The sequence below is a fragment of the Achromobacter sp. GD03932 genome (genome assembly GCF_029839485.1).
Taxonomy (GTDB): domain Bacteria; phylum Pseudomonadota; class Gammaproteobacteria; order Burkholderiales; family Burkholderiaceae_B; genus Achromobacter; species Achromobacter bronchisepticus_A.
The window spans coordinates 1-44,824 of sequence record NZ_JAOCAT010000046.1 but is presented as its reverse complement, the minus strand read 5'-3'; the positions used below and the strand labels follow the sequence as shown (position 1 = coordinate 44,824).

At 67.5% G+C, this 44,824-nt stretch carries 46 protein-coding genes and 1 tRNA gene; 15 read left to right on the top strand and 32 right to left on the bottom strand.

The annotated features are described in order from the left end of the window. Positions 1–789, bottom strand: a 789-nt coding sequence (locus N5C88_RS29335; RefSeq protein WP_280016751.1) for a GAF domain-containing protein, incomplete at its 3' end; no start/stop codon positions are given. A 307-nt stretch (positions 790–1,096) separates the two neighbouring features. On the opposite strand from N5C88_RS29335, the gene adh reads away from it, so the two are divergent. Then, positions 1,097–2,626, top strand: coding sequence for an aldehyde dehydrogenase (adh, locus tag N5C88_RS29330; protein ID WP_059377164.1), 1,530 nt, complete (start codon positions 1,097–1,099; stop codon positions 2,624–2,626). A 57-nt stretch (positions 2,627–2,683) separates the two neighbouring features. After that, positions 2,684–3,061, top strand: a complete 378-nt coding sequence (locus N5C88_RS29325; RefSeq protein ID WP_054455269.1) for a DUF779 domain-containing protein — start codon at positions 2,684–2,686, stop codon at positions 3,059–3,061. Positions 3,062–3,089: 28 nt separating this feature from the next. On the opposite strand, the gene N5C88_RS29320 is transcribed toward N5C88_RS29325, so the two are convergent. The 3 genes from N5C88_RS29320 to N5C88_RS29310 are packed head-to-tail and all read right to left on the bottom strand — an operon-like array spanning position 3,090 to position 4,185. Continuing rightward, complete coding sequence (locus N5C88_RS29320; protein ID WP_280016750.1) at positions 3,090–3,257, bottom strand: hypothetical protein; 168 nt, start codon at positions 3,255–3,257, stop codon at positions 3,090–3,092. A gap of 41 nt (positions 3,258–3,298) precedes the next feature. Further along, complete coding sequence (locus tag N5C88_RS29315; protein ID WP_118932348.1) at positions 3,299–3,952, bottom strand: 2-hydroxychromene-2-carboxylate isomerase; 654 nt, start codon at positions 3,950–3,952, stop codon at positions 3,299–3,301. 23 nt (positions 3,953–3,975) lie between these two features. Beyond that, a complete protein-coding gene (locus N5C88_RS29310; RefSeq protein WP_118932355.1) occupies positions 3,976–4,185 on the bottom strand; it encodes a DUF2917 domain-containing protein in 210 nt (69 codons plus the stop codon). A 170-nt stretch (positions 4,186–4,355) separates the two neighbouring features. Between N5C88_RS29310 and N5C88_RS29305 the strand changes: the two genes are divergently transcribed. Continuing rightward, complete coding sequence (locus tag N5C88_RS29305; RefSeq protein ID WP_118932347.1) at positions 4,356–5,273, top strand: LysR substrate-binding domain-containing protein; 918 nt, start codon at positions 4,356–4,358, stop codon at positions 5,271–5,273. A 95-nt stretch (positions 5,274–5,368) separates the two neighbouring features. After that, positions 5,369–7,435 (top strand): LTA synthase family protein, encoded by a 2,067-nt coding sequence (locus N5C88_RS29300; RefSeq protein ID WP_280016749.1) that lies wholly within the window; start codon positions 5,369–5,371, stop codon positions 7,433–7,435. A gap of 22 nt (positions 7,436–7,457) precedes the next feature. Here N5C88_RS29300 and selD read toward each other — a convergent pair whose 3' ends face one another. After that, a complete protein-coding gene (selD, locus tag N5C88_RS29295; RefSeq protein ID WP_280016747.1) occupies positions 7,458–8,522 on the bottom strand; it encodes a selenide, water dikinase SelD in 1,065 nt (354 codons plus the stop codon). Between the two features lie 139 nt (positions 8,523–8,661). Between selD and N5C88_RS29290 the strand changes: the two genes are divergently transcribed. Both N5C88_RS29290 and N5C88_RS29285 read left to right on the top strand, forming a co-directional pair. Then, complete coding sequence (locus N5C88_RS29290) at positions 8,662–9,762, top strand: transglutaminase-like domain-containing protein (RefSeq protein ID WP_280016746.1); 1,101 nt, start codon at positions 8,662–8,664, stop codon at positions 9,760–9,762. 31 nt (positions 9,763–9,793) lie between these two features. Further along, a complete protein-coding gene (locus N5C88_RS29285; protein WP_118932343.1) occupies positions 9,794–10,333 on the top strand; it encodes a TlpA disulfide reductase family protein in 540 nt (179 codons plus the stop codon). 16 nt (positions 10,334–10,349) lie between these two features. Here the strand turns inward: N5C88_RS29285 and N5C88_RS29280 are convergent. From N5C88_RS29280 to fdnG, 7 genes are all read right to left on the bottom strand, one after another. Next, positions 10,350–10,445: transfer RNA gene (locus N5C88_RS29280), tRNA-Sec, on the bottom strand. A gap of 23 nt (positions 10,446–10,468) precedes the next feature. Then, positions 10,469–12,403 carry a selenocysteine-specific translation elongation factor gene (gene selB / locus N5C88_RS29275; protein ID WP_280016745.1) on the bottom strand — a complete coding sequence of 645 codons (1,935 nt, stop codon included), beginning with the start codon at positions 12,401–12,403 and terminating at the stop codon, positions 10,469–10,471. Next, entirely contained in the window at positions 12,400–13,830 is a 1,431-nt protein-coding gene (selA, locus tag N5C88_RS29270) for an L-seryl-tRNA(Sec) selenium transferase (protein WP_280016744.1), read from the bottom strand. The genes selB and selA overlap by 4 nt, the downstream gene beginning before the upstream one ends. After that, positions 13,830–14,786 (bottom strand): formate dehydrogenase accessory protein FdhE, encoded by a 957-nt coding sequence (gene fdhE / locus N5C88_RS29265; protein WP_059377143.1) that lies wholly within the window; start codon positions 14,784–14,786, stop codon positions 13,830–13,832. The genes selA and fdhE overlap by 1 nt, the downstream gene beginning before the upstream one ends. A 138-nt stretch (positions 14,787–14,924) precedes the next feature. Then, positions 14,925–15,557, bottom strand: coding sequence for a formate dehydrogenase subunit gamma (locus N5C88_RS29260; RefSeq protein ID WP_088143813.1), 633 nt, complete (start codon positions 15,555–15,557; stop codon positions 14,925–14,927). After that, the gene (gene fdxH, locus N5C88_RS29255; protein ID WP_054455293.1) at positions 15,550–16,449 is read right to left on the bottom strand and encodes a formate dehydrogenase subunit beta; all 900 of its coding nucleotides are present in this window, start codon (positions 16,447–16,449) and stop codon (positions 15,550–15,552) included. The genes N5C88_RS29260 and fdxH overlap by 8 nt, the downstream gene beginning before the upstream one ends. A 10-nt stretch (positions 16,450–16,459) precedes the next feature. Then, complete coding sequence (gene fdnG, locus N5C88_RS29250; protein ID WP_280016743.1) at positions 16,460–19,528, bottom strand: formate dehydrogenase-N subunit alpha; 3,069 nt, start codon at positions 19,526–19,528, stop codon at positions 16,460–16,462. A gap of 299 nt (positions 19,529–19,827) precedes the next feature. On the opposite strand from fdnG, the gene N5C88_RS29245 reads away from it, so the two are divergent. Both N5C88_RS29245 and N5C88_RS29240 read left to right on the top strand, forming a co-directional pair. Then, positions 19,828–21,294 (top strand): DUF1254 domain-containing protein, encoded by a 1,467-nt coding sequence (locus N5C88_RS29245; protein ID WP_059377138.1) that lies wholly within the window; start codon positions 19,828–19,830, stop codon positions 21,292–21,294. 50 nt (positions 21,295–21,344) lie between these two features. Further along, positions 21,345–21,848: an acyl-CoA thioesterase gene (locus N5C88_RS29240; RefSeq protein WP_059377136.1), complete on the top strand. Its 504-nt coding sequence runs from the start codon at positions 21,345–21,347 to the stop codon at positions 21,846–21,848. A gap of 93 nt (positions 21,849–21,941) precedes the next feature. Here the strand turns inward: N5C88_RS29240 and N5C88_RS29235 are convergent, their stop codons facing one another. From N5C88_RS29235 to ssuE, 9 genes are all read right to left on the bottom strand, one after another. Beyond that, on the bottom strand, positions 21,942–22,949 hold the full coding sequence (locus N5C88_RS29235) for a sterol desaturase family protein (RefSeq protein WP_280016742.1): 1,008 nt from the start codon (positions 22,947–22,949) through the stop codon (positions 21,942–21,944). A 2-nt stretch (positions 22,950–22,951) separates the two neighbouring features. Beyond that, on the bottom strand, positions 22,952–23,761 hold the full coding sequence (locus tag N5C88_RS29230) for a polysaccharide deacetylase family protein (RefSeq protein ID WP_280016741.1): 810 nt from the start codon (positions 23,759–23,761) through the stop codon (positions 22,952–22,954). Further along, positions 23,745–24,725, bottom strand: a complete 981-nt coding sequence (locus N5C88_RS29225) for a beta-propeller fold lactonase family protein (RefSeq protein WP_013391071.1) — start codon at positions 24,723–24,725, stop codon at positions 23,745–23,747. The genes N5C88_RS29230 and N5C88_RS29225 overlap by 17 nt, the downstream gene beginning before the upstream one ends. 173 nt (positions 24,726–24,898) lie before the next feature. After that, complete coding sequence (locus tag N5C88_RS29220) at positions 24,899–25,747, bottom strand: DUF2950 family protein (protein ID WP_280016740.1); 849 nt, start codon at positions 25,745–25,747, stop codon at positions 24,899–24,901. 23 nt (positions 25,748–25,770) lie between these two features. Continuing rightward, positions 25,771–27,198 (bottom strand): DUF3300 domain-containing protein, encoded by a 1,428-nt coding sequence (locus N5C88_RS29215; protein WP_280016739.1) that lies wholly within the window; start codon positions 27,196–27,198, stop codon positions 25,771–25,773. Positions 27,199–27,320: 122 nt separating this feature from the next. After that, positions 27,321–27,536: a molybdopterin-binding protein gene (locus tag N5C88_RS29210; protein WP_054455309.1), complete on the bottom strand. Its 216-nt coding sequence runs from the start codon at positions 27,534–27,536 to the stop codon at positions 27,321–27,323. Between the two features lie 63 nt (positions 27,537–27,599). Continuing rightward, positions 27,600–28,496: an ATP-binding cassette domain-containing protein gene (locus N5C88_RS29205; protein WP_280016738.1), complete on the bottom strand. Its 897-nt coding sequence runs from the start codon at positions 28,494–28,496 to the stop codon at positions 27,600–27,602. Then, entirely contained in the window at positions 28,493–28,984 is a 492-nt protein-coding gene (locus tag N5C88_RS29200; RefSeq protein WP_059377120.1) for an ABC transporter permease subunit, read from the bottom strand. The genes N5C88_RS29205 and N5C88_RS29200 overlap by 4 nt, the downstream gene beginning before the upstream one ends. A 3-nt stretch (positions 28,985–28,987) precedes the next feature. Further along, positions 28,988–29,608, bottom strand: coding sequence for an NADPH-dependent FMN reductase (gene ssuE, locus N5C88_RS29195; protein WP_280016737.1), 621 nt, complete (start codon positions 29,606–29,608; stop codon positions 28,988–28,990). A 239-nt stretch (positions 29,609–29,847) separates the two neighbouring features. Here ssuE and N5C88_RS29190 point away from each other — a divergent pair, with 239 nt between their 5' ends. Then, the gene (locus N5C88_RS29190; RefSeq protein WP_059377110.1) at positions 29,848–30,285 is read left to right on the top strand and encodes a universal stress protein; all 438 of its coding nucleotides are present in this window, start codon (positions 29,848–29,850) and stop codon (positions 30,283–30,285) included. A gap of 18 nt (positions 30,286–30,303) precedes the next feature. On the opposite strand, the gene N5C88_RS29185 is transcribed toward N5C88_RS29190, so the two are convergent. The 4 genes from N5C88_RS29185 to N5C88_RS29170 form a co-directional block, all read right to left on the bottom strand. Then, the gene (locus N5C88_RS29185; protein ID WP_280016736.1) at positions 30,304–31,311 is read right to left on the bottom strand and encodes a 2Fe-2S iron-sulfur cluster-binding protein; all 1,008 of its coding nucleotides are present in this window, start codon (positions 31,309–31,311) and stop codon (positions 30,304–30,306) included. A 12-nt stretch (positions 31,312–31,323) separates the two neighbouring features. After that, positions 31,324–31,803, bottom strand: coding sequence for a heme-binding protein (locus N5C88_RS29180; RefSeq protein ID WP_059377103.1), 480 nt, complete (start codon positions 31,801–31,803; stop codon positions 31,324–31,326). 38 nt (positions 31,804–31,841) lie between these two features. After that, positions 31,842–33,302 (bottom strand): aldehyde dehydrogenase family protein, encoded by a 1,461-nt coding sequence (locus tag N5C88_RS29175; RefSeq protein ID WP_059377100.1) that lies wholly within the window; start codon positions 33,300–33,302, stop codon positions 31,842–31,844. 176 nt (positions 33,303–33,478) lie between these two features. Then, positions 33,479–35,011, bottom strand: coding sequence for a hypothetical protein (locus N5C88_RS29170; RefSeq protein WP_059377097.1), 1,533 nt, complete (start codon positions 35,009–35,011; stop codon positions 33,479–33,481). Positions 35,012–35,240: 229 nt separating this feature from the next. Here N5C88_RS29170 and N5C88_RS29165 point away from each other — a divergent pair, with 229 nt between their 5' ends. Next, positions 35,241–35,984: a sulfite exporter TauE/SafE family protein gene (locus N5C88_RS29165; protein ID WP_118932329.1), complete on the top strand. Its 744-nt coding sequence runs from the start codon at positions 35,241–35,243 to the stop codon at positions 35,982–35,984. A gap of 78 nt (positions 35,985–36,062) precedes the next feature. Further along, a complete protein-coding gene (locus N5C88_RS29160; RefSeq protein WP_059377095.1) occupies positions 36,063–36,782 on the top strand; it encodes a GntR family transcriptional regulator in 720 nt (239 codons plus the stop codon). A 96-nt stretch (positions 36,783–36,878) separates the two neighbouring features. Here the strand turns inward: N5C88_RS29160 and N5C88_RS29155 are convergent, their stop codons facing one another. The 4 genes from N5C88_RS29155 to N5C88_RS29140 all read right to left on the bottom strand — a co-directional run bounded on the left by N5C88_RS29155 (position 36,879) and on the right by N5C88_RS29140 (position 38,663). Next, entirely contained in the window at positions 36,879–37,229 is a 351-nt protein-coding gene (locus N5C88_RS29155) for a 2Fe-2S iron-sulfur cluster-binding protein (protein ID WP_041652092.1), read from the bottom strand. Then, positions 37,226–37,555, bottom strand: a complete 330-nt coding sequence (locus tag N5C88_RS29150) for a ferredoxin (RefSeq protein WP_280016735.1) — start codon at positions 37,553–37,555, stop codon at positions 37,226–37,228. Before N5C88_RS29150 ends, N5C88_RS29155 begins: the two co-directional genes overlap by 4 nt. Before the next feature lie 5 nt (positions 37,556–37,560). Continuing rightward, positions 37,561–37,860: a 2Fe-2S iron-sulfur cluster-binding protein gene (locus N5C88_RS29145; RefSeq protein WP_054455328.1), complete on the bottom strand. Its 300-nt coding sequence runs from the start codon at positions 37,858–37,860 to the stop codon at positions 37,561–37,563. 71 nt (positions 37,861–37,931) lie between these two features. Further along, entirely contained in the window at positions 37,932–38,663 is a 732-nt protein-coding gene (locus N5C88_RS29140) for an iron-containing redox enzyme family protein (RefSeq protein ID WP_054455904.1), read from the bottom strand. Between the two features lie 237 nt (positions 38,664–38,900). Here N5C88_RS29140 and N5C88_RS29135 point away from each other — a divergent pair, with 237 nt between their 5' ends. Next, the gene (locus tag N5C88_RS29135; RefSeq protein ID WP_118932353.1) at positions 38,901–39,116 is read left to right on the top strand and encodes a hypothetical protein; all 216 of its coding nucleotides are present in this window, start codon (positions 38,901–38,903) and stop codon (positions 39,114–39,116) included. A gap of 51 nt (positions 39,117–39,167) precedes the next feature. On the opposite strand, the gene N5C88_RS29130 is transcribed toward N5C88_RS29135, so the two are convergent. Beyond that, positions 39,168–39,563 carry a DUF2809 domain-containing protein gene (locus N5C88_RS29130; protein ID WP_059377089.1) on the bottom strand — a complete coding sequence of 132 codons (396 nt, stop codon included), beginning with the start codon at positions 39,561–39,563 and terminating at the stop codon, positions 39,168–39,170. 124 nt (positions 39,564–39,687) lie between these two features. On the opposite strand from N5C88_RS29130, the gene N5C88_RS29125 reads away from it, so the two are divergent. The 3 genes from N5C88_RS29125 (at position 39,688) to N5C88_RS29115 (ending at position 43,116) form a co-directional block, all read left to right on the top strand. Next, on the top strand, positions 39,688–40,923 hold the full coding sequence (locus N5C88_RS29125) for a molybdopterin-dependent oxidoreductase (protein WP_118932327.1): 1,236 nt from the start codon (positions 39,688–39,690) through the stop codon (positions 40,921–40,923). Positions 40,924–40,933: 10 nt separating this feature from the next. After that, positions 40,934–41,278, top strand: coding sequence for a hypothetical protein (locus N5C88_RS29120; RefSeq protein ID WP_059377085.1), 345 nt, complete (start codon positions 40,934–40,936; stop codon positions 41,276–41,278). 146 nt (positions 41,279–41,424) lie between these two features. Then, on the top strand, positions 41,425–43,116 hold the full coding sequence (locus N5C88_RS29115) for an MFS transporter (RefSeq protein ID WP_059377079.1): 1,692 nt from the start codon (positions 41,425–41,427) through the stop codon (positions 43,114–43,116). A 19-nt stretch (positions 43,117–43,135) separates the two neighbouring features. On the opposite strand, the gene N5C88_RS29110 is transcribed toward N5C88_RS29115, so the two are convergent. Both N5C88_RS29110 and N5C88_RS29105 read right to left on the bottom strand, forming a co-directional pair. Beyond that, positions 43,136–43,873 carry a phosphoribosyltransferase gene (locus tag N5C88_RS29110; RefSeq protein WP_118932326.1) on the bottom strand — a complete coding sequence of 246 codons (738 nt, stop codon included), beginning with the start codon at positions 43,871–43,873 and terminating at the stop codon, positions 43,136–43,138. A 26-nt stretch (positions 43,874–43,899) separates the two neighbouring features. Then, positions 43,900–44,824 (bottom strand): amidohydrolase (locus N5C88_RS29105; protein ID WP_280016734.1); only part of this gene is annotated, 925 nt, incomplete at its 5' end.

Sequence of the window (44,824 nt, the reverse complement as noted above, 5' to 3'; positions counted from 1 at the left end):
GCGGTACACGCCCAGTGCGGTGGGCGCCAGGCCCAGCGCCTGCAAGGCGCGGCGGTTGGCGCCGATCAGCAGGTCGCCCTGGAAGGCCAGCAGACCCTCGCCGGGCGCGCCCAGTCCGGCGTGGTCCACGTGCAGCCGCAGCACGGCGTGCTGCTCGTAGGCTTGTTCAAACAAACGGTGCTCGATCAGGTCCACGGCGGCGCGCACCAGTTCCAGCACATCGGGCCGCAGGTCGCGCGCCGGACTGGACAGGTCCAACACGCCCAGCGTGCGGCCCTCGCTGTCGGTAATGGGGACGGCGGCGCAGGTCAGGATGCGGTTGGGTTCGAAATAGTGTTCCGCGCCATGCACGGCGATGGGCCGGCCTTCCACCAGCGCGGTGCCGATGGCGTTGGTGCCTGCCGCCGCTTCGTCCCAGGGCGCGCCGGGCATCAGCGCCACGCGCGAGGCGCGCTGGGCGAAACCGGTGTCGCCGTCGGAGTCCAGCACCAGGCCTTGCGCGTCGGACAGGATCACCAGGCCGCCGCTGCCGCCGGCCTGGCGGCGCAGCAGGGATATGGCGGGTTCGGACAGCCGGCGCAGCGCCTCGTTGCGCTGCTGGGCCTCGCGCAGCTCGCCCTGGGTCATGAGCTCGGCGCGGCGCACGCCGCGCATGTCGAAGCCCAGGTCGGCGCAGCGACGCCACGACCGCAGGATGGGCTCGGCGACCATGCCGCCGGGCACCGCGCCTTGCTGGTTGAACAGCAGGCGCGCTTGCGTCAGCGCGTGCTGACGGGAATGAGTGGCCATGCATGTCTCCTGGGACAGGCGTTCTGCGACACCTGTTCCGCGACGATGTCGCAAAAAGCGACAGGGAGCGAGCCCTCACGCCGCGCCCGCTACGCGGACTGCCTGCCCCCTGGGGAGCTGACCCGCCCAGGGAAGGCCCGGCGGCGGGCCGGCCCTCTGGGGCATTGCTGCACGTCGCCCCATTTTGGAAACCTACTTTCGCATGCAAGCCGCGGGCTGTCCAGCGGGGAAGCACCGACTGGCACGCTCCTTGCTTGATAAAGGACAGGCAGCCGACTGCCGCACCCCCACAATACCGGAGACAAGCATGGACATCGCGACCCGCATCACCCCCGACTCCTACGGCACGCGCCTGGACCTGAAGACCCAGTACGACAATTTCATCGACGGCAAATGGCAGAAGCCCTCCGACGGCGAATACTTCGACAACGTCACGCCGGTCACGGGCCAGGTGCTGACGCGCAATGCCCGCTCCAAGGAGCGCGACATCGAGCTGGCGCTGGACGCCGCGCATCGCGCCGCGCCGAAATGGGGAGCGACCCCGGCCGCGCAGCGCGCCCGCATGCTGATGCAGATCGCCGACGTGATGGAGGCGAACCTGGAGCGCCTGGCCACGGCCGAAACCTGGGACAACGGCAAGCCCATCCGCGAAGCGCGCGCCGCCGACATCCCGCTGGCGATCGACCACTTCCGCTACTTCGCCTCTTGCATCCGCAGCCAGGAAGGCTCGCTGTCCGAGATCGACCACGACACCGTGGCCTATCACTTCAACGAACCGCTGGGCGTGGTGGGCCAGATCATTCCGTGGAACTTCCCCATCCTGATGGCCGCGTGGAAGCTGGCGCCGGCCCTGGCCGCAGGCAACTGCGTGGTGCTCAAGCCCGCCGAGCAGACGCCGCTGGGCATCCTGCTGCTGATGGAACTGATCGGCGACATCCTGCCCCCGGGCGTGGTGAACGTGGTCACGGGCTTCGGCCTGGAAGCGGGCAAGCCGCTGGCCTCGAACAAGCGCATCGCCAAGATCGCCTTCACCGGCGAGACCACCACCGGCCGCCTCATCATGCAGTACGCCTCGCAGAACATCATTCCGGTCACGCTGGAACTGGGCGGCAAATCGCCCAACATCTTCTTCGCCGATGTGGCCGCGCAGGACGATGACTTCCTCGACAAGGCGATCGAAGGCTTCGTCATGTTCGCGCTGAACCAGGGCGAGGTCTGCACCTGCCCCAGCCGCGCGCTGATCCAGGAATCCCTGTACGACAAGTTCATGGAACGCGCCCTGAAGCGCGTGGCCGAGATCAAGCAGGGCAATCCGCTGGACGCGGACACCATGCTGGGCGCGCAGGCATCCACCGAGCAGCTGGAGAAGATCCTGTCGTACCTGGACATCGGCAAGCAGGAAGGCGCCGACGTGCTGGCCGGCGGCTCGCGCGCGCAGATGCAGGGCGCGCTGGAAGGCGGCTATTACGTGCAGCCCACGGTGTTCAAGGGCCACAACAAGATGCGCGTGTTCCAGGAGGAAATCTTCGGGCCGGTGGTGGCCGTGACGACCTTCAAGGATGCCGACGACGCGCTGGCCCTGGCCAACGACACGCTCTACGGCCTGGGCGCGGGCGTGTGGTCGCGCGACGCCAACACCTGCTATCGCATGGGACGCGCCATCAAGGCGGGCCGCGTGTGGACCAACTGCTATCACGCCTATCCTGCGCATGCGGCGTTTGGCGGCTACAAGCAATCGGGCATCGGGCGCGAGAACCACAAGATGATGCTCAACCACTATCAGCAGACCAAGAACCTGCTGGTGAGCTACTCGCCGAAGAAGCTGGGTTTCTTCTGACTCGGTTGTGTGCCGGCGCCGGGCCGCGAGGCCCGGCACGCCTCAAAGGAGCCTGACATGGCAGAGCAAACGCCGCGCGTGGTCGCCACCGACGAGGCGCGCAGCCTGATCGAAACGCTGCGGGCCAAGCACGGCCCGCTGATGTTCCACCAGTCCGGCGGCTGCTGCGATGGCAGTTCGCCCATGTGCTATGCCCAGGGCGAATTCATGGTGGGCGGATCGGATGTGCTGCTGGGCGAACTGGAAGGCTGCCCGTTCTACATGGGCGAGGACCAGTTCGCGTACTGGGAGCACACCCAGCTCATCATCGACGCCGTGCCCGGCCGCGGCGGCGCGTTCTCGCTGGACAGCGCGGAAGGCAAGCGCTTCCTGCTGCGCTCGCGACTGTACTCGGACGAGGAGTGGGCGCGGGTGGCGCCTGTCAGCAAAGGCTGAGCCCCTAGCCGGCTGGTCGCGCGGGGTCCTAGCGGGCCCGCGGCCCGCCTTGCGGACTGCCCTTGTCCGGCGTGCCGGCATCGGCAGCCTGTTTCCACTGGAACGACACGCGCCGGATGCGCGCGGCGCGGAACTGCGTGAACGAACGGCCGCCCGGCATGGGCGCGCCGCGATAGGCACTGCTGGCGTTTTTCATTGCTGAAGTTGCGTTGACGAAAAAACTTGCTTGGGCAGCGCTCAAGTGCGCGCGGCCGATGTGCTCCAGGCGCTGGCGGGCGCCGCGCGGCGGGTCCATTCCAGCGCATCTTCGAGGCGGTCGTTGCCCCAGAACATCTCGCCGTCCACAAAGAATGTGGGCGCGCCGAACAGGCCCAGGTTGCGGGCACGGTCGACCTGGCGGCGCAGCGCCTCCTTGGCGGCTTCGGACTTGCCACGGGCGATCAAGGCGGCGGCGTCCAGCCCCAGGTCCGTCAGCAGCCCATGCACGACGTCCTCGGACTGGATGTCCAGGTCGTGCTGGAAATTGGCGCGGAACACGGCCACGCAGAAATCGCGGCCCCAGGGCTCGTCCTGCCCCAGCAGCGCGATGCGCGCGGGCAGCACGCTCATGCGCGGAAACAGGCGCGGACGGTTGTAGACCAGGCCGTACTTTTCAGCCAGGCGGGCAATGTCGCGCATCATGTAGGCGCCCTTGCCCGGAAACAGCCGGAACGGCGTGTCGTTCCAGCCCTGGGCCTGGAAGATCGGACCCAGCAGGAACGGCCGCAGATCCACCCGGACCCCGGCCTCTTGCGCCAGGGCGTCGACGCGTTCGATGGCCAGATAGCTGTACGGGCTGGCGAAATCGAACCACATCTCGATGCGGGGCGTATCGGGCAGGGGCGCGGTCATGACTGGAGCTCCGGGACAAGCTGCTACGAAATTAGCGCGACCTGCGCATCCGGCAGGCCGCTGAGAACGACATCGCGATCGCTGCCGACGGTGATGGAATCACCGGCTTGAAGCACGCTGTCATCGAAACGCTGATATTCGGACAGCCACAAGGTGCCGGCGTGACACACGATGCGGACGCCCGAGGCGCGCTTGAGCAGCATAGTCGAGCCGCCGGCCAGACGAAATGACATTCCCGCAGTGCAACATACCTGGATCATGGCGTACCCCTGGGCCGCGGCGGCGGCGATCGCGGCGGATGGCGGGGCTATGCGCCCTACACCCGTCGTCTGAGTCCTATTGAACGCCCTGGAGGTACTATTGCTCAAGCGACATTTCCGTCCGATACGCATGAGTTTTACGAATGCCATATCCGCTGGCCAAACTCCCGCCGCTTGATCTGGTCCGAGGCTTCGTGGCCGTGGGCCGCCGCATGAGCATCACCCTGGCCGCGCAGGATCTGCATGTGACCCAGTCGGCCGTGAGCCGCCAGATCCGGGCGCTGGAGGCCCACCTGGGCGTGCCCCTGCTGGTGCGCGGATTCCGCAGCGTGTCGTTCACCTCCGAGGGCGCACAGCTGTTCCGCATGGCCGACGTATGGCTGAGCCAGCTGGGCGACCTGACCGAGCAGCTGCGCGCCCCCGAGCGCCGCACGCCCGTTACCGTGACCACGACCATAGGGGTGGCCTCGCTGTGGCTGCTGCCGCGGCTGGGGGACTTCCAGGCGGCGCATCCGCACATCGACGTGCGCGTGGCGGCCGACAACCGGCTGATCGACATTGACCGCGAAAGCGTGGACATCGCCATCCGCTACAGCCTGCGCGACGGCGTGCCGGACAGCGCAACCTGGCTGTTCGGCGAGGCCGTGGTGCCGGTGGCCCACCCCTCGCTCAAGGCCCGCCTGCTGGATGCCGAGGAACTGCAACGCCACGTGCTGCTGGAATTCGACGACCCGACGCGTCCCTGGCTGCAATGGTCGGAATGGCTGAATGCGCGCGGCCTGGCCCGCGTGCCCACCCGGGGCATGCTGCGCTTCAACCAGTACGACCAGATCGTGCACGCGGCGCTGGCGGGCCACGGCATCGCGCTGGGCCGGCTGGCGCTGATTGCGCCGATGCTGGCGGACAAACGGCTGGAGGCCGTCGGCGGCCAGGCCGCCAGCGCCACCGAGCACGCCTACTGGCTGGTGCGCAATACGCGCCGCGCCACGCCGGACGCCGAGGTCGTCACACGCTGGCTGATCGAACAGGCCGAAGCCACCGCGCGCGACCTGACCGCGTAGGCGCGGCGCCGCGCTACAAAATTTATACAGATCTTCATAACTTGGGATGGTTGCTCCGGTAGATTGCGGCGCTGATCCGTAACCCTGCTCCCAAGATGTTGATTAGGCATTTCCGTCCGGCGCTCGGGTGGCAAGACTGGTTCGTCAATTTTCAGCGATCCTTCCTGGTCCTGCTGGCCCCTTGGCTGATCAGCGTCCTGGCGCAAAGCGCCGGACGCGGCTACCTGCTGCTGCGCTATGCCGCGCCGGGCACTTATGACGCGCTGCCGCAGGACGTGCGGCGCAGCCTGGCGACAGGGCTGCTGTTCGACATCAAGGTCGCCAGCATCGCCTGTTCGGCGCTGCTGCTGCTGTCCATGGCGGCGGCAGCCAGACCCGGGCTGCAACGGTGTTGGCAGCGTCATCTGCCGGGACTGGGCGCAGCCATGGCGACGCTGTTCGCGGCCACCACGATCATCAGCGTCTTCTACTTCGCCACATTTTCCCGTTCCATCGACATCTTCGTGTTCGGGCTGGTGGACGACGACACCCAGGCCATCCTGATGACCCTGTGGCATGGCTACCCGTTGGCGCAGGCAGGCCTGCTGCTGGCGGCGGTGCTGGCGGGGACCTGGTGGCTCGGCCGCCGTTGGCGCGGCTGGGTGCAAGGCAGGCGGTTCAAGCGCCGCGCGTTCATTCCCAGCCTGTTGCGGTTTGCGCTGATCATAGGCATCACCGTGCTGGCCTGCAGAGGATCGCTGGGCAAGTTTCCGCTCAACAAGGACGACACCAGCATCTCGTCGCTGCGCCTGCTCAATGACATCGCGCCCAATGGCGTCTCGGCCTTTTCGTGGGCCCTGTCCGACCGCGGCAACGACAAGCGCTTCGAACCCGTCACCTTGCGCGAGGGGCGCTTGCTCTACGAGCGTTTTCTGGGCTGGCCGGACAACGGCCTGCGGCCATTCATGGCCACAACCGCACCCAACTCCGCGGCAGCCGCAAGACCGCCCCACGTGGTGCTGCAGGTCATGGAGAGCATGGGCGCGCATCTGAACGCTTATGACAATCCCGACCGCGACCTGCTCGGCGCACTGCGTCCGCACTGGCGCGAGGACTGGGTATTCGAGCGCTTCGTGGCCGAAGGCAACGGCACCATAGAATCCTTGAGCCTGCTGCTGGTGCGCAGCCCCATTGCCGCCGTCGGCCAATCGTCGGCGGTGGACACGCCATTCGCCAGCAACGCCTTCACGCCCTTTCTGCAACGCGGCTACCGGGTCGTCTTCGTCACCTCCGGCGCCGCCACCTGGCGCAACCTCGGCGTCTTCGCCACCAAGCTGGGCGCGCATGAATTCGTGGATCAGCAGACCCTCAGGATGCGTTATCCCCAAGCACGGACGGGAACCTGGGGCGTGCCCGACGAGTACATGTTCCGCTACATCGAAGAGCGGCTGGCGCAAGGCACCCAGGACGGCCAGCCGCTATTCATCGTGGCCTTGTCCACCACCCATCATCCTCCGTTCATCGTGCCCGACGGCGGCCAGCGCGGCGGCCTGCCCCTGGACGATGTGGCCAGCCTGCCCTACTTCAAGACCTGGGACACGCTGGCGGCCGCATTCGACACACTGCGCTACGCCAACGATCAGTTGGGGGGCTTCCTGACGCGCCTGAAGGCATCGGACTACGCGTCGCGGACCATCGTCGCCGTGACCGGCGACCACAACATCCTGGGCATCGACTATCAGGATCCGAAGGACGCTGCGCTGGCGCGCGCCGTGCCGTTCTACCTGTATGTGCCGCCGGCCTACCGGACACAGGCGCGTTACGACCCGGCGCGCGTAGGCAGCCACAAGGACATCCTGCCCACGCTGTATCACCTGAGCCTCCCGGAGACTCCCTACTTCCGCAGCGGCTGCGACCTGCTGGCCGCCCAGCCCGATCCGGCCTGGTGTTTCGGCTTCAACAGCAAGCACGTGCTGCTGACCGATGAAGGGGTGTTCCGGCAGGGCAAACCCGGCCGCATCCTGCCCTGGGCAGGTCCATCGGGACTGGCGCTGGAGGCGGAGCAGGACGCGACGGCGGAACAATGGGCGGAGCAGGTCCGCCTGAACGCCTACACCGAGCTGCTGCACTGGCAGATCAACTACCAGGTGCAGGAATTCGGCCGCGCCGGCCAGGCGCGCTAGCGCCCAGGCCTGCCAGGGGGTTTCAGTCGACGCGCACTTCGGGTTCGCCCGCCCGCATGTCGCCGATGATGGCCGCTTGCTCGAAGCCGTGCTGGCGGAACAGGTCCAGCACCGCCTGCGCGGCGTCCGGCGAGCAGGCCACCAGCAGTCCGCCCGCGGTCTGCGGATCGGTCAACAAGGCGCGCTCCGTGTCGCTCACGCCCTCGCCCAGGCGCACGGACGCGCCATAGGAGGCCCAGTTGCGGCCGGACGCGCCGGTGATGACGCCGTCCGCGGCAAAGGCCTGCACGCCGGGCAGCCAGGGCAGCGCATCGCGCCGCACATGCGCCGTCAGTTGCGCGCCGCGCGCCATTTCCAGCGTATGCCCCAACAGGCCGAAGCCGGTCACGTCGGTGATGGCGTGCACGCCTTCCATGGCGGCCAGCGCCGGGCCGGGCCGGTTCAAGCGGGTGGTCTCGGTGATCATGGCGCGGTAGCCGGCGTCGTCCAGCCGGTTCTTCTTCAGCGCGGCCGACAGAATGCCCACGCCCAATGCCTTGCCCAGGATCAGCACATCGCCGGCGCGCGCGTCGGCGTTGCGCTTGATGCGGGCGGGATGCACCAGGCCCATCGCCGCCAGGCCATAGATGGGTTCAACGGAGTCGATGCTGTGGCCGCCGGCCACCGGAATGCCGGCGTCCTTGCAGACGGCTTCGCCGCCGCGCAGGATGTCGGCGATGACGCTGTGCGGCAGCACGTTGATCGGCATGCCCACGATGGCCAGCGCCATGATGGGCGTGCCGCCCATCGCGTACACGTCCGACAGCGCGTTGGTCGCAGCGATGCGGCCGAAGTCGTAGGGGTCGTCGACGATGGGCATGAAGAAATCGGTGGTGGCGATGAGCGCCTGTTCGTCGTTCAGACGGTAGACCGCCGCGTCGTCGGCCGTCTCGGTCCCCACCAGCAGATCGGGGTAGCTGACCGCCGGGCCGAAGCGCTTGAGCAGCTCGGACAGCACGCCGGGCGCGATCTTGCAGCCGCAGCCGCCGCCGTGCGAAAGCGAAGTCAATCGCGGCACCGCCGCGCTGGCAACATCCTGGGTGGTCATCTCAATCTCCATAGGTCAGTGGAAAAGGATAGCACCGCCCCCGAGATTGGCCCTATGATGATCCAGCAGCACGCAGCAACGGACGGCCGCCCGGCCCCGGGCGCACCGACAGCCAATCTTCACCGTGAGTGAGGGCTACATGGATCGCCGACATTTCCTCCGTTTCTCGGGCGCCCTGTGCGCCGCCAGCGCGACCCTGCCCAGGGCGGCGCGCGCGGGACTCGCCCCCGTCAGCACCGGATGGCGCGCCTTCGAACTGACCACCGACATCACCGTGCAGGATCCGGGCGCGCACGCGCGCCTCTGGATTCCGGTTCCCTACGCCACGGACACCCCTTACCAGCGCGGCGCACAGAGCGCCTGGCAGGTCAGCGGCGGCGGCGTCGCCCAACTGACCCAGGCGCCCGGCTACGGCGTGCAGATGCTGGCCGTGCAATGGCCTGACGCGCAGGCGCCGCGCCAGGTCACGGTCACCAGCCGCTTCCAGACCCGCAACCGGCGCGTGGACTTGAGCCAGCCGCCCTCGACCGACGCCCCCCGCGAAAGCGCCGCCGCGCTGCGCGAGTTCCTCCAGCCCACCGCGCTGCTACCCACCGACGGCATCGTCAAGAGCACCGCCGACCGCATCACCCGCGGCCACCGCGGCGATCTGGCGCAGGCCCGCGCCATCTACGAATGGGTGGTGGAGAACACCTGTAGGACCGCGTCCACCCGCGGCTGCGGCGTGGGCGACGTGCGCTACATGCTCACGGCCAACGATCTGAACGGCAAGTGCGCCGACATCAACTCCCTGTTTGTCGCGCTGGCCCGCGCCGCCGGCATACCCGCCCGCGACGCCTACGGCCTGCGCGTGGCGGACTCCGAGTTCGGCTACAAAAGCCTGGGCAAGGCTGGCGACGTCACCAAGGCGCAGCACTGCCGCGCCGAGTTCTATGCCGCGGGCTACGGCTGGGTGCCGGTGGACCCCGCCGACGTGCGCAAGGTCATGCTGGAGGAGCCGCCCGGCGAACTGCCGCTGACCGACCCCAAGGTGCGCGCCGCGCGCGTCATGCTGTTCGGCGCCTGGGAAATGAACTGGGTGGCGTACAACCACGGCCACGACGTGGTCCTGCCGGGCGCTACCCACGGCCCCGTGCCGTTCCTGATGTACCCCAACGGCGAAACCTCGGACGGGCGGCTGGACAGCCTGGATCCCGCCAGCTTCAGCTACAAGCTCAGCGCCAAGCCGCTTTCCATCTGAGCCCACCTACTGTCCACCCACGGGGACCGCCATGATCAGCCGCCGCCTACTCCTGCAGTCCGGCCTGTCGCTGGCGGCCCTGCCCTGGTATGCCCGGGCCGCCAGCGACGATGCGCTCAAGAAGGCCACCGGCCCGGACTGGGCGCCCTGGACCGCGTCCACGCCGCCGCTGGCCTTGCCCGACCTGGCCGGCCGCGAGAAGAAACTCGCCTCCTGGCGCGGCAACGTGATCATCGTCAGCTTCTGGGCCACCTCATGCGACCCTTGCCGCGATGAAATCCCCATCATGTCCGCCATGGCCAAACGCCATCGCGAGGAAGGCCTGCGCCTGGTGGCCGTGAACGTCGGCGATTCGGCGGCCAGGATCAACACCTTTCTGGCGAAATGGCCGGTCGCGGGCACCGTGCTGCACGACAGGAACAGCACGGCGTCAAAGCAATGGGACGCGGTCGGCCTGCCCGCCAACTATCTGGTGGACCGCGGCGGATCCGTCCGATATTGGCATCTGGGACAGCTGGACTGGAACTCGGACCGGGTAGGCGGCGTAGTGACGGGGATGCTGCGGGCTTAGTGCGCCGCGCAAGAGATGGCGGAAGGCAGCAGGAGTCGAACCTACCTGGGAACGTCTGACGCCCCCAACTGGGTTTGAAGCCCAGCCGTGCCACCGGGCACGAATGCCTTCCACGGTGGCCGCCCATGATACCGGTTACTGCGCCTGCCGCGGGCTTCCGTAGGCGCTTTCCTGGCGCAACACGTGCGCATCGCGCAAGCGCCGGGTATATCCCACGCGGTCGAAGAACTCCAGGATCTGGATCGCGCGCTTCCTGCCCAGACCCGTGGCGTCGCGGAACGAGGCGGCGTTCAAGCCCTCGGGCTGCGCCGCCAGGCCTTGCGCCAGCGCCGCCAGCGCCGCCACCTGGTCGCGATGATAGAACAGGTCCTTCACCACCTGGGCCACTTCGCCGCGCCGCAACAGCTTGCGCAGCAGTTGCCGCATGCGGTCTTCGGGCTCACCCAGCGTGCGGGCGAGATCGCGCACCCAGGGCGGATCGAAGGCGCCGGCCGCCAGCAGCAGCAGCACGCGCGCGGCCAGCGCCGATTCCTCGGGCGCCAAGGTCGCGCTATGGCCCGGCAGGTGCAGCCAGGGGCCATTGCGCACGATGCGGCCATCGCGCTGCAGATCGTCCAGCGCCGCCTGCCATAACGCATCCGGGCCGGCGGGCATGGCCATGCGGCGCAAACGCGGACCGTCGGGGCCTGGTTCGTCGGGCGCGCCTTGATGGAAAGCAGCCAGCGCCTGCTCCACGCGGGCGCGCAGCGCATCCCAATGCGCCGCCAGGATCAGGGTGCGCGGCGCCTGCGGCGTACGCGCCTCCAGCCACACCGCTGCGGGCGGCGCAGGGATCTCGCTCACGGGCTTGCCCGTCAGGCGCTGCAAGGCGTCTTCGTCCAGCCCCAGCGCGGCATGCTCCACCACGGGATGCAGGCCGGCGCCGTCCAGCATGGCCGCCAGCGCCTGCAGCCACTGCATGCGCGCGGCGGACCGGCGCTTGCGGTCCGGGGCGTTCGGATCCAGCACCCGGCCGCCGCCGACCGTGCGCGTGGCCTGCGCGTTGCGCACAATGTAGCGGTCGCCCGGCATGACACAAACAGGATCGTCGAACACCAGCTGCACCCAGCCGGACTGTCCGGGCGCCAGCGATTCCGCGCTCAGCGGCACCACGTGCGCCACGTGGCGCGCGGCGCCGATGTGCACATGCAGCGGCGCCCAGGCGCGCACCGGCGCGTCGGCGGATGCCAGCAGCGTCAGCGCCACGTCGACATGGCGCGACGGCAGGAAGCAGCGCGCATCCGCGATCCAGTCGCCGCGCGCGATGGCGTTCTTGTCCATGCCTGCGAGATTCAAGGCGCAGCGCTGGCCCGCCGCGCCGGTTTCGCTGGCCTGGTTCTGGGCATGGATGCTGCGCACGCGCACGCGCGTGCCGGCAGGCATCAGCCGCAAGTCGGCAGCGTCGTCGTCCGCGCGCGCCAGCCCGGCATGGGCCGTGCCTGTCACCACCGTGCCATGGCCGGCCAGGGTGAACACGCGATCGACCGCCAGCCGGAACAGGCCCGCGCTGTCGCGCTGGCGCAGGGCTTGCGCCTCGGCGTGCAGATAGGCCTTCAGTTGCGCCACGCCCGGGTCGTCGGCCTGCGCCGCGCATACGGCGTACAGCGGGGCGTTCTGCAAGAAGGTGCCCGCGGACAGTTCGGCGATTTCCGTGCGCACTGCCAGCAATCTCGCGGCATCGGCGCGGTCGGTCTTGGTCAACGCCACCGCGCCGCGTTCCACGCCCAGCAAAGCCAGGATCGCCAGGTGTTCGCGCGTCTGCGGCATGACGCCGTCGTCCGCCGCCACCACCAGCAGGCCGAAATCGATGCCGCTGGCGCCGGCCGCCATGGTGTGCACAAGCTTCTCGTGCCCCGGCACGTCGATGAAGCCCAGCACGTCGCCGTTGGGCAGCGGGGTGTAGGCGTAGCCCAGCTCGATGGAAATCCCGCGCGCCTTTTCTTCCTTGAGCCTGTCGGTATCGACGCCGGTCAGCGCCCGCACCAGCGTGGTCTTGCCGTGGTCGATATGGCCTGCGGTGCCGATGATCACGCCAGGCGCTCCGCGAGTTGCGCGGCGAAGGCCGCTTCGTCGCGCGCTTCCAGGCAACGCAGGTCCAGCCAGAGGGCGTCGTCGGCAATGCGGCCGATCACGGGCACGGGCAGGCGGCGCAATTGCGTCTCCAGCTTGTCCAGGTGCCGTCCGGCGCGGCCGCTGCCGGTGTAGCGCACGGCCAGGCCGTAGCTGGGCAGCTGGTCCACGGGCAAGGCGCCGCTGCCGATCTGGCTGAACATGGGCACGGCCTCGACCGCGTAGTGTTCGCCCGCCGCCTGCGCCAGGACGCCGCGCAGGCGTTCGGCCTGCGGCTGGATGTCGCGCTGCGGGCGGGTCAACAAGCGCAAGGTGGTCAAGCGCTGGGCCAGGAACTCGGGCGCACGGTACAGACCCAACACCGGCTCCAAGGCCGCCAGCGTCAGCTTGCTGACGCGCAGGGCGCGCTTGAGCGGGTTCTTCTTGATCTTGCGGATCAGGTCCTTGCGGCCCACCAGCAGGCCGGCCTGCGGCCCGCCCAGCAGTTTGTCGCCGCTGAAAGTGACCAGGTCCGCGCCGGCCGCGATGGTTTCGCGCACGGTGTCTTCCTTGGGCAGGCCGAACTGGGTCAGATCGACCAGCGTGCCGCTGCCCAGGTCCACGGTAGCGGGCAGGCCGCGCGCGTGCGCCAGCGCCGCCACCTCGGCCACGCTCACGCTCTTGGTGAAACCGGTGACCGCGTAGTTGCTGCAATGCACCTTCATCAGCATGGCGGTGCGCGGGCCGATGGCGTTTTCGTAGTCGGCGGCATGGGTGCGGTTGGTGGTGCCGACTTCGACCAGCTTGGCCCCGGCGCGCTTCATGATGTCCGGAATGCGGAACGCGCCGCCGATTTCGACCAGTTCGCCGCGGGACACCACGACTTCGCGCCGGTCCGCCAGCGCGTTCAGCATCAGCAGCACGGCGGCCGCATTGTTATTGACGACGGTAGCGGCCTCGGCCCCCGTCAGTTCGCACAACAATTCGTCGATCAGGTCGTCGCGGTCGCCGCGCCCGCCGGTGGCCAGGTCGAACTCCAGGTTGGCGGGGGTGGTGAGCGCGCGCAGCACCGAGGCCACCGCCTCATCGGGCAGCAGCGCCCGGCCCAGGTTGGTGTGCAGCACCGTGCCGGTCAGGTTGTACACGGCCCGCAGCTTCGGCTCGGCCGTCCGGGCCAATGCCGCGGCCACGCGCGCGGCCACGGCGTCGGCGTCGAGCTCCTGGCGCGGCAGCCCGCCGGCCAGCGCACGTTCGCGCATCGCGTCCAAATCCCGGCGCAGCGCCGCCACCACCTGGGTGCGGCCGTGCTCGTCCAGCGCGGCGCGCATGGCCGGCGCATTCAGCAACCGGTCCAACGAAGGGATCTCCGATACCGCGGCCACGCCGCCTTCGGGCGCTTGTGCGGCCATTACTGCTCTGCTCCCTGATCCGACGCCGGCTCCGATCCGTGCCACAGCAACGGATTGCCGCTGGCCCGCGAATAGCCCGCCTCGCCGACCAGCACGTCCAGCATCAGGCTGGCCAGGTCGTCGGCCACGGGCTCCACCTGCAGGTCCTTGTCCTGGTAGAAGATCTTGCGATAGGTATGGCAGTGGTCGCAGGTTTCCGCCTTGATGGCGGGCGTACGGCCCTCGATGGCCTGATACGCCACCGATTCCACGTCTTCGCAATGCGAGCATTTCACCCGCACCATGTGCCACTGGGTCGCGCACAGGCTGCAGCACAGGTAGCGGTAGCCTTCGAACTGCCCGCCCACACGCACCACGCTGGCCACCGGCAGGCTGGCGCACACCGGACAGACGCCAAAGGGGCTGGCCACGGGCAACTGCTTTTCGTCGAAACGGCTGGCCAGATCGGTCCAATAGACTTGCAGGGCCGCCATCACGAAGGGCGCCGCGGCGCCGTCCACGCCCTGGTCCTGCTCTGACAGCACCGCCTCGGCCAGATCCTCCAGCGACTCCGGATCCTCGGCCAGCGCACGGCGCAGGCCGGCGCAGACTTCGATGGCCTCGGCCGGCACGTCCTTGGCGCCGGCGACATGGTCCAGCAGCTGGCCCAGGATGTTGCGCCACAAGGGGTCGCGCGGCCAGCCCACGGCCTGCAGGGGCGGCATGCCATGCGCCTGCGCCAGCGAAATGCGCTCCTCGGAAGCCTCGGGCGCGGCGCAGTCCTGCAGGGCGCGATGCTGGGCGTCGACCAGATGCGCCATCAGCAGCAGGTAGTCGGCCACCGGGCTATCCGCCGCCAGTTGCCGCAAGCGGGCTGCGCGCGTGGCGAAAACCGACGCGCGGTCCGGCAGGCTGACTTGGGGAATGCGGTTGTGATCTAGCGCTTCGATCTCGCCGCGCGGAAGAATTCGCTGCACTTGCGTCTCCAGTAAAAAAACACGGCTGCCAGCCTTCAAGGAGAAGGATAGCAGCCGTTGGGCGGGTGCGTGGGGGCCAAGAAAGCCCCATTTGCCGCAGCGCAGAGGGAACGCGCAAACTGCGCGTTCCGTTTTGCACTATTTTCTGATTTGCTCGCGGAACCAGGCGCGATGATGCTTCCACGCCCAACCCGCCGTGACATACCCCCGCAGCATCGCGGTCAGGGAACCCTTGACCCAAATGGCAGCGTAGATGTGCACGATGATGGCGCAGATCAGCACCAGCGCGCTGACGGCATGCAGCACCGAGGCGGCGCGGATGACCCAGATCGGGAAGTAGAACGCGAAGTACTCGCGCCAGATCACGATGCCGCTGACGAACAGGCCCAGCATGCAGAGGATCAGCACGTAGAACAGCAGCTTCTGGCCGGCGTTGTACTTGCCGACTTCGGGCAGCTTTTCCTCGCGGTTCTCGACCACATCGTTCAGTTGCCGCATCCACTGGCGGTCGGCCTTCGTCATGAGGTTGTGCCGCCACATGTGGCCGGCGAACACGACGAAGCAGGCGAACATCACCACCCCGATGAAGGGATGCAGGATGCGCGTCCAGGGTCCGCCCCCGAACAGGTTGCTCAGCCAGTACATGGACGGGTGGAACAGCGCCAGCCCGGACAGCGCCAACAGGATGAACGTGAAGGCGATGATCCAGTGGTTGGTGCGCTCGCCCGGCGTGTAGCGCTTGATCCGGCGGTAATGGCGGTCTTCACTCATGGCGCACCTCCTCTTCGGCACGGCGTTCGTCTTCCTCGGACACCTCGTTGCGGCCAACGCGGGCGTAGTGGAAGAAGCCCGCCAGCGCGGTCAGGGCCATGGCGGCCACGCCCAGAGGTTTGGCCAGGCCCTTCCACAGCGAGACCATGGGGCTGATCTGCGGGTCCTTGGGCAGCCCGTGGTACAGCCCGGGCTGGTCGGCGTGATGCAGCACGTACATGACGTGAGTGCCGCCCACGCCCTGCGGGTCATACAGGCCAGCCTTGTCGAAGCCGCGCGACTTGAGGTCGACGATCCGCTCCTCGGCGTGCTGCGTCATGTCTTCCTTGGTGCCGAAGACGATGGCGCCGGTAGGACACGCCTTGACGCAGGCCGGCTCCTGGCCGACGGCCACGCGGTCGGAACACAAGGTGCACTTGTACGCCTTGTGGTCCTTCTTGGAGATGCGCGGCACGTTGAACGGGCAGCCGGTGATGCAGTAGCCGCAACCGATGCAGTTCTCTTCGTGGAAATCCACGATGCCGTTGTTGTACTGGATGATGGCGCCCGGCGACGGACAGGCCTTCAGGCAGCCCGGATCCTCGCAGTGCATGCAGCCGTCCTTGCGGATCAGCCATTCCAGATCGCCTTGCGGATTCTCGTATTCGGAGAAGCGCATGACGGTCCAGGAATGCTCGGTCAGGTCGGCCGGGTTGTCGTAGACGCCCACGTTGGTGCCGATCTCGTCGCGCAGATCGTTCCATTCCATACAGGCGCTTTGGCAAGCCTTGCAGCCGATGCACTTGGAGACGTCGATCAGCTTGGCCACCGAGCCCGTGACGGGCTCGCGGATGCCCGGCGGCGGCGTGGTGGTGGCGGAGCGCCGCTTGATGTCTAGGGATTGCATGGACATGTCGGTCTCCTTAGGCCTTCTCGACCTGCACCAGGAACGACTTGAATTCCGGCGTCTGGGAATTCCCGTCGCCCACGAACGGCGTCAGGGTGTTGGTGAGGAAGCCGGGCTTGGCCAGGCCCACGAAGCCCCAATGGATGGGGATGCCCACGTGGTGCACCGTCTTGCCCTCGATGGTCAGCGCGCGCAGGCGCTTGGTGACCAGCGCCACCGCCTTGATGTAGCCGCGGTTGGACGACACCTTCACGCGCGAACCGTTGGCGATGCCCAATTCCTTGGCCAGCGCCTCGCCGATTTCCACGAACTGCTCCGGCTGGAGGATCGCGTTGATGCGGACGTGCTTGGTCCAGTAGTGGAAGTGCTCCGTCAGGCGGTAGGTCGTGGCCACGTAGGGGAACTTGTCCACCGTGCCCATCGCGGCCAGGTCGTCCTTGAAGACCCGCGCGGCGGGGTTGCTGGTGACGCCCTTGGCCTTCGGATACAGCGGGTTGTAGCCCAGCGGCGTCTCGAAGGGTTCGTAGTGCTCGGGGAACGGCCCTTCGGCCATGCCCGCCCGCGCGAAGAAGCGCGCCACGCCCTCGGGGTTCATGATGAACGGTCCCATGCCGCCGTCCGGATTTTCGTCGCCCTTGAAGTCGGGGATGTCGGCGCCGGTCCAGAACTTGCCGTTCCAGGAGATCAGGCTGCGGCGCGGATCGAACGGCTTGCCCGCCACGTCACAGGAAGCGCGGTTGTACAGGATGCGGCGGTTGGCCGGCCACGCCCAGGCCCAGTTCAGGGTCTGGCCGATACCGGTCGGGTCGCTGTTGTCGCGCCGCGCCATCAGGTTGCCGGTAGGCCCCCAGGCGCCCGCGAAGATCCAGCAGCCGCTGATGGTGGAGCCATCGTCGCGCAGTTCCGCGAAGCCGGCCAGTTGCTCGCCGGCCTTGCGGGTGACCTTGGAAGGATCCTTGGGATCGGTCAGCTCCACCAGCGCCTTACCCGTGTATTCCTTGGCCAGTTCTTCCGCGGTGGGATTCTGCGGATTGGAGTACGGCCAGGACAGGTTGACGATGGGATCGGGATACTTGCCGCCCTCGTCCTGGTACATCTTGCGCAGGCGCGTGAACAGCAGCGCCATGATCTCGATGTCGCTCTTGGCCTCGCCCGGAGGCTCGGCGCCCTTCCAGTGCCATTGCAGCCAGCGGCCCGAGTTGACGAGCGTGCCGTCTTCCTCGGCGAAGCAGGTGGTGGGCAGGCGGAAGACCTCGGTCTGGATCTTGGAGGAATCCACATCGTTGGCCTCGCCCGCGTTGCGCCAGAACTCGGAGGTCTCGGTGACCAGCGGGTCCATGATGACCAGGAACTTCAGCTTGGCGAACCCGGCGTTCAGCTTGGCCTTGTTGGGCGCGGCCGCCAGGGGGTTGAAGCCCTGGGCGAGGTAGCCGTTCATCTTGCCCTGGTTCATGAGCTCGTAGACTTGCAGCATGTCGTAGAGCTTGTCCAGCTTGGGCAGGTAGTCGAACGCCCAGTTGTTTTCGGCCGTGGCGGACTTGCCCCACCAGGCCTTCATCAGGCTCACGTGGAACTTGCTGTAGTTCTGCCAGTAGCTCAGCTGGTTGGGCCGCAGAGGCTTCTGCGTGCGCGACTCGATGTACTTGCCGTAGTCCTGCTCGGGCTCGTTGGGCAGGGTCATGTAGCCGGGCAGCAGGTTCGACATCAGGCCCAGGTCGGTCAGGCCCTGGATGTTCGAATGCCCGCGCAGCGCGTTCATGCCGCCGCCGGCGATACCGATGTTGCCCAGCAGCAGTTGCACCATCGCGCCCGTGCGGATGATCTGCGAACCGATGGAGTGCTGCGTCCAGCCCAGCGCGTAGAGGATGGTCGCGGCGCGGTTGGTGGTGGCGGTGGACGCCAGCATCTCGCACACCTTCAGGAACTTGTCCTTGGGCGTGCCGCAGACGCGCTCGACCATGTCCTCGGTGTAGCGCGAGTAGTGCTTCTTCAGCAGCTGGTAGACGGTGCGCGGATGCGCCAGCGTCGGGTCCGTCTTGACGTAGCCGTCGTCGCCGCGCTCGTAGTCCCAGCTGGCCTTGTTGTAGGTGCGCTTCTCGGCGTCGTAGCCGGAATACAGGCCCGCGTCGAACGCGAAGTCCTCGCGCACGATGAAGGAAAAGTCCGTGTAGTTGCGCACGTACTCGTGCTGGATCTTGTCATTGTCCAGCAGATACTTGATGACGCCGCCCAGGAAAATGATGTCGGTGCCGGTGCGTATGGGCGCGTAGAAGTCCGCCACGGATGCCGAGCGCGTAAAGCGCGGATCCACGACGATCAGCTTTGCCTTGTTGTGGGCTTTTGCTTCCGTGACCCATTTGAACCCGCAAGGGTGGGCCTCGGCGGCATTGCCGCCCATGATCAGTACTACGTCCGCGTTCTTGATGTCGACCCAATGGTTCGTCATCGCTCCACGGCCAAACGTCGGGGCAAGACCTGCCACCGTCGGGCCATGTCAGACACGGGCTTGGTTATCGAATGCCAGTATCCCCATGCTGCGCACAGTCTTGTGCGTGATGTAGCCGACCTCGTTGCTGCTTGCGGAGGCCGCCAGCATGCCGGTGGTCAGCCACCGGTTGACGGTCTTGCCGTCCGCGGTCTTCTCGACGAAGTTCGCGTCGCGGTCCGCCTTCATGAGCTTGGTGATGCGGGTCAGGGCATCGTCCCACGACATCCGCACCCACTTGTCCGAACCCGGCGCCCGGTATTCCGGGTACTTCAGGCGGTTGGGGCTATGGATGAAGTCGATCAGGGCAGCGCCCTTCGGACAGAGCGTGCCGCGGTTGACGGGGTGGTCCGGGTCGCCTTCGATGTGCATGATGCTGGCGCGGGCGTTCTTGGAGCCGTCGCCCAAGCCGTACATCAGCAGTCCACAGGCGACCGAACAGTAGGGACAGGTGTTGCGCGTTTCAGTCATGCGCGCAAGCTTGTACTGGCGGACTTCGGCCATGGCCGTGCCGGGGGCTGCCCCCAGCAAAGCCAGGCTGGAGCCTGCCAGCGTCGCACCGGTCACCTTGAAGAACTGGCGGCGATTCATGTTGACCATGAAACACTCCTCTCCGGGTGAAATGAAGGAAGCCGTTGGCTGGCCGAAGCAAAAGCCCTACGAATTCCAAGGATATTTTTCCAAGTATAGGCTTTGCGGGACGGGTACGCCATGGGACCCGTCTTAAGGACGACCTTCCTTATGTCTGAGATTTAGCGGCCAAATCGGAGGTTTTCGCAGATTTTGGATGATCCGCCGGCTGCTACCATCTGCGGCTGCCTGGACTGGCCCGCCGACCCGCCCTTTTTGGGGGAGGCCGCGCCGCCAGCCTTCTTTCCCGCATGACCGTAGGAGCGCCGATGCGCCGCCTTGTTGCCCTGGCCTTGTCCATCACCGCCACGCTCGCGCCAGCCACGCTGACCCGCGCGGCCCCGGCCGCCCTGACTCCCGCCGCGGCCGCCACCGAAGCCGCCCACCAGGCGGGCATGGAAGGCTATCTCTACTTCTACCCGCTGGTCACGATGGACCTGACCCGCCGCCAGTTCACCCACCCGTCCCGCGGCGCCGAGGGCGCGCCGGCCAATACCTTTCTGCATGCGCGGGCGCTGCCGCAGCCGGGCGCGGCCACGCCCTGGGCCAATCCGGACATGCTGCGCAGCGTCGGCTGGCTGGACCTGACGTCCGGGCCGGTGGTGCTGTCGGTGCCGGATACCCAAGGCCGGCTCTATGCGCTGACGCTGCTGGACATGTGGACGGATGTGTTCGCCACGCTGGGCAAGCGCAGCACCGGCACGGCCAAGGGCAATACCGTGATCGTGCCGCCGGGCTGGAGCGGCGTGCTGCCCTCGGGCATGGCGCGCATCGACGCGCCCACGGCCTACGTATGGGCCAAGAATCTGATCCAGGCGGATGGACCCGCCGACTACCCCGCGGTCCACGTCTTGCAAGACGGCTTCCAGCTGACGCCGCTGGCGCAATGGAACCTGCCCGCGCAAGCGCAGCGGGCGAAGGCCGATCCCTCCCTGAATCTGCGCATCCCGGTGCGCGAGCAGGTCGAATCCATGCCGACCGACGCCTACTTCGAATATGCGGCCGAGCTGCTGCGCAAGAACCCGCCGCATGCCACCGATCAGCCCGTGCTGGCCAGGCTGCGCGGCGCCGGGCTGGCCGCCGGCCGGCCGTTCGACTTCGCCCAGCTCGACCATCCCGCCAAACAGGGTTTGCGCCGCGGCCTGCGGGCGGCGCGCGAGCGCATGACGGCGGCGGCCGGCGCCACGGTGCGCAGCGTCAACGGCTGGCACCAGGAAACCGCCAGCATCGGCGTCTACGGCAATTCCTATCTGCGGCGCGCCCTGGCGGCGCAGGCGCAGCCAGGCGCGGGCCTGCCCGAAGACCTGAGCGTGCTGCTGCTGGCGGCCGACAGCCAGGGCGCACCGCTGGATGGCGCGCACGGCTACACGCTGCATTTTGAAAGCGGCCAACTGCCGCCCGCCGCGGCGCTGTGGTCGCTGGCGGCCTACGACGCGCAAGGCATGCCGTCGGCCAATCCGCTGAACCGCTACGCGCTGGGCGACCGTGATCCTTTGCGGTACAACGCCGACGGTTCGCTGGACCTGCGCATCAGCCATGCGCCGCCCGCGCCCGAGGAACAGTCCAACTGGCTGCCGCTGCCCGCAGCCGGCGCAGTCAGCGTGCTGCTGCGCGTCTATGCGCCCGAACCCGCGCTGCTGGACGGATTGTGGACGCCGCCCGCCCTGCTGCGCGACACCCCGCCCGAAGACACCCCGCAAGAATCCCCGGAAGCCGCTGAAAAGACGCAGCCATGACAGGCGCCTGCCGCTACCATAGGCGTTTTATCCAAGATTAAACGCCCGCCATGGACGAAGCCTTTAGCCACCAATTGTCGATGACCATCCTGATGACGCCGGACATGGCGAATTTCTCAGGGAATGTGCACGGCGGAACCATCCTCAAGTACCTGGACCAGGTGGCCTACGCCTGTGCCAGCCGGTACGCCGGCCAATATGTGGTGACCCTGTCCGTGGACCAGGTCGTGTTCCGCGAACCCATCCACGTGGGCGAACTGGTGACTTTCCTGGCGGCGGTGAACTACACCGGCCGCACGTCCATGGAAATCGGCATCAAGGTCGTCACCGAGGACATCCGCAAGAAGCTCGTGCGCCATACCAACAGCTGCTATTTCACGATGGTTGCGGTGGATGAGCAGGGCGCGCCGACCGCGGTGCCGCCGCTGGAACCGCGCAACCTGGAAGAAAAGCAGCGCATGGAAGCCGCCCGGCTGCGCCGCGAACTACGCCAGGAAATGGAACGCAGGCACGGCGAGATCAAGCGGGAAACCACGCACGACGCGCAGCCCTGACACGGGATTCCCTGCCCGCCCAAAACAAAACGAGCCCAGCGGGCTCGTTTTTTCATGCGTGGTCCATGCGTGGCCTCTGAGGCCAGACCGGCTTCAGGCGCGTTCCGCCGAGGCCGGAGGCGACGGCGGCGCGGCGGCGGGTTCGCGGTCGCGGCCCACCATGCGCTTCAAGCCCAGCCACTGCTGCGACCAGAAGCCGCGGCCGTAATCGCGTCCGCCCAGCTCCGCCTGCTGGTCATGGATGCCCGTGGGGCCGTAGCCCACGCCAAAACGGGCAGTGCGGAACAGCACGTCCCAGATGGGGAACAGCGCGCCGAAGTTGTAGCCGCCCACCGGTCCCGGCGACGAGGCGTCGTAGGCGATGGAGTGGTGGTGCCGGTGAAAGCGCGGACTGACCAGCAGGCGCTCGCCGATGGCGCCGAAATGCATGCGCAGGTTGGCGTGCGAGAAGCTCTGCGCCAACTGGGTGATGGCCACCACCATGACGAACTGCGCCGGCGGCACGCCCACCAGCTGCGACACGAACACCACCAGCACGTCGCGCAGCATGTCGTCCAGCAGGTGGTTGCGGTCGTCGCTCCACATGGTCATCTGGCGTTGGCTGTGGTGCACGGCGTGCAAGGCCCAGAGCCAGCCGAAACGGTGCTGGGCCCGGTGGTAGAAGTAGTCCACCGCGTCGAACAGCAACAGGTAGATAATCAGGCTGACCCAGGCCTTGTCCGTCACGCCGGGCCAGTACTGGTCCAGCTGGAACGGCGCGAACCCCCAGACGTGCAACTGGCCGAACACGCTATCCCATAGCGGCTCCACCGTGAAGAACAGCACCAGCCGGAAAGCGCCCAACCGGTGGATCAGCGTGTAGAGCACATCGATGCCGATCTGGCGGCGGTCGGTGACGGCCTCGACCGGACGCAGGCGCTGCAGCGGGCCGAACACCAGCACCAGCACGGCGACCTGCAGCAGGCCGACCAACAACCACATGGTGGCGTCGTAGCCGTCCTCGATGAAGTTGCTCATGCCCAGGTGGAACAGCGCGGGCTGAATCGCCGTTTCGAAGAGCCATTGCTGGCACTCTCCGAACAATTGACTAAGCGTATCCATGATCAATGATGCGTAGCGATCCAATCGCGGTAGGACGGATGCGTATCCAAGGTAGCAAAACAATAGCCCTTGCGCTGCAAACCTTCAATCAGCGGCTCCAGCACGGCCGGCGCCCAGGGGTCCTGGCGCGACCAGATGCCCAGGTGCGCCAGCAGGATGTCGCCGGGCTTGATGGTGCGCAGCGCCTGGTCCAGCAGGCGGGCGTTGGGGTATTTGTCGCTGGGCAGTTCGTCGCCCAGGAAACCGGCGGGCGCCCAGCCCACGTGCTCGAAGCCGCAGGCCTTGGCCGCCTTCAGCAGCGCGGGCGAGGTCTTGCCGCCCGGCGCGCGGTAGATCGGCAGCATGTTCTTGCCCGTCATCTGATGGAAACGGGTGACGGACCGCTTGATCTCGGCGCAATACTGCTCGGGCGTCCATTCGGCGCGCTTGCCCGCGTCCGGACCGGCGCTGGGCTTGACGCGGAACTTGCCGCCGGGGAGATCCGCCTGCCAATAGACGTGGTCGTATGTGTGCGAGCCGAAGACATGGCCTTCGGCCGCGCGCGCCTTCCACCAGGGCGCCCACACGTCGTCCAGGCTGGAGCCGTCGGTCAGCGTGCGCTCGTTGGCCAGGAAAAACGTCACCTTGACGTTGTGTCGGGCCAGCACGTCGGCGATCAGCGGGGCCACGCCCATGTGGCCGGTATCGAACGTCAGGTAGACCGGTTTGTCGCAGGTAGCGGGCGCCGTTATCCCGAGCGTCGGGAGGAGCAGCGCGAGCAAGGCCGCCCAAACGGGCGCGGCGCGGGGGCTTCTCTTACCGCGTGGGAGCATGGTTCAGCGTCCAGACGCCGTGGGGCGACTTGCCCACCGGCACCTGATTGACCACCTTTTTCTGCTCCAGGTCCACCACGGTGAGCTTGCGGGCCCAGCGCGAGGTGACCAGCAGGGTCTTGCCGTCGGCCAGCACGTCCATGCAGTCCGGACCGCCCGGCACCGGGAAGGTATCGGTGACGGCCAGCGTCTGCAGGTCGATGCGGCTGATGGAGTTGGCGGTGCGGTTGCTGACGAACAGGTGGCGGTGGTCGCCCTGCGCGCGGAAGGCGTGGGCGCCCGCGGCGGTCTTGATGCGCGTCACCAGCTTGGCCGGGCCGTTGCTGACGTCGTAGGCCTCGACGTAGGAGTCGCCGGTCAGTGCCACCAGCAACGTCTTCTGGTCGGGCGTCAGGAACACGTCGGCGGGCGTCTTGCCCACCGACACCGTCCATTTCGGCGTCTGCGTGGCCAGGTCGATGGCGATGAGCTGATCGCTGTCCTGCAGCGTCACGTAGGCCGTGGTGCTGTTCTTGTCGATCATGATGTGGCTGGGCGTCTTGCCGGCCTGGATGCGCTTGACCAGCTTGAGGTCGAAGCCCTTTTCCAGCGGATGCCAGGAATAGATGTCGATGTGGTCCAGGCGGTTGGCCGCGGTCACGAACCACTTCATGTCCGGCGAGAATTGCAGCTGGTAGGGATCGACGATGCCGGTCAGCGTACGCTGCACTTCACCGGTCTTGGGATCCATCAGCGTGATCGAATCGCTGGTGGCGTTGGCCACCATGAGCGACTTTTCGTCGGGGGTCAGGTACAGATGATGCGGCTCTTTGCCCGTGGGCACGCGCCGCAATTCCTTGTAGGTGGCCGGATCAACGATGCTGACGTTGGCGTCCAGGGAGTTCAGGACGAAAATCGGGGCCGAGGCGGCCGCGGCGCTAAGCGCCATCCCTACGCCGAACAGGGCGTAGCGGACAAAATGCATGGGGTTCAATTTCTAGGTCCGGCAAAGGGGTATCGGGCAGGGTCCCGGTGCTCGCCATTTTAGGCACAGCGGGCTGACAAAAGGGCATCGTGCCGTGCCAGCCGGACAAACGGACACGCCTGTTGCGACCCAGCAACAGGCGTACGCCGATTACTCCCCGAAAACCGGAAAAATCATTTGCGGCCAACGGGTTGCACGTCGGCATCGGTCCAGGTTCCGGCACGGATATCGCGTTCCCGCAAGGCCGCGGCGCGCGCTGCGGACGAGGGTCCCAGGTCGGCCTCCAACACGCGCCCGTCGGGGCCGACGACGAAGGAGTCGATGCCGGTCTGCCCGTAACGCGCCGGCCAGGCGACGATGTGATACGAGCCGCCGTCCGCGCCCGGTATCACCTTGTACCGGTAGCCGTAATAAGCATCGTCCAGCGGCACCTCCGGCCCCATGCTGAGCGCGTCCAAGCCATAGGCCTGCTGCGGGGCGCCCGGCACCTCGGGCCAGTACAGCCCGTCGCGTTGTCCCGGACGGCTGACCAGGCGGCTCGCGTAGCGCCCCTGGCCCACGCCGTCCTTGTAACGACCTTGCGCGGCCTGCAGCTCCCGCAGGGTCTCGATGGCGGTCAGTTCGTTGCGGCCGATCGCGCGGCGGCGGATTTCCGCCGTGCCCGCCGCCGGGTCGAAACGCCAGCCCTGCCCGGCGCGCACGATGGGCACGGGCAGGGTCCAGCCCGAATCCCCGACCGCCAGCCAGGAACGGCCGCCATCGGCAACGATCTCGTGCTTGCGCGACCAGGCCGCCAGGAAACGGTAGATGTCGTCCTGCGCCACGCCGCCCGGCACGATCTTGCTGTGATTCGGCCCCAACACCTTGGCCAGTCCGTCGAGGTCGCCAGTGGCCATGGCGTCGACGAAGGCGTCGGCGGCGGCCTGCGGACTCGGATACAGGCTTTGCGCCGCGGCGGGGGCCGCAAGGCCCAGCGCCAGCAGCGACGCGGCGCCCAGCGCGCGCAAACGAGCAATGGTCATGAGAGTTCCCTTGTCCATGGTGCTTATCTCCGGCCGCCGAAATGTCCGCCGCCGCCACCACCACCGCGTCCGCCGCCTGCGTGTCCGCCGCCGCGCGGACCGCCGCCACCGCCGCCGCGGTTCATCTCGCTGCGCGTGTGCTGCTGCCGCATTTGGTCGCCGTTGCCGGCGCCGCTCAGCGCGTTGGCGCTATTGGAGGCGCGGCCACGGTCACGCGCGGCCGCTTCGTCGGCGCGCTGGCGCTGGGCTGCAGCTTGGCGGTCCTGCGTGGACACGCTGTTGGACGGCCGGTTGTGCTGCGCCTGCCCGCCGCCTTGCGCCCGGTCGCGAGCCCCTTGCCCCCCCTGCCCGCCCTGTCCGGCCCGTTGTTGCCCTTGGCCTTGCCCGCGGTTCGCCGCAGCATCGCCTCGGCCCGCCCCCTGGCCGCGCCCCGCGCCCGGTTCGGCATGGCCGGGGATGGACTGCCCGGTGCGGCCTTCGAACGACTGCGCCGCGCGCTGGCGCGCGGCATCGCGGGAGTTCGGCGCTGCCGCCGCGCCCGGCGAGCGGCCGCCCTGGCCCTGCGCCCGGTTCTGCACGCCAGCCTGACGCTGGCTGTCGAAACGCTGGCGGCTGGCCTGGTCCGCATACGGGGTATTACCGCGGTTGGCCGGGTTGTGCTGCCAGGTGGTCCTGTTGTTGTTGATGTTGTTGCGGTCGATGCGCTGGTTGACGTTGATGTTGTTGTAGCGATTGACGTCGATGTCGACGTCGTTATGCCCCCAATCGAACCCGCCCCACATGGAGTTGACCGCGGCCACGCCCAGGCCGAAGCCGATGCCGGCCACCAGCGAGGTGGCGAACACCGAACCCGGAGGCGGCGGGTAGTAGTAAGGCGGATAGGAGGGGTAGGCCCAGGTGCCGTACACCACCGTCGGGTTGTAGCTGGGCACGTACACGACCTGCGGATCGGCCGGCTCGATCACCACGACGGTCTTGTCGTTGGTCGTGTTGGAGGTGACCTTCTGCTGCGGCGTGCTCTTCAGGTTACCAGCCTTCTGCGCCTGGACGCGCAGCCGCTGGACCGAATCCATGACGGCGTCGGGCTGCGCCAGGAAGGCGTCGCCCACGGATTTCACCCAGTCCGGCTGGCGGCCCATCATGTCCATGACCGAGGGGAAGGCCACCAGGGATTTGACGCTGGGATCCCAGGATTCGCCCTCGACCGCCTTGACGGCCTGGTCGCCGGATTCCGAGGTATGCGCGGCCGACCATTTGGCGGCCGCCGCGACATCGTCGGGGTAGGTCGCGCCCATGAGGATTTGCGAGAGCAGCGAATCTGGATACAGCGCCACGGGCGCCATCAATTGATCCAGTTGCGCGTTGTCCAGCTTGGTCTGCGCCGTGGCGGGAAGGCACACAGCCAACCCCAGGCATAACCAGCCGATGAACCATCGTTGCAGTCGACGCATTTTCCGTTCTCCGTGAATCGCCAAGCGTAAAGCCACAAGCCAGGAGGAACTGCCGGATATCGCGCTGACAATATATGCCTAACCCCGGCGCAGGGGAAGCGCCGGCGCTGATCTGCTTCGGTTCACAGTTTGGCGACGGAAACCTCGGTCGCCTTGACGAAAGCCAGCACCTCGGTGCCGACCTCCAAGCCCAGTTCCTTGACCGACCGGGTGGTGATCACCGAGGTCACGATGCCGGCCGGCGTATCCACGTCCACCTCGGACACCACCGGACCCAGGATGATCTCCTTGATCTTGCCGCGGAACTGGTTGCGGGCGTTGATGGATTGAATGCTCATGGTCTTGCTCCTGGAGTGAAGAGCGGCGTCATGCCGCCCATGGGAGAATCGCCGAGCGCGGTCTCAGACCGCCAGCCGCAGGTGCCGGATCTGGATGACGGGCGCCAAGGGCCGCGCGGCGTCCGGCGTGTCTTGCAGACGCAACGCGGCGCGCAGCACGCGGGCCTCCAGCGCGGCGAATGCGGCCGAGCCGCGCACCCGAGGACGCGCCAGGCCGACGCGCTCGTCCAGCGCCACGCCGCCTTCGTCCAGCACCAGGATGCGATCCGCCACCGCCACGGCCTCGGCCGCGTCGTGGGTCGCCAGCACGGCGGTAAATCCCTGCCGGCGCCAGATATCCTCCAGCAGCCGCTGCGCCTCGATGCGGCTCAGCGCGTCCAGCCCCTGAAACGGTTCGTCCAGCAGCAACAGGCCGGGACGGCGCGCCAGGGCCCTGGCCAGCGCCACGCGCTGGCGCTGCGGCTCGGACAACTGCCTGGGCCAGTCGCCGCCGCGGCCGTCCAGGCCCACCTGGCGCAACGCTTCGGCCGCCTGCGCCGTGCCGGGCAGGCCCAGGGCGACGTTGTGCAGCACGGTCTTCCAGGGCAGAAGGCGCGCGTCCGGCAGCAGGAGGCGCACGCGGCCGTCACGCTCCCAGACGGGAAAATTGTCGAACAGCAGCGGCGGACGGGCCGGCTCGCCGCCCTGCTCGCCGCTGGGCGCGAGCTTGCCGGCCAGCAGATGCAGCAAGGTGCTCTTGCCGCTGCCTGCGCGCCCGACCACGGCCACGAACTCGCCGGCCGCAATCTCCAGGTCCAACGCCTGCAATGCGATGCGGTCGCCATGGCGCTTGGCGAGCTTGCGCAAGGTTACGCGCAGCGCAGTTCGCGGCTCGGCCTCGGGCATTTCGTCCGGCTCCGTACGCTGGCGCACGTCCAGGTGCTGCAACAGTTCGAACTCATTGGGATTGATGAACATCATCGCGGCCTCCAGCGCAGCAGCCAGCGCTCCAGCGCGCTTACCAGCGCCCCCGAGCCCAAGCTGAGGACCGCGTAGAGCGCAATCGCCAGCAGCAGGATCGTCACGCCCGGCGGACCGTTGCCCAGCCATTGCGGAATTCCCGGCGCAGTCGGCGTCGCGAACAGTTCCAGTGCTATCAGGGTCAGCCATAGCAGTCCCAGCCCCTGCCTCAAGCCCGTCAGGATGAACGGCAACGCGCCCGGCAGATGCACATGCCAATAAAGAGACCAGCCGCTCAGGTCATGGGACCGGCCGGTGTCGACCAGCGCCGGATCCGCCGCGCGTATGCCGCGCACCGCCTGGTACAGGAGCGGTGCAAGCAGGCTCAGCGCCGGCAGCGCCTGCCTGGCCGTCTCGCTGCCGCCCAGCCACAGCGCCGCGAGCAACGCGCCTCCCAGCCAAGGCAAGGCCGGCGTGTCGGGAGCGGCGCGGACGCGGGTGCGGCGCATCGGTCAGACGCTGAAGCCGCCCGCTAGCGCGAGCCGGCCCAGATCGTAGGATGGGTTGGAAACGGCGGTGCGCGGCAATACCAGCTCGGACAGGCGCTCCACCGAGTCCTCCAGCCGCCGGCGGACTTCCCCGTCTATCTCGCCCGCGCCGAACTCGTCCACGCGTACCTGGGTATCGGTGGCGTAGACGCCCGCCAGGATGTGGCGCGCACCCAGCGCCGACAGCACGGGCTTCAAGCCGTACTCCAGCGCCAACAGATGCGCCGGGCTGCCGCCCGTGGCGATGGGCAACACCACCTTGCCGGCCAGCGCCTTCGGATCCAGCAGGTCCAGTACCGCCTTCAACCCGCCGGAAAAGGAGGCCTGATAGACCGGCGAGGAAATCACGACCGCATCTGCCGCCGCCACGCGGGCACGCAGCGCGTTGGCCGCGGCGCCGGCGTAATTGCCTTCTATCAGGTCTTCGGCGGGGATATCGCGCAAGCCCAGTTCGCCCACGCTCAACCCGCGCGGCTGCAGGATCCCGGCGGCGTGCCGCAGCAGCACCGCGGAACGGGAGCGCTGCGACGGACTGCCGGCGATGGCGAGTACACGGGCGTGAGCCTGGTGACGTGGCGATGACATGGAAGGTTGTTTGCGGCTGTTGGTTCAAGGAGTCGAACCGATTCTGTCATCGCCGCGCTGCGTCGAAAAATACTTAGTCGATATGAGGTTATGTTGAAACGCAGGTTCGGCCGCTTTGGGAAATATACGAAAAACACAGCCCGCTCTCTCGTCCGTATGCAGGACTGGCTTGCACCAGGCGGCGAGCCTATACTGGATTGGCTAGTTGCTCCCGATTCCTTTTCGAAAGGAGAGGCAACATGTATAAGCACCTGCTCGTCGCCGTGGATGGCTCCCTGCTGTCTGAATCGGCTTTCAAGCGCGCTCTTGTTTTCGCCAAGGAAATGGGAGCCACCATCACGCTCATCCGCGCCATTCCGGAGGACCATCTGCTGGTCTACCAGGCCGAAATGCTGGGCACCACGCAGGCGCACCACACCGACCAGGCGCGCAAGAACGCGCAAACCTACCTGGACAACCTGGAGATGGAAGCGCGCCACGCGCTGGTGCCGTGCAACGCCGTGGTCACGGTCAACGACCATCCGCACGAAGCCATCGTCGAGGCGGCGCAGAACCAGGGCTGCGACCTGATCATCATGGGTTCGCACGGTCGCCACGGCATGACGGGCTTCTTGCTGGGCAGCGAAACCCAGCGCGTGCTGGCGCGCACCCGACTGCCGGTGCTGGTGTACCGATAATCCGGCAGGCGCGGCCGTTCAGGCGGCGGCCAGCGCGTGCTGGAAGGTAAAGCTGTCGGAATACATGTGGTCCAGGCTGGCGCCGCGCGCGGCCAGCAGGCTCTTGGCTTGGTGGATCATGTCCGGCGCGCCGCACAGGTAGAAGGCGTGCTCGGACAGATCCTGGTGGTCTTCCAGGACCGCCTGCTGCACGTGGCCGCGGCGGCCCTGCCAGTCCGCGCCCGCGCGCGACAGCACCGGCACGAAGTTGAATTCGTACAGCCGCCCGGCCCAGCTTTCGATTACGTCGCGCAGGTAGAGGTCCGCCTCGGTGCGCATGCCCCAGTAGAGCGTGACGGGCGGGCAGTCCTCGTTGTCCAGCAGCGATTCCAGGATGGCCTTGATCGGCGCGATGCCCGTGCCGGTGGCCATCATGATGAGCGGCCGCCAGTCTTCCTCGTGGTAGCTGAACACGCCCAGCGGCGCTTCGATCTCCATGCCGGCGCCGGTTTGCGCCTGGCCCAGCCACTGGTCGGTGTAGCGGCCGCCTGGAATGCGGCGCACGTGGAAATCCACCAGGTTGCCGGCGGGCGCCGAAGCCATGGAAAAGCTGCGCGTCTCGCCGTCGGGCAGCACCACGTTCATGTACTGGCCCGGCACATACTCCAGGCCCGCTTCGGGCAGCGCCAGCGTCAGGTGGATGACGTCGTCGCAATACCGTTCGATGCGGTGGATGGTGGCGGGCAGGCGGCGCGGTTCGGGAAACGACTGCCGGCTGCTGGCCACGCTGATGCAGAGATCGCCCAGCGGCCGGGCCTGGCAGGCCAGCGCGTAGCCTTCGGCCGCTTCTTCGGGCGTCAGGGCCATGGGGAATTCTTCATACTCCACGGCGCCGGACTCCAGCTTGATGCGGCAGGTGCCGCAGCCGCCGAAGGTGCACTCGTGCGGCAGCTTCACCGCCGAGCGCTCGGCGGCCTGCAGTACGGATTCGCCTTCTTCGACCTGGAACGATTCGTCGGTTTGCAGGATGTGCACGCGGTATGCCATGGCCGGCCTCGCTTATTTCTTGATGTCCGCCTCGACCAGCACTTTCATGCCGCGCGGCTCCAGCAGCGCCGCCAGCGCGGCAAGCGCGGCCAGGCCGGCCTTGGTGTCCTGTTCGCCGTTGCCGCCGCTCAGGCCCACGCCGCCGATCACCTCGTTGTTCACCACGATGGGAAAGCCGCCGACGAACACGGCGAACTTGCCGTCAAAGCTCCACTGGATGCCGAAGGCCTCGTTGCCAGGCAGCGCCGGACCGTTGGGCGGAGTGTTGAACAGATGGGTGGAACGCTTGTGCCCGGCGGCGGTAAAGGCCTTGTTCCAGGCGATCTGCGGGCCGGTGATGCGGGCGCCGTCCATGCGCTCCAGGGCGATGGGGTAGCCGCCGTCGTCGACGATGCAGATCGACTCCAGCACGCCGATTTCCTCGGATTTTGCGATGGCCGCGCGGACCATCACGCGCGCTTCTTCCAGTTCCAGACGATAGACCTGCTTCATGGGGATACCTCTTCTGCTTGCGATTGGGAGCCGCGGCCTCAGCCGGCGCGGTAGACGGTCTTGATCTGCGTGTAGAACTCCAGGCCCACCCGCCCCGATTCGCGGAACGTGGAGGTGCTGGAATGCTTGAGCCCGCCGAACGGCGCGTTGATCAGGTTGCCGGTGGTGGTCCGGTTGATCTTCACCGTGCCGGCCTGGATGTCGCGGGCGAAGCGGTGCGCATAGCGCGCATCGGTGGTGGCGATGGCGGCCGACAGGCCGTACTCGGTGTCGTTGGCCTTGGCGATGGCGTCTTCGTAGCCGTCCACTTCGATCAGCGCGATCACCGGGCCGAAGATCTCTTCGCGGGCGATGCGCATCTGCTGCGTGACGTCGGTGAAGAGCGCCGGCGACACGTAATAGCCGCGCTCGAACCCGGCGCCCGTCAGGCGGTCGCCGCCGTACAGGTGGGTGGCTTCCTGCTTGCCTGCCGCCACATAGCCCAGCACGTTGTCCAGCTGCTTGGCCGTGGCCAGCGGCCCCAGGTCGAAGTTGCCGTCCAGGCCGTTGCCGATGGTCAGCGCCTTGATGCGGGCCAGCAGCTTGTCGGTGTAGGCCTGGCGCACGCGCTTGTCCACCAGCACCCGGCTGGTACCGGTGCAGGCCTGGCCGCTGAGCGAAAAGCCGCCCTTCACGGCCAGGTCCACGGCGCGGTCCAGGTCGGCGTCCGCCAGCACGATCAGGGGGTTCTTGCCGCCCAACTCCATCTGCGTACGGGTGGTCAGGCCCGCGGTCCGGTGGATCTGTTCGCCTGCGGCAGTGGAGCCGGTAAAGGAAATGGCCCGCACCGCGCGCGCGCCGGTAATGGCCTCGCCCACCGCGCCGGCCGGGCCGGTCAGGAAGTTCAGCACCCCGGCCGGCAGGCCGGCTTGGACGAAGGCTTCGGTCAGGCGGTAGCCCGACATGGGCGCGTCGGACGAGGGCTTGAACACCACGGTATTGCCCGTGATGAGCGCCGGGGCGATCTTGCGGGCGGGAATGGAGATGGGGAAGTTCCAGGGGGAAATCACCGTCACCACCCCCAGCGGCTCGCGCTGGCTGTAGACCACCATGTCCGGGTCGTCATTGGGATAGGTCTCGCCCGTGAAGGACTGCCCCTCCACGGCGTAGAAGCGGATCGTCTGCGCCGAACGCAGCACCTCGTCCTTGGCCAGGTTCAGGCTCTTGCCCTCTTCCCGAGTCAGTTCGCGAGCGATGTCGTTGGCATGGTCTTCCAGGTACTGGGCCGCGCGGAACAGGATGGCGGCGCGCTTGGAAATCGGGGTATCGCGCCAGCCGGCGAAGGCGGCTTCGGCGGACGCCACCGCCTGGCGGGCGTCTTCCGCGTCCGACACCTGGAAACGGCCCACGATATCGCTGGTGTCGGCCGGGTTGATGTTGGGCGCCGTCTTGCCGGTGCCGCTGGGCACCCAGCTGCCGCCGATGTGGTTCAGGAATGTTTGCTGCGAGAGGTCGTCCACGGGAGCTCTTCCTTAATCTGCGCCCGGCTGGCCGCGATTGCCTGGGCGGGTTGGCTTATGAACATTGTATACTTTAATCAATATGGATCGATACGTGTAAACCCCTGCTTCAGGACGGGCCCCCCCTGGAAAAAAGGGTCCCCGCAGGGACCCCAAAGCAGCACCACATACAGGTATCAGCTCCAGATCAGCACGGCGCAGATCGTCGAGACGAATAGCGCCAGCAGCACCGGCAACAGCAGGGCGCGCACCAGCGACAGCACGTTGACCCGCGCAAATCCCGCCACCGCGATGAGCGAGGACCAGGCGATCAGCGTGCCGCCACCCGTCCAGACCGCACCCATCTGCCCCACCGCCGCCAGCGTCGCCGGGTCCACACCCACCACCGGCCCCAGGGCGCCGGACAGGGTGCCGGTCAAGGGCAGGCCCGCGAAGCCTGAACCGTCGATGCCGGTGATCATGCCGACCAGCAGCACGCCAAAGGCCACCAGGAAATGGTTTTCGGGAATCAGGTGCTGGCCGGCGGAAATCACCTCGAACAGCAGGCCCGGCGCCTGCGCTTGCGGCACGCCCAGGATCTGCGCGGCGGTCTCATTGGCGCCCACGAAGAAGAAGCCCGCGATCGGCAACACCGAGCCCATGGCCTTGAAGGCGAACACGAAGCCGTCGGTGACGTGCTCCGGACAGACGTCCAGCATCTTGCGCGGGCCTTCCGCGGCCAGGGTCACCAGCATCATCACGACAAAGGCCACCCCGCCCACCAGCGCCGCCGCGTCGCCGCCGCGCAGCGCGGGCAGGGACGGGAACAGGCGCGGCAGCACCATGACCGCGATCACGGCCAGAAAGGCCAGCGGCGTCACGACGGCAAAGGTCTTGGACCAGCGCACGCGGCGACGCTCTTCGTCGCTCAGGGCCGGGCCGCTGGGTAGCGCGGGGTCCGCGCCCATGGTGCCGCGGGCCAGCTCGGCCTTGTCGAACGAGCCGGACTGCTCGATGCGGGCCAGGCTGCCGTCCTGCGCCCGTGCCTGCCAGGCGGACAGGAGCCCGGCGTCGGCCGGCACGATGTGCTTGCGGATCAGCAGGTAGGCCGCCACCAGCGCGACCCCGCCGGTGATGAGCGACAGCACCAGCGCGCGGTCCGCGACCACGGCGGCGCTGACCGCCGCCCCGGCGGCCTTGGCGCTGATGCTGGGCGCCACGCCGATCACGTAGTCCGAGGACAGCGCCATGCCCTGTCCGGCGATGGCGATGGCCATGGCGCCCGCTAAGGGCGGCAGGCCCGCCGCGATGGCAGCGGGCAGCAGGATGGCCGACACCAGCGGCACCGCAGGCGTGGGCCAGAAGAACAGCGAGATCACATAAGTACAGAGAGCGATGATCAGAAAGGACGAATGTCCGCCCCGCATGACGCGGCGAAACGGCTGCACCATGCGCACGTCCGCCTGCAGGGTTTTCAGCGCGTTGAGCAGCGCCGTCATGAAGGTGATCACCAGGAAGATGTTGAACAGCTCCTTCGCAGCCACGAAGCTGGCCGAGAAAATGCCGATCAGGGCGCTGATCGGATTGCCCGTGATGGCAAGCACCACCAGAAAGGTGCCGATCACCGACGGCACCACCACGTTGGCCCGCAGAATCATCGTCAGGATGATGGCGGCCACGCTGATCAGGTACATCCAATGAGCAGCGTTGAGCACTACGTCCGCTTGCATGTGCTATTCCCCTTGTATGCGTGGCTGTTATGGCGCCACGTTCGGTATACTATATTTCGTTTGTAGCCATACCAATCAAAATATGCAGCGCCTAGGGAAAGCGATAATTCTGAAAAACCCATGAATAACGCCTAAAAATCAGGGGATTACCCTAGTTTTTGCAGCATCTCATGAAATTCAGAAAAATCCTGGATAGACTATCGTATACATAGTAACGATTAAGCCGGGCATGACATCCTCCCTGCCGTACCCCGATCTCCTCCAGTACGCCACCATGGCCGCCGTGGTGTTCGGCGCCGCGATCGCACAGGGCGTGGGCGGCGTGGGCTTCGCCATGTTCGCCGCGCCGGTGGCGGCCATGTTCTTCCCGCAGCTGGCGCCGGGGCCGCTCTTGACGCTGGGCGGTTTCATTTCGCTGTTGACCGCGTTGCGCGAGCGGGCCGCCATCGACTGGCCTTCGGTGTCCTACGCGCTGGCGGGCCGCGCCGTCGGCACGTTGATCGCGATCTACGCCATGACGCGCTTCGCGCCGCAGGCGTTGGGGGTGCTGTTCGCCGCCCTGATCCTGGTGGCCGTGGCGCTGAGCGCGGCCGGCCTGCACTTTTCCGCCACGCCGGGACGCGTGTCCGGCGCGGGCGTGGCCTCTGGCATCATGGGCACCATGACCTCGGTGGGCGCACCGCCCATCGCCATCGTGATGCAGCACGCGGCGCCGCCGCGCCTGCGCGCCACGCTGGGCATGGTGCTGTTCCTGGGATCGATCTTCTCGCTGGCCATGCTGGCATGGGCCAAGCGGTATACGGGCTATCACGCCGGGCTGGCGCTCAGCCTGGCGCCTTTCCTGCTGGCCGGTTTTGCGGTCTCCAACCGGCTGCGCCACCGCCTGCCGCCGCGCGCGGTGCGCAGCGTGCTGCTGGCGGTATGCGCCTTGGGCGCGCTGGGCGTGCTGGCCAAGGCTTTTTGGGGACACTGATGCGGCGCCCCGCCAAGCCATGCAGCTACACCCGGTAATACAATGGAGACTGTATCCATTACGCCAAACCTGCTCGCCATGACAACCTCACCCGTCAGCCCGCAAGCCGCAGCAACGCAGCATTCCGCCTCGCTGAAGATCGGCGAGCAGCATCCGCAGTTGTTTGCCGTCATCCGCGACAAGCTGCGCGAGCGCATCCTCAGCGGCGAGTTCACGCCCGGCGACCGCTTGGTCGAAGGCCGCCTGTCCGAAGAAATGGGCGTGTCGCGCATCCCGGTGCGCGAAGCGCTGCGCGCCCTGGCCGCCGAAGGCCTGGTGACCATCGAGCCGCGCCGCGGCGCGTCCGTGTCGGTGCTGTCCGACGCGGTCGCCTACGACATGGTGGAAGTGCGCGCCACGCTGGAAGGCCTGAACGCCAAGCTCGCGGCGCAGCGCCGCGATGAGAAAACCGTGGAACGCCTGCAGGCCTTCCTGCGCGAAGGCACGGAAGCCGCGCGCAGCGAACAGCTGGACAAGTTCCTGGCGCTGAACTCCCAGTTCCATGAAATGCTGGCGACCATCGGCGGCAACGTGGTGCTGACCGACCTGATGCGTTCGCTGCGCGATCGCACCGCGCTGCTGTTCGCGCCCAGCAACATGCTGCGCGCCAAGCAGAACTGGGATGAGCATTCCCAGATCCTCAATGCCGTCATCGCCGGCAACGGCGACCTGGCCGCGCTGCTGGCCAGCCAGCACGTGCACAACGCCGCCAAGGCCTATACGGAAGCGCAGCAGCAGCCCCACGCGTCGGTGGCCTGACCCGGCGACACGCCAGAAGCTGACACCACCGCGACGGCCGCGCGGCCAGGGGCCTCGGCTACCGGCCGCGGCCTTGCCGCCCACGGGCAGCAGCCCTCAGGTCGCTGCTTCCACCGGATCGGACGCCGCGCCGACCACCACGCCCTTGCCGTTCTGGATCACCCACGAGACCTTCACGTCGCCATTGACGAAGGTCTGGCAGGCCATGCGGTAGCCGGCCTCGAAGTCTTCCGGACGCAGGTGCTTGCGCTCCTTCGGTTTGATGGCGTCGGTGTTTTCCAGCCCTTCCTCGATGCGGCACTTGCAGGTGCCGCACAGGCCGCCGCCGCACTTGAAGGGAATGCCGCCTTTTTCCTTGAGCGACACGCGCAACAGATTGCTGTTCTCGGGCGCCGTGGCGACCAGGCCGCCATTGGAGATGAATGTGATCTGGACCATGTTGTTCAGTGCTCCGCGGCGACCGCGCCCGGGCGCAGCGTCAAGGTCGATTCCATGCTGCCGAAGCGCGTCAGGTGAGCCAGTTCCTTGCGGGCCGCCTCCACTGACGCGAACTTTTCCAGGAATTTGGAAGGCACGCGATTCACCACGTAGGGCGGCGTTTCCTCGGTGACGATGAGCTTGGTTTCGCCATGCAGGCGGGCGATGCGGTAGACGGCCAGCGCGCGGCCGTAGAACGCGTAATCGTAGGTTTCAAGGATATCCACCGCGCCGTCGTCGGCTTCCGTGCGGAACACGCCGGGCTTGGTGGTCAATATGACGTACACCGGGGCCATGGCCGCTATGCCTCCACGTCCTGGACCAACTCGATGTCGCTGGTGAGCCAGAGCTGGCACGCCAGCCGGTAGCCCTGGTCGATGCGTTCGCCCAGCTGCTTCTTTTCCTTCCAGTTGACGGGCGGCAAGTGCTCGGCCCCGGCCAGCACGCGGCAGGCGCACTTGGCGCACTTGCCCATGCCGCATTCGTAGCGCAGATGCGGATACGGAAACTGCTTGATGCCGGCCCGCACCACCAGGTTGGTGTTGTCCTTCACCACGTCGGTGTAGGTCTGGCCGCCCTTATGAAACACGATGGTAGGCATGGATTTTCTGCTCTGGGTTCTGCGGGGCCGCGGCCGTCCGGCGCTCGGCGCCAGACGGTCTTGCGGTGTGCTCAGGCGGCAAGGCCCAGTTCAGGCAGCGTGATTTCCTGCTGCACGTAGTCGGTGTAGAGCGCGGTCGTGTACAGCAGCCGCATCTGCGCGCCGATCTCGCAGATCTTCAGGCAGCGCTGTTGCAGGTCCACCGTGTTGGCGTGCTCCAGCACGATCTGGTAGCCGCGTTCGCCGTGGATTTCGTCGGACACGATATGCAGGTCGAAGAACTCCACTTCCTCGTCGGTGAAGCCGTACTTCTCGCGCAGAGTCGGCGTCTGCTTGCGGTAGATGGACGGCACTTGCGATTCCAGGCCCACCACCAGCCCGGCCACCGCCACGATGGGATCCTCGCGCATGGCCACGGCGTAGCACCAGCTCTGCAGGGCGCGGGTGGTGGGCGACATGTTGTCGGGGTTGGTGACGCGTTCGCGGGTGGTGCCGCAGGCTTCGGCAAAGCGGATCAGCAGGTCCGTGTGGCGGTCGCCGCCGATTTCCTCTTCATACATATTGGCCAGCAGGAAGTCCTTGGCCTCGGTGTAGGAATCAGGCGTGCGTGCGTACAGGTAGCCCAGGTAGTCGGCGAACGGGCCCACGTAGTGGTAGTGGTTTTCGGCCCAGCGCTGCAGATGCTGGCGGCTGAGCTTGCCTTCTGCCCAGGCGATGGAAAAGGGCGAAGCGTTGGCGCTCTTGCCCTTGATCGCGTTTTCCAACGCGGTACGGAATTCATCTCGGTTCATCAGTTCAGCCATGACGCGCTCCAGGTCCAGTGGTGAAGACTCCAGGCTGGTCTAAGCCCGGGCATGATGAACATTGTATACCGTCTACTATTTTGAACTGCTAGGGCAATCCCGGAGATCGGCCAGATGTTGCCCAATAAACAGGGACAGTCTTTATGGATCAATGACTTGCCGTGCGTAAGCGGGGGTTGGCCGGAATGCGTGCACGCTGGTACAATGAATACAATTTCAATGCAATACGGAAATACCATGAATACCCGCCATCCCCTGGGAGACGCCCCGATCGGTCAACAACTGCTGACGCATTACGCCCGCCGCGATGCCGTGCGCCACGCCACGCCGCTGTTTCCTTCGTCCTGGGCCGAGCTCTTCGCGCCGTTTCGCAACGCCCGCTTGCAGCCGCTGCGCGCGACCAAGCCCGCCGCGCGCGCGCACGACGACGCGCCGGTCTGCCAGGCAGGCTGATTCCCGGTTGGAGGCCCGGCGCGTTCGGCCGGGCAGAAAGATGAAAAGCGCCTAGGCGCCGCGCAGCGCGGCGTCCCGCCGCCGGTTCCAGGCGGCCAGCGCCAGCACCAGGAAGAATCCCAGCGTATAGGCCAGCATGTCCCACCAGTCGGGCACGCTGCCCAGGATCACGCGCAATACCGGCTGCTCCAGCCGCCAGCCGAAATGCCGGGCCAGGTACTGCCCCAGTTCCACCGCGTAGCCGGTGAACAGCGCGGCCAGCGCCAGCGGCAGCACGTCCGCGCGGATGAAGCTGCGATACACCAGATAAGCCCAGCCCACCGCCACCACGTCGCCCACGAAGCCCCGCAACAGGGGATAAGGCGCGCCCAGGGTAGCGATCAGCGCTTCCAGCGCGGTTACGGCCAGCAGCGCGGCAAAGGCGCGCTTGTTGAAGGTCAGGATCATCGGTGCGGAAAACGCGGAAATTGAAACGGGCAGCGCGGACGTTAACGCATTTGTCAGGCCACCGCGCGTAGGCTCGTCTGAACGCGCCGGGGCAGGGCGCTGACAAGAACGAGGAGACACCAAGATGAGCACATTCGACCCGAATGGGCGCCGGCGCTTCCTGCGCCAGGCCTGTACGCTGGGCGCCACCGGCACGCTGGCCGGCCATGCGCTGACCAGCCTGGCGGCGCCGGCCACCGTCACCCTGCCGTTCGCCAACGGCGAGCGCGACCTGATCGCCTATCCGCAGAAGCGGCCCCTGATCCGCCAGACCTCGCGCCCGCCGCAGCTGGAAACGCCGTTCGCGGTCTTCAATGAAAACATCATCACGCCCAACGACGCGTTCTTCGTGCGCTACCACCTGGGCAATATTCCCACCGCCATCGACCTGAACACCTACCGCATCAAGGTCAGCGGGCTGGTGGACAAGCCGCTGGAGCTTTCGCTGGCCGATCTGAAGCAGCAATTCGGCAAACCGGTGGAGCTGGTGGCCGTCACCCAGTGCTCGGGCAACAGCCGCGGCTTCTTCGCGCCGCGCGTGGGCGGCGGGCAGTCGGGCAACGGCGCCATGGGCAATGCCCGCTGGCTGGGCATCCCGCTCAAGCGCGTGCTGGAGAAAGCCGGCATCCGCGCCGGCGCGCGCCAGGTGACGTTCGAGGGCATGGACCGCCCGGTGCTGCCCGGCACGCCGGAATTCGTCAAGGCGCTGGACGCCGCCCATGCGCTGGACGGCGAGGTCATGCTGGCCTATGCCATGAACGGCGCCGACCTGCCCATGCTCAACGGCTATCCCGTGCGCCTGGTGGTGCCGGGGTACTACGGCACCTATTGGGTCAAGCACCTGGCCGACATCAAGGTGCTGGATAAGGAGTTCGACGGCTTCTGGATGCAGAAGGCCTACCGCATTCCCGACAACGATTGCGCCTGCACGCCCCCGGGCAAGGCGCCGGAAAAAACACGCCCCATCGGCCGCTACAACGTGCGCAGCTTCATCACCAGCCTCGCAGAAGGCGCGCGCGTCGCCCGCGGCAAGCCGGTGCAGGTGCGCGGCATCGCCTTCGACGGCGGCAAGGGCATACGCGAGGTCCAGTTCTCGTCGGACGGCGGCAAGACCTGGCAGGCCGCCAAACTGGGCCGCGACCTGGGCCGCTACTCCTTCCGCGAATGGCACGCCGATTTCACGCCCAAGGCCGCCGGCGACTACATGCTGAAGGTCCGCGCCACCAACACGGCCGGCGAAACCCAGCCGCTGGACCCGCTGTGGAACCCGGCCGGCTACATGCGCAACGTGGTCGAAGCCGTCCGCGTCACCGCCGCCTGAGGAGAGCGCCATGAACCGCCATTTCCGTCGCTGCCTGCCGGCGCTCGCGCTGGGCCTCGCCTGTTTGGCCCCGGCCGCCCAGGCCCTGGAGATCAAGCTGCCCCAGGAAACCGCCACCCTGCATCCCGGCACGGGCGCGGGGGCCCAGCATGCGGCCCTGTGCCTGATGTGCCATTCGGTGGACTATGTATCGTCGCAGCCGCCCATGCCCCTGGGCTTCTGGGACGCAGAGGTCAAGAAGATGGTGGGCACCTACGGCGCCCCCATTCCCGCCGACCAGGTGCCGCTGATCGTGGAATACCTGAACCAGGCCTATCCGCCGGCCCCTGCGCCGGCCCCGGCCGCCAAGCAATAGGCGGCCCCTGGCAGCAGCCCCCGGGGCGGCGCGCGGCCGCCCCGCGGTGGCGCGCGCGCTCCCATCGACCGCTGGCTTAGGCGTACCATTACCCGACCCAGACCACGTCCGACAGGAGCGCCTACCCGGCGCGCCGGAAGAACTCCATGCTGCAACCCGTTTCGGCCAACACCGATCTGCCCGCGGACGCACCCGCCGCTCCCGCCCCCGTGCTGCAGGTCAGCACGCTATCCCCCTTCGCGTTTCCGGCCTTCCGCATCATCTGGATCGCCAATCTGTTCGCCAACCTGGGCACCTGGGCGCAATCCGTCGCTGCCGCGTGGATAATCACCACCGAACAGAGCAGCCCGCTGATGGTCGCCATGATCCAGGTGGCCGCCGCCTTCCCGCTGGTGGCGCTGTCCATCCTGACTGGCGTGCTGGCCGACAACTACGACCGCCGCAAGGTCATGCTGACCGGCATGCTGCTGGAGCTGACAGGCGGCGTCTTCATCACCATCCTGGCCTTTGCCGGCCTGCTGCATCCCATCACGCTGATCGCGTCGGTGTTCTGCATCGCCATCGGCAGCGCCATCGTCACGCCGGCCTGGCAGGCCGCGGTGGGCGAACAGGTCCCGCGCGCCCACGTCGGCAGCGCGGTGCTGCTGAACAGCGTCAACTTCAACGTGGCGCGCGCGGTCGGCCCGGCCATCGGCGGCCTGCTGCTGGGCGCCATGGGCGCGCCCTGGGTGTTCCTGCTGAACTGCTTCTGCTACGGCGGCCTGATCTGGGCGATCTGGCGCTGGAAGCGCGACCTGCCGCTGCGCCGCCTGCCGCCCGAAGGCATCCTGGAAGGCGTGGTGGCGGCGCTGCGCTACACCCAGCACTCCACCGTCACGCGCGTGGTGATGCTGCGGTCATTCGCCTTCGGCCTGTCCGCCAGCGCGCTGTGGGCCTTGCTGCCGCTGCTGGCGCACGAACATGAAGGCGGCAGCGCCCTGCTGTACGGCTACATGCTGGGCGCGCTGGGCCTGGGCGCCATCCTCGGCAGCGCCGTCGTACGCCGGGTGCAGGCCGCCTGGGGCGCGAGCGGCCTGATCAGCGCCGCGGCGGGCCTGCTGGCCGCATGCCTGCTGGCGCTGGGCCTGACCGGCACCCTGTGGGTGGCATTTCCCGCGTTGCTGCTGTCAGGCAGCTGCTGGATCGGCGTGCTGGCCACCTATAACACCACCGTCCAGATGCTGGTGCCGGACTGGGTCAAGGCGCGCGCGCTGGCGCTGTACCAGACGGCCATCTTCGGCGGGCTGGCGGCGGGCTCCTTCATGTGGGGCCATTTCGCCGGCACCATGGGCGTTTCCGGCGCCCTGGCCACCGCCGGCATCATGCTGGGCATCACCGTCGCGCTGATGTACCGCTCGCGGCTGCCCGAACATCTGGACACCACGTCGCTGGCGCGGGCCGACACCACCGAGCCGGCGATGGCCGCGGTAGGCTTCAACACGCAGCACGGCGCGGTGCTGGTCGCCGTGGAGTACCTGATCGAAAAGGAAAAGCTGTCCGCGCTGATCGGCGCGACGCACCCGCTGCGCCTCATGCGGCTGCGCAACGGGGCGCAGCAATGGCAACTGTTCCGCGACCTGGAGCGCGAGGGCGTCTGGCGCGAGGTCTTCCTGGTGGAAAGCTGGATGCAATACCTGCGCATGATCGACCGCATGACGCTGGAGGACAAGATGGTGCTGGACAAGGTGCGCGCGCTGCACGCCGGCGACAAGCCGCCGGTGGTGTCGCGCAACGTCAGCTACCTGGCCATGAACGAAGCGCAGGGTTTCTCGCTGCGCCGCGATCCGGAATCCCTGTAGGCGCCCGCGCCGCCGTACTTCAGGCGGCCGTTTCCGGCACCCAGCCCGCGGCCGTGCGGCGCATGCGCGGCGACTCGAACGCGCAGGCCACCGATATCGGCGCGCCCTGCGCATCCACCAGCCGCTCGCGCCAGCGCTCGCCCTGGCACATGGCCACGACGATGCCCGCCACTTCCGCGCCGCAGCGCGCCAGCAGTTCCAGCGCGGACAGCATCGTCTGCCCCGTGCTGACGGCGTCGTCCACCACCAGCACGCGGCGCCCCGCCAGGCTGCCCGCCAGATTCGGATCCACGTACAACAGCTTGCCGGCGTCCGGCGTGGTCAGCGACTGCACCGGCACGGCCAGGCGTTCGTCGTACCAGTACTTGCGCGAATAGCCGAAGGGCACATAGCGCGTGAACCCCAGGCCGCGCGCCACCATGGGCGCGAAAGCGAGGCCCAGCGTCGGCAGGCCCACGACCACCTCGGCCTCGAAGACGCGCGCGCGCTCGGCCATGAAGCCCGCCAATGCGTCGACCACTTCCAGGCTGGCATGGTTGGCGATCAGCGAGGCCACGCAGCGGTCAGGGTCGCCGGGCACGCCGCGCAGCGGCAGCACCAGATAGCGGCCGTCGGGCAGCCGCGCGGGATAGCCGCGGGAATAGGGCGGGTCTGCCGGCAGCGTCAGCGCATCGGCGCTGACGATCTCCTGCCAGTAGTCGGTGGTGGCGTCGAAGGCAGGCGCGCCGGCGGTGGTCAGGTCGTGTGAGGCAGTCATGCGTCGCGGAAAGTAGCGGCGGCCGGTCAGCGCGCGCCGGCGGCCAGATAGGCTTCCGCCAGCGTCACCCAGTAGCTGGCCGTGACCGGCAGGATGCCGTCGTTGAAATCGTAGTCGGGGTTGTGCACCATGCAGCCGCCTTCGCCTTCGCCCTCGCCATTGCCAACGATGAAATAGCTACCAGGCACCTGTTCCAGCATGAAGGCGAAATCGTCGCTGGCTTGCAGCGGCTCCAGGTCGGGGATCAGCAGGCCTTCGCCCAGCCAGCCGCGCGCCACCTCGGCCGCGAACTGCGTGGCATCACGGTCATTGACCACCGGCGGATAGCGCCAGCGATAGTCCACCTGGACGCTGGCGCGGTGCACCGCGGCCTGCGCGGTGGCGATCGCCGTGATGCGTTCGCGCAGCAGCGCGCGCGTTTCAGGGCGGCGCGCGCGCACCGTCAGGCGCAGCTCCACCGTCTTCGGAATCACGTTGGGCGCGTCGCCGCCATGGATGGCGCCTATGGTCACCACCGCCATGTCGTTGGGATCGATCTCGCGCGAGACGATGGTCTGCAGGGCCAGCACGATGCTGGCCGCCGCCACGATGGGGTCCACCGCCACGTGCGGCATGGCCCCATGGCCGCCCACGCCGCTGACGGTCAGGATCACCGTGTCGGACGAGCTGTACATCACGCCGGAGCGGAAGCCGAAATGGCCGGCCGGATAACCCGGCTCGTTGTGAAAGCTGTAGACGGCGTCGCACGGAAAGCGTTCGAACAGGCCGTCGGCAATCATCTTCTGCGCGCCGCCATGGCCTTCCTCGGCCGGCTGGAAGATCAGGTGCACGGTGCCGTCGAAACGGCCGCGTTCGGCCAGCGCGCGGGCCGCGGCCAGCAACGTGGCCGTATGGCCATCGTGGCCGCAGGCGTGCATCTTGCCGGGATTCTGGCTGGCATAGGGCAGGCCG

Bases quoted from the DNA above. Each gene is read 5' to 3' on its own strand.
- N5C88_RS29200 (WP_059377120.1), bottom strand. From the start codon at position 28,984: ATGCGCCGCACCCGCGTCCGCGCCGCTCCCGACACGCCGGCCTTGCCT.
- N5C88_RS29215 (WP_280016739.1), bottom strand. From the start codon at position 27,198: ATGCGTCGACTGCAACGATGGTTCATCGGCTGGTTATGCCTGGGGTTG.
- N5C88_RS29225 (WP_013391071.1), bottom strand. From the start codon at position 24,725: ATGCATTTTGTCCGCTACGCCCTGTTCGGCGTAGGGATGGCGCTTAGC.
- adh (WP_059377164.1), top strand. From the start codon at position 1,097: ATGGACATCGCGACCCGCATCACCCCCGACTCCTACGGCACGCGCCTG.
- N5C88_RS29305 (WP_118932347.1), top strand. From the start codon at position 4,356: ATGCCATATCCGCTGGCCAAACTCCCGCCGCTTGATCTGGTCCGAGGC.
- N5C88_RS29205 (WP_280016738.1), bottom strand. From the start codon at position 28,496: ATGATGTTCATCAATCCCAATGAGTTCGAACTGTTGCAGCACCTGGAC.
- N5C88_RS29130 (WP_059377089.1), bottom strand. From the start codon at position 39,563: ATGATCCTGACCTTCAACAAGCGCGCCTTTGCCGCGCTGCTGGCCGTA.
- N5C88_RS29170 (WP_059377097.1), bottom strand. From the start codon at position 35,011: ATGCAAGCGGACGTAGTGCTCAACGCTGCTCATTGGATGTACCTGATC.
- N5C88_RS29145 (WP_054455328.1), bottom strand. From the start codon at position 37,860: ATGCCTACCATCGTGTTTCATAAGGGCGGCCAGACCTACACCGACGTG.
- N5C88_RS29140 (WP_054455904.1), bottom strand. From the start codon at position 38,663: ATGGCTGAACTGATGAACCGAGATGAATTCCGTACCGCGTTGGAAAAC.
- N5C88_RS29320 (WP_280016750.1), bottom strand. From the start codon at position 3,257: ATGAAAAACGCCAGCAGTGCCTATCGCGGCGCGCCCATGCCGGGCGGC.
- N5C88_RS29115 (WP_059377079.1), top strand. From the start codon at position 41,425: ATGCTGCAACCCGTTTCGGCCAACACCGATCTGCCCGCGGACGCACCC.
- selA (WP_280016744.1), bottom strand. From the start codon at position 13,830: ATGGCCGCACAAGCGCCCGAAGGCGGCGTGGCCGCGGTATCGGAGATC.
- N5C88_RS29135 (WP_118932353.1), top strand. From the start codon at position 38,901: ATGAATACCCGCCATCCCCTGGGAGACGCCCCGATCGGTCAACAACTG.
- N5C88_RS29220 (WP_280016740.1), bottom strand. From the start codon at position 25,747: ATGACCATTGCTCGTTTGCGCGCGCTGGGCGCCGCGTCGCTGCTGGCG.
- N5C88_RS29185 (WP_280016736.1), bottom strand. From the start codon at position 31,311: ATGGCATACCGCGTGCACATCCTGCAAACCGACGAATCGTTCCAGGTC.
- ssuE (WP_280016737.1), bottom strand. From the start codon at position 29,608: ATGTCATCGCCACGTCACCAGGCTCACGCCCGTGTACTCGCCATCGCC.
- N5C88_RS29165 (WP_118932329.1), top strand. From the start codon at position 35,241: ATGACATCCTCCCTGCCGTACCCCGATCTCCTCCAGTACGCCACCATG.
- N5C88_RS29180 (WP_059377103.1), bottom strand. From the start codon at position 31,803: ATGAAGCAGGTCTATCGTCTGGAACTGGAAGAAGCGCGCGTGATGGTC.
- N5C88_RS29290 (WP_280016746.1), top strand. From the start codon at position 8,662: ATGGATCGCCGACATTTCCTCCGTTTCTCGGGCGCCCTGTGCGCCGCC.
- N5C88_RS29190 (WP_059377110.1), top strand. From the start codon at position 29,848: ATGTATAAGCACCTGCTCGTCGCCGTGGATGGCTCCCTGCTGTCTGAA.
- N5C88_RS29315 (WP_118932348.1), bottom strand. From the start codon at position 3,952: ATGACCGCGCCCCTGCCCGATACGCCCCGCATCGAGATGTGGTTCGAT.
- N5C88_RS29160 (WP_059377095.1), top strand. From the start codon at position 36,063: ATGACAACCTCACCCGTCAGCCCGCAAGCCGCAGCAACGCAGCATTCC.
- fdxH (WP_054455293.1), bottom strand. From the start codon at position 16,449: ATGTCCATGCAATCCCTAGACATCAAGCGGCGCTCCGCCACCACCACG.
- N5C88_RS29260 (WP_088143813.1), bottom strand. From the start codon at position 15,557: ATGAGTGAAGACCGCCATTACCGCCGGATCAAGCGCTACACGCCGGGC.
- N5C88_RS29325 (WP_054455269.1), top strand. From the start codon at position 2,684: ATGGCAGAGCAAACGCCGCGCGTGGTCGCCACCGACGAGGCGCGCAGC.
- N5C88_RS29300 (WP_280016749.1), top strand. From the start codon at position 5,369: ATGTTGATTAGGCATTTCCGTCCGGCGCTCGGGTGGCAAGACTGGTTC.
- N5C88_RS29110 (WP_118932326.1), bottom strand. From the start codon at position 43,873: ATGACTGCCTCACACGACCTGACCACCGCCGGCGCGCCTGCCTTCGAC.
- N5C88_RS29150 (WP_280016735.1), bottom strand. From the start codon at position 37,555: ATGGCCCCGGTGTACGTCATATTGACCACCAAGCCCGGCGTGTTCCGC.
- selD (WP_280016747.1), bottom strand. From the start codon at position 8,522: ATGACCACCCAGGATGTTGCCAGCGCGGCGGTGCCGCGATTGACTTCG.
- N5C88_RS29120 (WP_059377085.1), top strand. From the start codon at position 40,934: ATGAACCGCCATTTCCGTCGCTGCCTGCCGGCGCTCGCGCTGGGCCTC.
- N5C88_RS29240 (WP_059377136.1), top strand. From the start codon at position 21,345: ATGGACGAAGCCTTTAGCCACCAATTGTCGATGACCATCCTGATGACG.
- N5C88_RS29245 (WP_059377138.1), top strand. From the start codon at position 19,828: ATGCGCCGCCTTGTTGCCCTGGCCTTGTCCATCACCGCCACGCTCGCG.
- N5C88_RS29230 (WP_280016741.1), bottom strand. From the start codon at position 23,761: ATGCTCCCACGCGGTAAGAGAAGCCCCCGCGCCGCGCCCGTTTGGGCG.
- N5C88_RS29285 (WP_118932343.1), top strand. From the start codon at position 9,794: ATGATCAGCCGCCGCCTACTCCTGCAGTCCGGCCTGTCGCTGGCGGCC.
- N5C88_RS29235 (WP_280016742.1), bottom strand. From the start codon at position 22,949: ATGGATACGCTTAGTCAATTGTTCGGAGAGTGCCAGCAATGGCTCTTC.
- N5C88_RS29125 (WP_118932327.1), top strand. From the start codon at position 39,688: ATGAGCACATTCGACCCGAATGGGCGCCGGCGCTTCCTGCGCCAGGCC.
- N5C88_RS29210 (WP_054455309.1), bottom strand. From the start codon at position 27,536: ATGAGCATTCAATCCATCAACGCCCGCAACCAGTTCCGCGGCAAGATC.
- N5C88_RS29310 (WP_118932355.1), bottom strand. From the start codon at position 4,185: ATGTCATTTCGTCTGGCCGGCGGCTCGACTATGCTGCTCAAGCGCGCC.